Annotated in this window: 49 protein-coding genes and 2 tRNA genes (2 of these 51 only partly in view); 28 read left to right on the forward strand and 23 right to left on the reverse strand. The window is 58.1% G+C overall.

Annotated elements, in window-relative coordinates; translation table 11 throughout:
* Both lysS and ACZ5DH_RS09600 read left to right on the forward strand, forming a co-directional pair.
* A protein-coding gene (lysS, locus tag ACZ5DH_RS09595; protein WP_464254078.1) for a lysine--tRNA ligase crosses the window boundary here: on the forward strand, positions 1-949 show its 3' portion. 638 nt of this gene lie to the left of the window's left edge; the window shows 949 of its 1587 coding nt (coding positions 639-1587); the start codon falls outside the window, past its left edge; the stop codon is at positions 947-949.
* 327 nt (positions 950-1276) lie between these two features.
* Positions 1277-2034 (forward strand): IS5 family transposase gene (locus ACZ5DH_RS09600; protein WP_464254079.1). Its coding sequence is split into 2 segments (ribosomal slippage): positions 1277-1601 and positions 1601-2034, totalling 759 coding nucleotides; the frame shifts between segments, so codons are not numbered across the junction.
* Positions 2035-2207: 173 nt separating this feature from the next.
* On the opposite strand, the gene ACZ5DH_RS09605 is transcribed toward ACZ5DH_RS09600, so the two are convergent.
* The 6 genes from ACZ5DH_RS09605 to ACZ5DH_RS09630 form a co-directional block, all read right to left on the reverse strand.
* The gene (locus tag ACZ5DH_RS09605; protein WP_464254080.1) at positions 2208-3077 is read right to left on the reverse strand and encodes a 4Fe-4S binding protein; all 870 of its coding nucleotides are present in this window, start codon (positions 3075-3077) and stop codon (positions 2208-2210) included.
* A complete protein-coding gene (locus ACZ5DH_RS09610; RefSeq protein WP_464254081.1) occupies positions 3074-3598 on the reverse strand; it encodes a 4Fe-4S dicluster domain-containing protein in 525 nt (174 codons plus the stop codon). Before ACZ5DH_RS09610 ends, ACZ5DH_RS09605 begins: the two co-directional genes overlap by 4 nt.
* Positions 3595-3924 carry a chaperone NapD gene (locus ACZ5DH_RS09615; protein ID WP_464254082.1) on the reverse strand — a complete coding sequence of 110 codons (330 nt, stop codon included), beginning with the start codon at positions 3922-3924 and terminating at the stop codon, positions 3595-3597. Before ACZ5DH_RS09615 ends, ACZ5DH_RS09610 begins: the two co-directional genes overlap by 4 nt.
* Positions 3925-4140: 216 nt before the next feature.
* Positions 4141-6408 carry a nitrate reductase gene (locus tag ACZ5DH_RS09620; protein WP_464254083.1) on the reverse strand — a complete coding sequence of 756 codons (2268 nt, stop codon included), beginning with the start codon at positions 6406-6408 and terminating at the stop codon, positions 4141-4143.
* Between the two features lie 155 nt (positions 6409-6563).
* Entirely contained in the window at positions 6564-7010 is a 447-nt protein-coding gene (locus tag ACZ5DH_RS09625; RefSeq protein ID WP_320352067.1) for a hypothetical protein, read from the reverse strand.
* On the reverse strand, positions 7007-7579 hold the full coding sequence (locus ACZ5DH_RS09630) for a cytochrome c3 family protein (RefSeq protein WP_291301965.1): 573 nt from the start codon (positions 7577-7579) through the stop codon (positions 7007-7009). Before ACZ5DH_RS09630 ends, ACZ5DH_RS09625 begins: the two co-directional genes overlap by 4 nt.
* A 654-nt stretch (positions 7580-8233) precedes the next feature.
* Here ACZ5DH_RS09630 and ACZ5DH_RS09635 point away from each other — a divergent pair.
* From ACZ5DH_RS09635 to ACZ5DH_RS09655, 5 genes are all read left to right on the forward strand, one after another.
* Positions 8234-9460, forward strand: a complete 1227-nt coding sequence (locus tag ACZ5DH_RS09635) for a lipoprotein-releasing ABC transporter permease subunit (RefSeq protein ID WP_464256537.1) — start codon at positions 8234-8236, stop codon at positions 9458-9460.
* 2 nt (positions 9461-9462) lie between these two features.
* Positions 9463-10149: an ABC transporter ATP-binding protein gene (locus ACZ5DH_RS09640; RefSeq protein WP_464254084.1), complete on the forward strand. Its 687-nt coding sequence runs from the start codon at positions 9463-9465 to the stop codon at positions 10147-10149.
* Positions 10130-12889 (forward strand): outer membrane protein assembly factor BamA, encoded by a 2760-nt coding sequence (bamA, locus tag ACZ5DH_RS09645; protein WP_464254085.1) that lies wholly within the window; start codon positions 10130-10132, stop codon positions 12887-12889. The genes ACZ5DH_RS09640 and bamA overlap by 20 nt, the downstream gene beginning before the upstream one ends.
* A 583-nt stretch (positions 12890-13472) precedes the next feature.
* On the forward strand, positions 13473-15854 hold the full coding sequence (locus ACZ5DH_RS09650; RefSeq protein WP_464254086.1) for an N-acetylmuramoyl-L-alanine amidase: 2382 nt from the start codon (positions 13473-13475) through the stop codon (positions 15852-15854).
* 206 nt (positions 15855-16060) lie between these two features.
* Positions 16061-16606 carry an OmpH/Skp family outer membrane protein gene (locus ACZ5DH_RS09655; RefSeq protein WP_464254087.1) on the forward strand — a complete coding sequence of 182 codons (546 nt, stop codon included), beginning with the start codon at positions 16061-16063 and terminating at the stop codon, positions 16604-16606.
* Positions 16607-16719: 113 nt separating this feature from the next.
* Here the strand turns inward: ACZ5DH_RS09655 and ACZ5DH_RS09660 are convergent, their stop codons facing one another.
* Positions 16720-16842 carry a hypothetical protein gene (locus tag ACZ5DH_RS09660; protein ID WP_464254088.1) on the reverse strand — a complete coding sequence of 41 codons (123 nt, stop codon included), beginning with the start codon at positions 16840-16842 and terminating at the stop codon, positions 16720-16722.
* A gap of 41 nt (positions 16843-16883) precedes the next feature.
* On the opposite strand from ACZ5DH_RS09660, the gene fabZ reads away from it, so the two are divergent.
* A complete protein-coding gene (gene fabZ / locus ACZ5DH_RS09665) occupies positions 16884-17351 on the forward strand; it encodes a 3-hydroxyacyl-ACP dehydratase FabZ (protein ID WP_464254089.1) in 468 nt (155 codons plus the stop codon).
* Positions 17352-17635: 284 nt separating this feature from the next.
* On the opposite strand, the gene ACZ5DH_RS09670 is transcribed toward fabZ, so the two are convergent.
* The 6 genes from ACZ5DH_RS09670 to ACZ5DH_RS09695 all read right to left on the reverse strand — a co-directional run bounded on the left by ACZ5DH_RS09670 (position 17636) and on the right by ACZ5DH_RS09695 (position 27797).
* Entirely contained in the window at positions 17636-18418 is a 783-nt protein-coding gene (locus tag ACZ5DH_RS09670; RefSeq protein WP_464254090.1) for a hypothetical protein, read from the reverse strand.
* Between the two features lie 116 nt (positions 18419-18534).
* Entirely contained in the window at positions 18535-19641 is a 1107-nt protein-coding gene (gene cfa / locus ACZ5DH_RS09675) for a cyclopropane fatty acyl phospholipid synthase (protein ID WP_464254091.1), read from the reverse strand.
* A gap of 592 nt (positions 19642-20233) precedes the next feature.
* Positions 20234-20740, reverse strand: coding sequence for a metal-dependent hydrolase (locus ACZ5DH_RS09680; RefSeq protein WP_464254092.1), 507 nt, complete (start codon positions 20738-20740; stop codon positions 20234-20236).
* A gap of 203 nt (positions 20741-20943) precedes the next feature.
* Positions 20944-23256, reverse strand: coding sequence for a vitamin B12-dependent ribonucleotide reductase (locus tag ACZ5DH_RS09685; RefSeq protein WP_464256538.1), 2313 nt, complete (start codon positions 23254-23256; stop codon positions 20944-20946).
* Positions 23257-23648: 392 nt separating this feature from the next.
* Positions 23649-26000, reverse strand: a complete 2352-nt coding sequence (locus ACZ5DH_RS09690; protein WP_464254093.1) for a small ribosomal subunit Rsm22 family protein — start codon at positions 25998-26000, stop codon at positions 23649-23651.
* On the reverse strand, positions 26001-27797 hold the full coding sequence (locus ACZ5DH_RS09695) for an ASKHA domain-containing protein (protein ID WP_464254094.1): 1797 nt from the start codon (positions 27795-27797) through the stop codon (positions 26001-26003).
* Between the two features lie 182 nt (positions 27798-27979).
* Between ACZ5DH_RS09695 and fliM the strand changes: the two genes are divergently transcribed.
* Positions 27980-28960: a flagellar motor switch protein FliM gene (gene fliM / locus ACZ5DH_RS09700; protein WP_291301979.1), complete on the forward strand. Its 981-nt coding sequence runs from the start codon at positions 27980-27982 to the stop codon at positions 28958-28960.
* A gap of 296 nt (positions 28961-29256) precedes the next feature.
* On the opposite strand, the gene gmhB is transcribed toward fliM, so the two are convergent.
* From gmhB to ACZ5DH_RS09720, 4 genes are all read right to left on the reverse strand, one after another.
* Positions 29257-29862 carry a D-glycero-beta-D-manno-heptose 1,7-bisphosphate 7-phosphatase gene (gmhB, locus tag ACZ5DH_RS09705; protein ID WP_464254095.1) on the reverse strand — a complete coding sequence of 202 codons (606 nt, stop codon included), beginning with the start codon at positions 29860-29862 and terminating at the stop codon, positions 29257-29259.
* Positions 29863-30072: 210 nt separating this feature from the next.
* The gene (locus tag ACZ5DH_RS09710) at positions 30073-30537 is read right to left on the reverse strand and encodes a YccF domain-containing protein (RefSeq protein ID WP_464254096.1); all 465 of its coding nucleotides are present in this window, start codon (positions 30535-30537) and stop codon (positions 30073-30075) included.
* A 258-nt stretch (positions 30538-30795) separates the two neighbouring features.
* A complete protein-coding gene (gene purM / locus ACZ5DH_RS09715; RefSeq protein WP_464254097.1) occupies positions 30796-31860 on the reverse strand; it encodes a phosphoribosylformylglycinamidine cyclo-ligase in 1065 nt (354 codons plus the stop codon).
* 68 nt (positions 31861-31928) lie between these two features.
* A complete protein-coding gene (locus ACZ5DH_RS09720) occupies positions 31929-32081 on the reverse strand; it encodes a hypothetical protein (RefSeq protein ID WP_464254098.1) in 153 nt (50 codons plus the stop codon).
* Between the two features lie 21 nt (positions 32082-32102).
* On the opposite strand from ACZ5DH_RS09720, the gene ACZ5DH_RS09725 reads away from it, so the two are divergent.
* The 4 genes from ACZ5DH_RS09725 (at position 32103) to ACZ5DH_RS09740 (ending at position 35458) form a co-directional block, all read left to right on the forward strand.
* Entirely contained in the window at positions 32103-33290 is a 1188-nt protein-coding gene (locus tag ACZ5DH_RS09725; RefSeq protein ID WP_464254099.1) for a hypothetical protein, read from the forward strand.
* A gap of 1 nt (position 33291) precedes the next feature.
* The gene (gene amrS, locus ACZ5DH_RS09730) at positions 33292-34314 is read left to right on the forward strand and encodes an AmmeMemoRadiSam system radical SAM enzyme (RefSeq protein WP_464254100.1); all 1023 of its coding nucleotides are present in this window, start codon (positions 33292-33294) and stop codon (positions 34312-34314) included.
* Positions 34314-34817 carry a cob(I)yrinic acid a,c-diamide adenosyltransferase gene (locus tag ACZ5DH_RS09735; RefSeq protein WP_464254101.1) on the forward strand — a complete coding sequence of 168 codons (504 nt, stop codon included), beginning with the start codon at positions 34314-34316 and terminating at the stop codon, positions 34815-34817. Before amrS ends, ACZ5DH_RS09735 begins: the two co-directional genes overlap by 1 nt.
* 137 nt (positions 34818-34954) lie before the next feature.
* A complete protein-coding gene (locus tag ACZ5DH_RS09740; protein WP_464254102.1) occupies positions 34955-35458 on the forward strand; it encodes a translation initiation factor 2 in 504 nt (167 codons plus the stop codon).
* A gap of 46 nt (positions 35459-35504) precedes the next feature.
* Here ACZ5DH_RS09740 and ACZ5DH_RS09745 read toward each other — a convergent pair whose 3' ends face one another.
* The 3 genes from ACZ5DH_RS09745 to murA form a co-directional block, all read right to left on the reverse strand.
* Positions 35505-35963: a GNAT family N-acetyltransferase gene (locus ACZ5DH_RS09745; protein WP_464254103.1), complete on the reverse strand. Its 459-nt coding sequence runs from the start codon at positions 35961-35963 to the stop codon at positions 35505-35507.
* Positions 35964-36090: 127 nt separating this feature from the next.
* Positions 36091-36810, reverse strand: coding sequence for a BON domain-containing protein (locus ACZ5DH_RS09750; protein WP_464254104.1), 720 nt, complete (start codon positions 36808-36810; stop codon positions 36091-36093).
* Between the two features lie 19 nt (positions 36811-36829).
* Positions 36830-38083 carry a UDP-N-acetylglucosamine 1-carboxyvinyltransferase gene (gene murA / locus ACZ5DH_RS09755; RefSeq protein ID WP_464254105.1) on the reverse strand — a complete coding sequence of 418 codons (1254 nt, stop codon included), beginning with the start codon at positions 38081-38083 and terminating at the stop codon, positions 36830-36832.
* A 260-nt stretch (positions 38084-38343) separates the two neighbouring features.
* On the opposite strand from murA, the gene ACZ5DH_RS09760 reads away from it, so the two are divergent.
* The 3 genes from ACZ5DH_RS09760 to ACZ5DH_RS09770 all read left to right on the forward strand — a co-directional run bounded on the left by ACZ5DH_RS09760 (position 38344) and on the right by ACZ5DH_RS09770 (position 39587).
* Positions 38344-38419, forward strand: a tRNA-His gene (locus tag ACZ5DH_RS09760).
* A 43-nt stretch (positions 38420-38462) separates the two neighbouring features.
* A tRNA-Pro gene (locus ACZ5DH_RS09765) sits at positions 38463-38539 on the forward strand.
* A 595-nt stretch (positions 38540-39134) separates the two neighbouring features.
* Positions 39135-39587 (forward strand): hypothetical protein, encoded by a 453-nt coding sequence (locus tag ACZ5DH_RS09770; protein WP_464254106.1) that lies wholly within the window; start codon positions 39135-39137, stop codon positions 39585-39587.
* 477 nt (positions 39588-40064) lie between these two features.
* Here ACZ5DH_RS09770 and ACZ5DH_RS09775 read toward each other — a convergent pair whose 3' ends face one another.
* From ACZ5DH_RS09775 to ACZ5DH_RS09785, 3 genes are all read right to left on the reverse strand, one after another.
* Positions 40065-40613 (reverse strand): hypothetical protein, encoded by a 549-nt coding sequence (locus ACZ5DH_RS09775; protein WP_464254107.1) that lies wholly within the window; start codon positions 40611-40613, stop codon positions 40065-40067.
* A 372-nt stretch (positions 40614-40985) separates the two neighbouring features.
* Positions 40986-41426 (reverse strand): hypothetical protein, encoded by a 441-nt coding sequence (locus tag ACZ5DH_RS09780; RefSeq protein ID WP_464254108.1) that lies wholly within the window; start codon positions 41424-41426, stop codon positions 40986-40988.
* Between the two features lie 57 nt (positions 41427-41483).
* A complete protein-coding gene (locus ACZ5DH_RS09785) occupies positions 41484-42056 on the reverse strand; it encodes a hypothetical protein (protein WP_464254109.1) in 573 nt (190 codons plus the stop codon).
* 458 nt (positions 42057-42514) lie between these two features.
* On the opposite strand from ACZ5DH_RS09785, the gene ACZ5DH_RS09790 reads away from it, so the two are divergent.
* The 12 genes from ACZ5DH_RS09790 to ACZ5DH_RS09845 all read left to right on the forward strand — a co-directional run.
* The gene (locus ACZ5DH_RS09790) at positions 42515-43789 is read left to right on the forward strand and encodes a TonB-dependent receptor plug domain-containing protein (protein WP_464254110.1); all 1275 of its coding nucleotides are present in this window, start codon (positions 42515-42517) and stop codon (positions 43787-43789) included.
* Positions 43762-44568 (forward strand): TonB-dependent receptor domain-containing protein, encoded by an 807-nt coding sequence (locus tag ACZ5DH_RS09795; protein ID WP_464254111.1) that lies wholly within the window; start codon positions 43762-43764, stop codon positions 44566-44568. Before ACZ5DH_RS09790 ends, ACZ5DH_RS09795 begins: the two co-directional genes overlap by 28 nt.
* Positions 44569-44627: 59 nt before the next feature.
* On the forward strand, positions 44628-45236 hold the full coding sequence (locus ACZ5DH_RS09800; RefSeq protein ID WP_464254112.1) for a class I SAM-dependent methyltransferase: 609 nt from the start codon (positions 44628-44630) through the stop codon (positions 45234-45236).
* An 8-nt stretch (positions 45237-45244) separates the two neighbouring features.
* The gene (locus ACZ5DH_RS09805; protein ID WP_464254113.1) at positions 45245-46063 is read left to right on the forward strand and encodes a metal ABC transporter substrate-binding protein; all 819 of its coding nucleotides are present in this window, start codon (positions 45245-45247) and stop codon (positions 46061-46063) included.
* Between the two features lie 10 nt (positions 46064-46073).
* Positions 46074-46850 (forward strand): metal ABC transporter ATP-binding protein, encoded by a 777-nt coding sequence (locus tag ACZ5DH_RS09810; RefSeq protein WP_464254114.1) that lies wholly within the window; start codon positions 46074-46076, stop codon positions 46848-46850.
* Between the two features lie 40 nt (positions 46851-46890).
* Positions 46891-47712, forward strand: coding sequence for a metal ABC transporter permease (locus ACZ5DH_RS09815; protein WP_464254115.1), 822 nt, complete (start codon positions 46891-46893; stop codon positions 47710-47712).
* Between the two features lie 1060 nt (positions 47713-48772).
* Positions 48773-50476: a sensor domain-containing diguanylate cyclase gene (locus ACZ5DH_RS09820; RefSeq protein ID WP_464254116.1), complete on the forward strand. Its 1704-nt coding sequence runs from the start codon at positions 48773-48775 to the stop codon at positions 50474-50476.
* A gap of 507 nt (positions 50477-50983) precedes the next feature.
* Entirely contained in the window at positions 50984-52225 is a 1242-nt protein-coding gene (sqr, locus tag ACZ5DH_RS09825) for a type III sulfide quinone reductase, selenoprotein subtype (protein ID WP_464254117.1), read from the forward strand.
* 12 nt (positions 52226-52237) lie between these two features.
* A complete protein-coding gene (locus ACZ5DH_RS09830; RefSeq protein ID WP_464254118.1) occupies positions 52238-52906 on the forward strand; it encodes a DUF1641 domain-containing protein in 669 nt (222 codons plus the stop codon).
* 536 nt (positions 52907-53442) lie between these two features.
* Complete coding sequence (buk, locus tag ACZ5DH_RS09835) at positions 53443-54525, forward strand: butyrate kinase (protein WP_464254119.1); 1083 nt, start codon at positions 53443-53445, stop codon at positions 54523-54525.
* Positions 54526-54736: 211 nt separating this feature from the next.
* Positions 54737-55666, forward strand: a complete 930-nt coding sequence (locus ACZ5DH_RS09840) for a bifunctional enoyl-CoA hydratase/phosphate acetyltransferase (protein ID WP_464254120.1) — start codon at positions 54737-54739, stop codon at positions 55664-55666.
* Positions 55667-56202: 536 nt separating this feature from the next.
* Positions 56203-57671 carry the 5' portion of an SLC13 family permease gene (locus ACZ5DH_RS09845; protein ID WP_464254121.1) on the forward strand. The gene runs 361 nt beyond the window's last position, so the window shows 1469 of its 1830 coding nt (coding positions 1-1469); its start codon is at positions 56203-56205; the stop codon falls past the right edge of the window.

The raw sequence follows: 57671 nt of genomic DNA on the forward strand, positions 1-57671 counted from the left end.
CGTGCGTGAGTTCCGCCGCTTTATGGAAGACCGGGGCTTTATGGAAGTGGAAACGCCCATGATGCAACCCCTGGCAGGCGGCGCGACCGCACGCCCCTTCAAGACGCATCACAACGCGCTGGATATCGGCCTCTACATGCGCATCGCGCCGGAGCTGTATCTCAAGCGTCTGCTGGTAGGCGGCTTTGAAAAAGTTTTTGAGCTCAACCGCAACTTCCGCAATGAGGGCATCGACACGCGGCACAATCCCGAATTCACCATGTGTGAATTTTACTGGGCCTACGCCACGTTTGAAAACCTCATGGACCTGACCGAAGAGCTTTTTGCCCATCTTGCCCAATGCGCGTGCGGTTCAACCGTAGTGCCCTATCAGGGCGAGATGATCGACCTTACGCCCGGCAAGTGGACGCGCATGAGCTTCTACGATTCGCTCACCGTCATTGGCGGGCACCAACCTGAGTTCTACAACGATTACAGCCGAGTGCAAAATTACATCCGGCAGAAGGGCGAAAAGGCCGCCGACAGCGAAAGCCTGCAGAAACTGCACGCCAAGCTTTTTGACCTTGACGTTGAAGGCAAGCTTATCCAGCCGCACTTCATCTACCATTATCCCACGGAAATCTCGCCGCTGTCGCGCCGCAACGACAAGGACCCCGGCCTCACCGACCGCTTTGAGCTTTTCATCACCGGCCGCGAGCTTTCCAACGCCTTTTCCGAACTCAACGATCCCGTGGACCAGCGCCTGCGCTTCGAAGAGCAGGTGCGTGAAAAGGAAGCCGGAGACGATGAAGCCCACAGCATGGACGAAGATTACCTGCGCGCCCTTGAATACGGCATGCCCCCGGCTGCCGGCCAGGGTGTGGGCATTGACCGGCTGGTCATGCTGCTGACGGATTCGGCCTCCATCCGCGAGGTTATCCTCTTCCCTCTGCTGCGGCCCGAAATCTGATTCCGGAACCCACAGCCCGTTTTCGCCTTAATTCAAGAGGGCCGTTCCTGTCGGGAACGGCCCTCTTCACGTGGTGGGCACGCATTGGGGGCACGTGTACTAGAGCATTTTCACTTTGAAATTGCTCTGGCGACTGCGTGAGCAGGCGCCCGCAGCGAAGGCGTAAGCAGGCGCCCGCAGCGAAGGCGTAAGCGCAATTTATTTGCGCTGTTAAGCGCCGAAGTATGCGTGTCTTAAACTTTGAGAATGTCCATTCTCAAAGTTAATCTGGTCTAGGGCTTGTTGACACTAATTGCAAAATATATTGAATTTCTGTAAAGTCCTTTTATGAAACTGACAGAAGAGCAATACATCTTGGTTAAGGATGTTCTTCCGCGCCAGCGCGGGAATGTAAGCATGTCAAACCTTCAAGTGCTCAATGCCATTTTGTATGTCGCGGAAAATGGCTGCAAATGGCGAGCGTTGCCGGAACATTTTGGTAACTGGAATACGATCTATGTACGCATGAATCGCTGGGCTAAAAGCGGTGCTTTAGCAAGGGTATTCGAGGTGTTACAGCGTCAACAGATCATTTCCATAAAAATTGAAGCCGTATCGCTCGATAGTACTATTGTTAAAGTGCACCCCGATGGCACCGGGGCCTTAAAAAAACAGGCCCACAATCCATCGGTAAATCCAAGGGCGGCTGGACAACAAAAATTCATATGGTTGCCGCAAATGCCCAGTGTGCAATAACCTTTGCGTTATCTCCGGGCAACGCCGGGGATGCTCCGGCAGGGAGAAAACTACTCTCGTCCTGGAGAAAAACGCAAAACTTTTGCCATGTCATCATGGACCGAGCCTATGAGGGCAATGAAACTCAGGCTCTTGTTAAAAGTTTCGGATATAATCCTGTGGTTCCGCCAAGCCCACGTAGAGTGGCACCTTGGGCTTATGACCGTGAATTATACAAAAAACGCAATGAGATAGAGCGACTATTCCGCAGGCTTAAGGGTTTCCGACGCGTGGCGACCAGATACGATAAGCTTGATGTCGTGTTCGCTGCTTTTATCTACTTTGCACTCATCGTTGAGGCTATTAAATAGTGTCAACAGGGCCTAGAGCAGATTAACTTTGAAATGCTTCACATTTCAAAGTTTTCATTCAGCCGAAAAATGTGATTTTCGGCTGACTCCACGCCACGTTGTGGCGCGCTGCACTTTCGTGCAGCGTCAGGGCATTTACACTTTTTCAAAGTTAAAATGCTCTAAAAACACGCTCACTCTTCGGGCCGTTCAGGCTGCCGGTGAAAAGCCTTCCATGCCAGCGCACCGCCCCGGCTTTCACAGACCCGCAGGCATCCGCCGCAAAAGGTGCAGTCCCGGCGTTCCGGCCCGTCCAGCCGCCTGGGGTTGAGTTGCAGCGGGCATGCGGCCCTGCACGGCACTTCCCCTCGGCAGCTGCACCTCGAGGCAGTCCAGCCAATACGCAGACCCGGCGCTTTTGCGGGCAGGCAGAGGGCCGCCGCTCCAAGCAGCACGGACTGCGGGCAGACATACCGGCACCACAGCCTTTTGCCGCTTATGGCTTCCAGCACCAGCGCCACGACAGGCAAACCAAGGGCCGACAGCAGAAAAATCGCTCCCGCGCCCTGCCATACCAGCACGGGAACCAGGGAAAGTTCGCCGGGCATGCCCAGCATGTTGAGAACCGGGTATTCCACCAAAATGACCAGAGACAGGCCCGCCATGAGCATAAAGCCCTTGGCGGCAAAGGCCATGGCATGCTGGGCGGAAGACGTTTCACGCCTTTGCCCGGCGTCACGCCGGGTCCACCGCGCAGCCATCCCGTACAGCAGTTCGGACAAAAAACCATAGGGACACACCCAGGAGCAGAATACCCGCCCCAAAAGCAGGGCCAGCACCAGGGAACAGACCGCCCCCCACAGCAGGGCTCCGGCGGTCAGCATTCCCTCTGCCGCCACCTGCAGGGCGGCCACGGGGTCGGCAAAGGGAAGCCCGAAAAAATGCAGGGAAAAAAGGCTGCCCCTGATCTGCCCAAGGCCCGCCGCATTGATCAAGGGCAACATGCAGAACAGCGCAAGAACAGACAACTGGGCGCACCGACGCGCCAGAGTGTACCATTTCATACGCCGCCCCCCGGAGCGTCCAGCGTTGGCACGGCGGAAAGAGGCCTGCGGTGGGAAGATGCGGGCCATATTTCCACCGCCTGCACGGGACACACGTATTCGCAGATGCCGCAGCCGACGCAGGCCCTGGTTATGGCCGGCACCACCCCGCCTGAAAGAACCACCGCCGAACCGCGCAAGGGGCAGCGGTCATAGCAGGTCATGCACATGACGCCATTGGTATAGTTGTGACATCGGTCTTTCAGTATGTAGGCCCGCCCCATTCCGGCGTGCGCCATGTCCGTGACGGTGGCGTTCAGCGCGCCGGACGGACAGACAGGCGGGCACTTCATGCAGAGGTAACAGGGCGTTTCGCGCGGCACGACACGCGGCGTCCGGCGGGATGGCCCAAAACCGCCCATAAGTTTCAGGCTCTTGTGCGGGCATACGGTCACACATTGCCCACAGCGTACGCACTGGCGTAAAAAATCTTCTTCCGCCGCCGCGCCGGGCGGTCGTAGCGGCGGAAGAAGCAGGCTCACTGGAGCCCTCCCTCATCCACGCCTTCCACCACCGGCGACGGCCCACGCCCTTTGGGCCGATGCGGCGGGCAAGGCATGTGCCCGGTGCTGTCCATATCATCCTCATAGTTGATAAAAGCCACGTCGAGGGCCAGCACATGAGGAAGGCCGCTCACGTATTCCAGGTACCCCTGCAGGGTTCGGGACGGGCTTTCCAGCACAACGGCCAGCTTGTCCGCTTCCGGCACTTCCCGCACTTCCAGCACGCCCCTGGTAGCCCGCAGCTCGCTGCACAGCGGCAGCAGGTGTTCACGCAGAGAACTGACCACGATTCCCGCTATAGCCATATGTCCCCCCAGGGCAGATTGCCGTTGAGAATGTACATTCTCAACGTTTGAGATACGCCTGCTTCGGCGCTTGACCGCGCAAGCAAATAGCTGAAGCCGCGCTTGCACCTTTGCGGCGGGCGTCTGCTCGCGCAGCCGCCAGAGCGATTTCAAGCGGCAGCCGTCAGGCGACGAAGAAGCCTTACGGCTGGCGACAGCATCGCTGGTGAAATCGCTCTATACCTTGCGAATGCGCGCGGCGCATATCTTGTATTCGGGCTCACGTGATGCCGGGTCGGTGGCATCCAGAAAAAGCTTGTTCACCAGTTTTTTGGGATCAAAAAACGGTACCGCCACAAGACCGGGCCGGCAGACGTCGCTGACCCGAGCGGGCAGCTCCATGGCGTCACGCCGCGTCTCCACAATGACGTTGTCGCCATGCTTGATGCCCGACTTGCCGGCGTCTTCTTCATTTATTTCCACAAAAGCGGCCGGATTGGCCTTTTGCAGTTCCGGCACCTTTCCCGTCATGGTGGCCGTATGCCAGTGGTCGATGACGCGCATGGACGTAAGGTACAGGGGATACTGGTCATCCGGCTCCTCGGCCGCGCCCTTGGCCGGGCGCATCCAGATCACGGCCTTGCCGTCGGGCCTGCCGTAAAAGAAAAACCGGTCCGGGTGGTCTGCCGGGACGCAGGGGTCCTGCCCGCGCACGTAACGCAGGGACGTTCCGGGATGGTCCTCGCTGGGGCAGGGCCAGATCAGGCCGGACTCCTTGCGCAGGCGATCCCGTGTCATGCCGGAGAAATCATAGGTGGTTCCCTTGGAGACCATGCGCCACTCGTTCCAGACGTCCTCGGCGTTGTTGAAGTTGACAAGCTTGGGGTCCACGCCCGCGCGTTTGGCGAACTCCACCAGGGTATTGACCGTGGGGCGGCACTGGGCCGGAGGCTCCACGGCCTTTTCAATGAGCGAATAGCGGCGCTCGCCGCAGCCGTACACGCCGTCGCGCTCGCACCAGAAAGCCGGGGCAAGCACGAGGTCGGCATATTCCAGCGTGACCGCGTCGGGAAAGGCCTCAATGCAGACAATGAAGGATTCGGGGTTGGACATGGCCTTGTGCACCTTGTTCAGGTTGGGCAAGGTGTGGGCCGGGTTTGTCTCGCAGATGATCATGCACTTGACGTCGCCCCTGCCGAGGGCCTCGAACAGGGCCACCGTGTGATATCCCGGTTCGGGCGCGATGCGCCCCTCGGGCAGGCCCCACAGTTTTTCCATTTCAGCCCGGTGCTTGGGATTGGGGATGGCCCGCCCGGCGGGCAGCAAATGCGAAAGCGCGCCGCCGTCGCGGACGCCGCCGCAGGCGTTGGGCTGCCCTGTGAGCGAAAACGACGTGGCCCCGGGGCGGCATATCTGCCCGGTAAGCAGGTGCAGGTTATGGATGAGATTGTTGGCAAAAACGCCCTGTACACGCTGGTTGATGCCCATGCACCAAAGGCTCATGGTGGCGGAGGATTCGGCAAAGGCGCGGGCGGCCCCGTAAATCTGCTCAACCGGCACGCGGCATATTTCCGCCACTTTCTCCGGCCGGTAGTTTTCAAGAAATGCCTTGTAGCCTTCAAAATCCGAAGGTTTGCCTTCGGCGTCCATAAAGGTGACGTAGCGCTGCCAGAAGCGTGGGCTGTCCAGTTCCTCATTGATGATGACCCAGGCCATGCTGTGCATGAAGGCCAGATCCGTGCCCGGACGAAAAGCGACGTGCATGTCCGCTATGCGCGAGGTATTGGTGCGTCGCGGATCAGCCACAATGATCTTCACGCCCGGCTCCACCTGCTTGCGGCGGGCGATACGGCGAAACAGCACCGGGTGCGCCTCGGACGTGTTGGAGCCGATGATGAAAAAACAGGTGGCCTGGTCCATGTCGGCGTAGGTGCCCATGGGCTCATCCTTGCCAAAGGTGGTCACATAGCCGCCAACGGCCGATGCCATGCACAGGCGGGGGTTGCCGTCCACATTGTTGGTGCCGAACCCGCCCTTGAAAATCTTGTTGGCCACATAGCTTTCTTCCGTGAGGCACTGCCCGGAGCCGTACCAGGCCACGGAGTTGGGACCGTAGGTATCTATGCTGTGACGGAACTTTGCGGCCATAAGGTTGAGGGCCTCGTCCCAGCTCACGGGTTCGAGCTTGCCGCCCTTCTGGCGGCGCAGCATGGGCTGCGTCACCCTTTCCCTGGAATTGAGCACGGGGATGAGCAGCGACCCCTTGAGGCACAAAAGGCCCGCGTTATGGTTGTTGGGGTCGCCCTGAATGGCGACGGCCTTGCCGTCCCTGACGCCCACAAGAACTCCGCAGCCCGTGCCGCAATACCGGCACACGCCCTTTACCCATTTTTCTGGCTTGTTGTCGGCCGCATGGGCCAATGAGGTCAGTCCCGCGCCCGAAGCCGCGGCCATGGCGGCTGACATGGCAAAATATTTCAAAAAATCACGACGTGAAGTACTCATGTGTTCAACCTCGCTATTAAGCTGGCGTAAGGGTCCGTTGCGTCCCAAAGCGCCCTGCCCTCTTCACGAAGACCGGGCCATGGCTGCCGTAAAGGCTGTGCGCTGAAACCTGGCAATCGCCTTGCATCCGTCGCAGTCAGCCTTGCCGTTTTGCATCACAGGTCCGTCTTGTTGGAAGGCATGCGATATTCATAAGCCCGGCCATGCAGGGGGCTCTGATGATAGGGGTGGCAGCTCACGCAGTCGTCACGCTTGCCGAACTTGGCTTCCATGCGCTGGATGGAAAGCGAGTGGCAGCGCGCGCACACCTCGACGCCGGGTTTGCGCGCGAAGGGCATGGCCCCCTTGCCGTCGGGCATGCCGTGGCAGGTCTGGCAACGCACCAGGGTGACGCCGTGCTTGCTCTCATACCACTCCTGGGCCAGGCGCGGCGTGCTCTTGGCATGGCAACTGTAGCAATCGCCCTCCATCTTGGGCGCAGCAAGGTGTTTGGCCGCCTCACAGCGCTCGGCCGGAAAGGCCCAGGCCATATAGCCGAAATAGCCGCCCGCGAGCACCAGCAGGGCCAGCAGGGAACCGATCAGGATCTTACAGGACTTCATGGCCGGATCTCCTTGATTTTCTGAGCGAACGTGTGGTTGGCGGGTATGCGTTCGTCAAACACGGGCAGGTGGGCAAGGTTGCGGTGACACCCCACGCAACCGCTGCGGGACTGACCGTTCTTGCCCTCATAGTTTTCGTGCGCCAGTCTGCCCTCTTCAGAGACAGGCCCGTCGTTCTTGGCGTTCTTGGTCAGATTTTGATGACAGGCCCTGCAATTGGCGTCATCGGTGAAGCGGCGGGCCACAGGCTGCATGGCCGCCCTGTTCAGGTCAGTGCCGCCATCAACGGAGTGCACCCACACATCCTTGATGCCCAGCCACGCCTTGGCGCCGAGCATGCGGGCGATATTGCCCGAAGGAATGTGGCACTGCCTGCAGCCAATGGCCTGGCCCTGCGCGTCCTTGGCATGTGATGAAAAACGCATCTCTTCCTGATAAACGCGCATTTCATGACAGGAAAGGCAAAAGTCCGTACTGGAGGTGTACGCCACTCCGCCGCCAGCCAGAGCCACACATGCCACAAAAATTACGCAGCCTATGATCCAGACGCGCTTTCGTGGATAGGGCATGGGTTTGAACCTCCATCAAAAGAAAAGAAGAAGAGTTGTAATAAACACCTTGCAAATCATGAAGCGCGGCACTGCAATAACGCAAGATCCCAGCAGAATCTTTGTATTACAGCCGCAAAAGCAATTCCCGTGCCAGATCACTGTTTTCATTTTAACTGTGATTACAGGCACATTTTGAGAAAAACATCACATGCCAAAGACAGACATTCATAGTAAAATGACAATCGTCATAAAAAAATGACAACCCCTCCTGACCCGGCATGGTGCACGCAAGACCAGGCCCCATGCCCAAACCGTGCGCCAATCCGCCCCCTCCCCCAAAAAACAGGGCCGCCAGTGCCGCTGCGGACATTGACAAGCCACGGTTTTACGGGCAAAGCCCCATGAGAAAAAAACCCTTTATCCGTAAGCGGCAAAGACCCGCTAACGGCTACCGCAAATCGCATTTTTCGGCTGAATGAAAACTTTGAAATGTGAAGCTTTTCGACGTTACTCTGCTCTGGTCTGACAGCGCCCTGGCCATGGCAGAGCCGCCGCCGGAACGAACGAGGCCCGGCAGGATGCTGCCGGCTGACTCCGCTGCAAACCGGCGGCCGCCCCTTTCCTCTAAAAAATTTCTTGAATATCCTGCCAAGCTGGGCCACTATGCCGCAAATGTCATTTGAACTCTTCGTAGCCTTGCGCTACCTCTTTTCAAGGCGTAAACAGACCTTCATTTACATAATCTCACTCATGTCCATTTTGGGCGTTGCGCTCGGCGTGGGCGCGCTGGTGGTCGTGCTGGGCGTTTACAACGGCCTGACCACCGACATGCGCGACAAGATCCTTGGCGCCAACGCGCACGCCATTGTCATGTCCTACCTGCCCTCGGCCTTTGAAAATGACGACGGCCTGCTGGACCGCATCCGCTCGGTCAAGGGCGTCACCGGGGCAACCCCCTTTATTTACACAGAAGTGATGCTCTCCGCCGGAAACGGCGTAAAAGGCGTGGTGCTGCGCGGCATTGACCCGGAATCGGGCCCGCACGTGCTTTCCATGCTGCGCCAGATGCGCACAGGCTCGGCAGCCGCCCTGCAAAAGGAAGGCACGCCAGGCCTCATCATTGGTGAAGAACTGGCCAAAAGGCTGGGCCTTGTGGAAGGCAGCCGCGTGAACCTGCTCTCGCCGTCAGGCCAAAAAACGGCTTCAGGCTACGCGCCGCGCATCCGCCCCTTTGAAGTGGTGGGCATATTCAAGACAGGCATGTTTGAATACGACTCGTCGCTGGCCTTTGTGAGCCTCGCTGCCGCGCGCGACGTGCTTGGCCTGCCGGATAAATACCTTTCCGGCGTGGAGCTCACCGTTGACGACCTTTTCAAGGCGGACCAGACCTCGGCGCGCGTGGCCACCGAGCTTGGCTCGCCCTTCTACGTGCGCTCCTGGATGGAAATGAACGCCAACCTCTTTGCGGCCCTCAAGCTGGAAAAGATCGGCATGTTCATTCTGCTGACCATGGTCGTGCTTATCGGCTCCTTCTCCATCGTGACGACCCTTGTCATGCTGGTGATGGAAAAAACGCGCGACATTGCCATCATGATGTCCATGGGCGCGACGCGCGGCATGATTCGGCGCGTATTCATGCTTCAGGGCAGCATCATCGGCGTCATCGGCACGCTGCTGGGCTACGCTCTGGGCCTCTCGCTGGGGTGGCTGCTCAAGCGCTACCAGTTCATCAAACTGCCTGAAAACGTGTACACGCTGGACCATCTGCCCATCAGCATCACCGCCTCCGACGTGATCATCGTCGGGGTCAGCGCCATGCTGCTGTGCTTTCTGGCCACCCTTTACCCGGCACGCCAGGCCGCCCGCCTTGAACCGGCGGAAGCGCTGCGCTACGAATAACCATGTCCGTACTCTATAAATTTTCTAACGTGGGCAAAACCTTTTCCGCGCCGGGTGAAAACCTTGAAATTCTCAAGGATATCAATCTGGTCGTGAAAGAAGGCGAAGCCCTTGCCATCGTGGGAACTTCCGGCTCCGGCAAGAGCACCCTCTTGCATCTTATGGGTGCTCTTGATACTCCAAGTACGGGCGCTGTCTTTTTTGATGGTCAGGACATGGCGCGCATGACGCCTGACCAGAAGGCGGCCTTCCGCAACAGAACGCTGGGCTTCGTTTTTCAGTTTCATCATCTCTTGCCGGAATTTTCGGCAGTGGAGAACGTGGCCATGCCGGCCATCATCGGCGGCGAACGCCAGACCGCCATCATGCCCAAGGCCCGCGAAATGCTCGAACGCGTGGGTCTTTCGGCTCGTATGGAAAGCAAGATTTCCACGCTTTCAGGCGGCGAAAGGCAGAGGGTGGCCATTGCCCGCGCGGTGCTGATGCGCCCGCGAGTTCTGCTGGCCGACGAGCCCACCGGCAATCTGGACGAAGGTACCGGAGCGCAGGTGGGCACACTCATGAACGAACTTAACCGCGAACTGGGCATGACACTCGTGGTCGTGACGCACAATCGGGAGCTGGCCGCAGGCATGGGCCGCACTCTGGAACTGAAAGCGGGGACACTGTATGAAAAAAATGTTGCGTAATCTTCTCTCTAACATCCTCTGCATTACAGCTCTGGTCTGCGCTGTACAACTTGCACCCGGCGAAGCGAAAGCCGCCCAGGGGCCTCTGGTTCTTGTGCTGCCCTTTCAGGTCAATGCCGGACCGGAAATGCCCAATGCCGCCCGCGATGTGCCCCAGATCATTGCCGACCAGCTAAAACAAAACGGCATGAGCGTCGTGCCGATGAATACGGCGCGTCAGTTGCAGCAACGCCACGGCGAGAACATTGACCTCGCCACAGCGCGCGTTCTGGGCCGCCAGGCTGGCGCACAGCTTGTCATATACGGCAGCTTCAACCAGCTCGGCGACGGTTTCAGCATGGATACACGCCTTGTTCCCGTGCAGCAGGGCGAAGCCGTGCCCGCGGGTTTCGAGCGCAATTCTCTGGTCGCCCTCAGCGACTGTGCCAGCACCCTGGCGGGCCGCGCGGCCGAAATGACGAAGGCCAACGCCGCCCCCGCGCCGCAACAGGCCGACAACGGCCCAGGGTTCGTGCCTATGAACGCGCCCGCTGCCGCCAAGGGCGGCCTCGCCGACGTACAGGTGCGCGGCATGAATGTTATGGACCCGGACACCGTGCTCATGCGTCTGACCATCCGCAAGGGTGACACCCCCGATGCCCACGCCATCAACGAAGAAGTGAAACGCATTTGGGAAATGGGCTATTTCAGCGACGTGCAGGCCACCCTTGAGGGCAATGTGCTCGTCTTTACCGTGGTGGAAAAGCCCCGCATCGACAGCATCGTGGTGGAAGGCTCCAAGGGCATCAGCAAGGATGACGTCCTTGCGGCCATGGGCACCAGAACCGGCAACGTGCTCAACGAGCAGGTGCTTTCAGACGACCTGCAGAAAATCACCGAGCTGTACCGCAAGGAAGGCTATTATCTCGCCAAGGCCAACTACCGGCTTGAAGACCGCCATAGCGGTCGCGGGGCGGTACTCGTCATCAATGTGGACGAAGGCAACAAGCTCTACGTCAAAGAAGTCAATATCGAAGGGCTCAAGAGCCTGGACAAGGGCGACATCGAAAAATACATGGCCCTCAAGCCGCGCGGCATCTTCTCGTGGCTCACAGGCACCGGCGTGCTCAAGGAAGAATATCTTGAGCGCGACACCAACGCCATCGCCGCCTTTGGCCTCAACGAGGGCTATATTGACATTCAGGTCAGCGCCCCCCAGGTTGACTACAAGGATGACGGCATCTACGTCTCCTTTATTGTCAACGAAGGCCCCCGCTATACTGTCCGCAATGTGGTATTCGCGGGCGACGTCATCGACAGCGAAGAAAAGATGCTTGAAGTCGTGCAGATGGACGACTGGCAGAAGTCCAACAAGTACTTCTCCCTCTCGGTCATGCAGGAAGACTCCAAGCGTTTGACCGACTACTACTCGGATTACGGCTACGCCTTTGCCGAGGTGGACACCAAACTGATGAAGGCCGATGACGGCAGCGATCAGGTGGATGTGGGTTACCTTGTCAACAAAAAGCAGAAAGTTTTCATCCGCCGTCTGGTGGTCGAAGGCAACACCAAGACTCGCGACAACGTCATCCTGCGTGAAATGCGCCTCGGCGACGGCGATATGTATGAAGGCGCCAAGCTGCGCCGCTCCAACGAGCGCCTGAACCGCCTGCGCTACTTCGGCGCTGTGGATATGGAGCTTATCCCCACCGGACAGGAAGACGAGGTCGACCTCAAGGTCAAGGTCAAGGAATCCAACACCGGCGCCATCATGGGCGGTATCGGCTACTCCAGTTACTATGACGTGGGCGTGAGCGCCTCCATTATGGAGCGCAACCTCTTCGGCCGCGGCTACTGGCTGCAGTTGCAGGGCTTCTTCTCCTGGCGGCGCACGTCGGGCACCCTGTCCTTCACCAACCCGCGCGTGTATGACACCGACCTCTCCTTCGGCAACGACATTTACTACACCCACGACTACTGGGACAACTTCACCAAGGACACCATAGGCGACACCGTGCGCTTCGGGTATCCCATTGGCGAATACACCACCGTGGGCGTCGGTTACCGTCTGGAACGCTACTACCTCTATGACGTGTCCGAAAACAGCTCTCCCTACATCCGTGACTACAAGGGCATTAACTGGACCAGCGCCGTTTCTGGCCGCATCCTGCGCGACACCACAGACAGCAAGGAACGTCCCACCAAGGGCACCATCTCCCGCCTGTGGGCTGAATACGGCGGCGGCGGCATCGGCGGCACGGACAACTTCATCAAATCCGTTGCCGACTGGCAGGGCTTCTGGTCCTTTAACCCGCAAAACACTGTCCACCTGCGTGGGCGCGTCGGCGGCGTGTTCCAGAACACCGACGACAAGGTGCCCGTATTCGAACGCTTCTGGGTCGGCGGCATGGATACCATCCGTGGCTACTCCTATTCCGACCTTTCACCGCGCGACTACAAGCACGGCGGCGAACAGATCGGCGGCGACCGCATGGGCGTGGCCAACCTTGAATATATCTGGACCTTCCAGAAGGAACTGGGCCTGGCTATCGTGCCCTTCGTGGACTCCGGCTTCAACATCGACGCCAAGACAATGGGCCAGGACTGGGACAAGTACATTGTCGCCTCCTCTGGTCTGGAACTTCGCTGGCGTTCGCCCATGGGCGACCTTCGTATAGCCTACGGCATCCCCCTTGTGCAGGATTATGACAAAGAAATGCCCTCCGGCAGAATCGAATTCAGCATGGGTCAGTTCTTTTAGAAAAAAATTGCCTTTGAGCGCATCAGCCCTCAAAGGCTGAAGGCCCCCTCAGACGCGCAACAGCGCGAGCAACGCGTCCGGGCATTCGTGACAAGGCCAGCACACGCAGCCGCCGGGGCACTTTCAGCAAGAACGTGTTCAGGACGCCACAAGGCGCAAAGGCTTTTCAAAACAGTCACAACGCTGGCCATACGTAACTACAGGCGTGGCGCGGGGTTATCCCCGCGCCACGTTTTTTTGCATGTCAATCTTTTTTGGCATATATTGTGCAAAATATGTCTGCAATGGGCGTGCGCGGCGGAAAAAAACGCCGGCTGTAAGCCCGCATATCACCAGGCGACCCGGCACAAACACAAGGAACACAGCAGCCTGTCACTAAAATGACAGCCGCGCACCAGCAGAGCAAGGAACACCCGTGGCCCGCAAAGAAAACCCATCCCCGACCCAGGGCCCTCCAAAGGCCCAGACGCAATCCCGGAGTCCGTCGCCACGGTCTCCCCAGGATACGCCTGCGGGCAGGTCGCAAAAACAGGCCGCAGGCTCCGTCCAGACGAGACACGGTTTCAGGCGTCTTGCGCCGCCCGTGTTTTTTCTGCTGGCCCTCTGCCTTCTGGTGGTTTTCTTTTATGACACCGGGTACACGTCCTTGCCGCCCACGGCCAAACGCTACGATACCGCCAAGACCGGCATTGAAACGCTGCGCCTGGACGCCAAGAGAGCCAACCTGCGTGAACCCTGGGAAAAACTGGCTGCGGAATTTCGCGCCATCTATGATGCTGATCCCGGCTGGCCCAACCGCCCCGCCGCCCTTTTTCGCGCCGCGGAAAGCCTTGAGGAACTCGCCCGCCGCTCCTTCGCCAAGGCCGATGCCCGCAAGGCCATAGAATGTTACGAGGCGGTGGCCCTGCGCCACGCCGACAGCCGCCTGGCTGACGACGCGCTTTTTCACGCCGCAAGACTTCGCGCAGCCTGGCTCAAGGATGACAAGGGCGCGCTGGAACTTCTCAACCGCATCAAGACCCAGTATCCCAAGGGTGATATGCTGCCCGAAGCCCTGGCCCTTGAAAAAACCCTTCTGGCTGCGGCACAGGGGCGCACTGCCCCCGAAGCCCGGCAGGTCGCCGCTTCTGAAGCCAAGCCTTCCATTGAAGACCAGGCGTCAAGCCCTTCAGCCCAGGACAGGGATAAAAAGCGTGCCGATGCAGGCGCTCCTGCCGCGTCGGCCCTGTCTGCGTCGGCCCAGTCCGCGGCGGCGGCCCCCGGTCTGGCGGCTTCCCCCGCCGCCCTCTTGCCCCAGGATCAGATTCTGCCGCGCTACCGCAAGGCCAAGGCCGACATGGAAGGTCTGAGCGCCGACAAGGTACGCTCGTGCTGGAGGCAACCCTGGGAAGAACTGGCGGCGGAATTTCTGCTCATTTACCAGAGCCGTAAAAATTGGGCCATATCCCCCGGTGCGCTTTTTCGTGCGGCATCAAGCCAGGAATCCCTGGCCGACTGCTCCCACCTCGCGGCGGAGTACCGTCAGGCACGCGATCTTTACCTGAACCTCGCGCAGGAATTTCCCAAGAGCGCGCTGGCGGACGACGCCCTCCTTCGGGCCGCGGCCATTGAGGCAGACCGGCTGAACCAGCCGCAGGAAGCCCTGGAGCTGCTTGACGCCATCGCCACCCTGTATCCGCAGGGCGACATGTTGCCGCAGGCCAAAATCCTGCGGCAGCGCCTTTCCGGCGGGGCCGACGTTGCCGCCGCTCCCGGTGCCAAAGCTGGCGGGGCTCCCGCCCAGGCAGCGACTCCTGAAGTCCACACGCTTTCCTGGAATTCACTGAGCAAAAACTCCGTTGAAATCGTGCTGGATCTCTCCGCGCCGGCCCGCTACCGCGCACGGCTTGAAGAAGGCAAAAAAGGCGCGGCCTCCAGTCTGTATCTGGAGTTTGACGACGCCTCCGTTGTCAAGGATGTGCGCCGGGGCGTCACGGTCAACGGCAGTTTGTTGCAATCCATCCGCGTGCGCGACCGCAAGGGCGGCGGCTCGGTGATGCAGTTCAGCTTCAGGGATGTGCGGCGCTTTGACACGCAGGCAGAAAGCAACCCCTGCCGCATCGTGTTGCGCGTGGCGGCGGGCAATACCCCCCTGCCTCCCCGTCCGGGCAAGGGCGCGGGCTTTGCCGGACAGGACACGCCGGGGGACCAGGCCAACGCCCCCGCCGAACCACGGCATGTCAATGACATGGCCCGCCAACTGGGCCTCACTGTGCGCACGGTCTTCATTGACGCCGGGCATGGCGGCCGCGACCCCGGCACCCACCACAACGGCATTCTTGAACGGGTCATCACCCTGGACGTGGCGACGACCCTTGGGCGCTTGCTGCAGGCCAACGGGGTCGATGTGGTCTACAGCCGCACCAACGATACCGGCCTTTCCCTGCGCGAACGCACGACCCGGGCCAATGAGGCGGGGGCAGACCTTTTTGTCTCCATCCACATCAACGCCAATGACGACAAATCCGTCAACGGCTTTGAAACCTACTACCTTGATCTTGCCCAAAACGCCGAAGCCGCGCGTGTTGCGGCACTGGAAAACGCCGGCAGTGATCATCGCCTTGGCGATATGCAAAAGATGCTGGCTGATGTGATGCTTTCAGCAAGAGTTGATGAATCAAAAAAGCTTGCTCAAGATATTCAGCGTATTACTCTTTTCAGACTGAAAAAACGCGAGTATACTGTACGCAATAACGGCGTCAAATCCGCGCCCTTCCATGTGCTGCTTGGCGCGCAGATGCCCGCGGTACTGGTTGAGCTTGGCTATTGCACCCATGCCGAAGAAGCCCGTAATCTCGCCAACGCCAAATACCGCCTGACGTTGGCCGAAGGACTGGCCGAGGGCATACTTGCATACAAGGACCGACTGTTAAAAAAGCGGACAGCCCAGAATTCCTTGACGCCCGAAAGCGCTGGTGCTATGTGATGCAGGGATTTCAAATACGCGCCGCGCTGAAGTATTAGCAACACTAAAGCCCAACTGTACCGGCGCGGCAACCATGCCTCCCTGCTTGTGCAACGTGAGTGCAGGCTGTATCAACCTACCATTATACAAGTTTCTTACGGCGCGAGGGTCATCCCAATTCCGCAAGGACGACATAAAAAACAGCAATCGGGGAAGGAGTACTTTACATGCGCAAGGTTTTGATGATGACCTTAGTGGTCTGCATGCTCATGGCTGGAACGGCGCTTGCGGCTGACAGCAATGCCGTGCCGGCTGCCAAAATTGGCGTTGTGGACATGCAAACGGTGGCCACTCAGAGCGAACCCGCCGAAGCTGCTAAAAAGCAGATGGAAGACAAGTTCGGCAAAGAACGTACTGCCCTTGAAAAGCAGGGCGAAGCTCTCAAAAATAAGGCCGAAGCTCTCAAAAATCCCAAGGTCAGTGAAGAAAAGAAGCTTGAGTTCATTCGCGCCAAGCAGGATCTGGACCAGAAGACCCGTAACTTCCTGCGCAAGGTTGAGCAGGAAGAAGTCAAACTGCGCCAGGACATGGTTACCCTGGTTTTCAGCGCCACCTATGAAGTGGCCCGCGCCAAAGGCTTCAACTTCGTGGTGGACGTGACCGCCGGCGGCGTTCTGTATGCCGACCAGTCTATGGACCTGACCCAGGACGTGCTCACTGAAGTGAACAAGCTTTTTAAAGAAAAGAAGAACGACAAGGGCGGCAAAAAATAGTTCCGTCTCTTTACGACTGCAATACAGCCTCTCGACCCTGACGGGGCGGGAGGCTTTTTTATTGGCAACTGCCGTTGGGTCAGGCAAGACCGTTGCGCTTCGGCGTGTCAGCGTTAGAGCATTTTGCTAATGAAAATATCCATTCTTAATGCTTCCAAGACACCCGCAGCAGAGGCGTGAGCGAGCATTTCAAGTGTTACACGCTCAAGAGTTTCAACATACCAGCGGGCAATCATGGGCCGCCCCCGTGTCCTGCCCGAAATACCCAGGAGGCCACATGCAGGAATCAGCCCCTCAGCCCCAAAGCATGGACATACAGCGTATTTTGCGCCTGCTCCCCCACCGCTACCCTTTCCTGCTGGTGGACAGAGTGGTGGAGTGCGTGCCTGGTTCGCACATAAAGGCCTACAAAAACGTGACGTTTAACGAACCGTTTTTTCAGGGGCACTTTCCCGATGCGCCCATTATGCCAGGCGTGCTCATTCTTGAAGCTCTGGCCCAGACGGGCGGGCTGCTGGCCGCTGCCGGCATGGGCGACCTGGACGACAAGCTCTTTCTATTCACCGGCCTCGACGGCGTGAAATTCCGCCGCCAGGTGGTTCCGGGCGACCGTCTGGACCTCGAATGCTCCAACCTGCGCCTCAAGCTCAGACTCTGCAAAATGGAAGCCCGCGCCTTTGTGGACGGCAAACTGGCGGCGGAAGCGCAAATCACCGCAGCTATCGGCGACAGACCCAAAAGCTAAGGAAACGCGCAGTTATTCCGTTTGGCGGCGTTGCTTCACTTTTTTTGAAACAGTCGAGGACGGAAGAGTCCACTCCTGCTTCAAAAAAAGATCGCGCCTTGCCAAACGAAATAACTGCGCGTTTCCAAAAGGCCCTTTAATCAGCGTTTCCCTAACACGCTGCCACATTGGAATTGAAATGCTTTGTGGAGGAGGGACCCTTTTTGCAAAAGGGTTTCCTCGCCCACGCCCCCCAGACCATGTCGTCACGCGCCATAAATCACGCCAAAGGCCGCCAGCACCGCTCAGGCGGCCTTTACGCGTTTTTGCACGAGGGTGACGGCAGCGCTGGCGCCAAGAGCCGCCGCTGTGGCCAGCACATAGCACAGCCAAAGCGGCGTATGCTCCACAAGGGCCATAACAATGGCCGCAAAGGCTATGCAGCCGAACCATCCGGCCATAAGCCCACGATAGATGCGCACCACTGCCCCTGCCCCCTGCGTTACGTGTATAAAGGGCACCATGGCGCAAATCATGACAGGAAAGAACATCAGCACGCCGCTCCAGCCCGTCCCGAGCCAGTGGGCGACCTCGGTGACAACATAGACCAGCAACGAGCCAAAGCCCATCTGGACGGCAATAAGCCACCGGTGCGAGTGCTGCGGCGGTGTGACCTTCGGGGCGTCTTGCCGGGGCAGGCAGACCAGCACCAGCAGGGGCGACAGCAGGGAGAGCGCAAAGGCGGCCAGGGGCCAGTAGGGAAAGGACTGCACAAGCCAGCCGCCCAGAAAATATATGCCCAGTGAAAGCGCAATGGCCAGATACCAGGGGACGCCCAGCACGGCCAGCCAGGGATAGGCCACAGCGGCCACCCCGTTGGCGTCGATGCCGAGCAGGGTATTGTACGAGGCCTGCGCCGAAAAGGCCGCCCCTTGCTCAAGAGTAAGAAAAAAGGACAAAGGGCCGGAAACCACGGGCAAACCGGCCGCCACGCCCCCGACAAAAGCTCCCCACCGCCGGGTGATGAGCATGCAGATCAGCACCAGCAGGGGCGTTACGATCAGCTTGAATGCAAGAATTCCGTTCACAACATGCTCCGTCGCAGGAATACCCCGTCCAATAAAGACGGCGTCATGGCACAAGCAGAAGCCATAACGCCGCCCCCAATGCAAGGCAAGAAGAATGACGGAGCCGAACCATAAACTCAGGGACGGGCATAGCCGCCCGCGACGCCTCCCGGACTCAATACAATCTGCCACAGTTGCAGGTCGCGCGCGCGAAAAGCTCCTGCGCAACTCAACAGATAGTACAAAAACATGCGGCTTTGACGTTCACTGCACTGAAATCTGCCCTCTTTCCTTCCCCTGATGAAGTTGTCGGCCCAGCTTACGAGCGTTCTGTCGTAATCAGCGCCAAAGTTGTGCCAATCCTCCATCACAAAACGCCCTTCCGCGCTTCTTCCAAGAAGAGAAATGCAGGGCAGTATGCCATTTTTGAAGATGTATTTTTCAATCCAGGGATCCACGCTGTGGTGGGGTTCGTTGGTCCCGATGGTGTGCAGCAAAAAAAGACCGTCCTCAGCCAGCAGGCTGCGCGCCTTTTCCATAAAGACGTCATAATTCTTGTGCCCCACATGCTCGAACATCCCCACTGAAACAATACGGTCATAGGTGCCTGTCAGGGATCGGTAATCCTGCAGCAGCCAGCGCACGTCCAGGCCCCTGCTGTGGTCGCGCGCGTATTGCGCCTGCGCCCTGGAAACCGTCACCCCGGTAACGCTTACGCCATACTCGCGGGCCATATACCTTCCAAGCCCGCCCCAGCCGCAACCTATGTCAAGAACGCGCATGCCCGGCCGTAACAACAGCTTGCGGCAAATCATCTCCATCTTCTGCTTCTGCGCCGCTTCAAGGGTGTCCACACCCTGCCAGAAGGCGCAACTGTACTGCATTGACGCGTCGAGCATGGCTTCAAACACGTCATTGCCGAAATCATAGTGGTGCACCGCCACCATGTGCGCGCGTTCGGGGCTTTGAAGATTGCGGAACAGGTAGGAGACAAGCTCAAGCAGGACAGGCAGGGTAAAGCGGAAGCGCCTCTCGAGCCCCCCGCGTAAAACTTTGCAGAAGAACTGGTCCAGGGCCTTGCAGTCCCACCACCCCTCCATATAGGCCTCACCCAGCCCAAGGTTGGCAAAGCGCAGAACGCGGCCATACAATTTGTCGTTATGAACCTGAATATCCCAGGGACGGGGCCCGTCAATGGCGACATCAACCGAAGCAAGCATTTTTTTAATGTCTGATTCACACATAACTGACACTCCATATTGACTCTGATGGCAACAGGCGTGCAAAACCTGCGCATAAAGAAAATATTTTTGCTAGTTACGTAACTTGAATTCAGCGCACGATGTGAACTTGAATAAAGACTACTGCTATTTTTTTTTAAAGACAATAGTACGTATATTTCATTTATGTTAAATATATCGGCAGCATCCCATGCACGACATTCCTTCAAGAGTTAACAATAACCTCCCGTAACATATAGCAATCGCAGGCATGGGCACAAAAACTTTGCGATGCCATGTCCGGCAAACGGGGCCTCCAGACAGAATCCACGCCATGTTGCGGCGCGCTGCACTCTCGTGCAGGGATGGAGCAGTTAACTCATTCCATTCGTAAGCTGTTCTACACCACGTCAAAAGTTTTAGGGGGTGGGGGCGTGGGGGAGGAGACCCTTTTGCAAAAGGGTCCCTCCCCCACAAAGCACTCCAGGGTTAAAATACTCTACACCCCCTGCTGCCCGGCAAGAACGGCAAAAAAACACCGGCGCGGGGACGTTGCGGCAAGGCCGCTTGCGTCCGCCGCGCCGGAAACCGACAGGCAGAAAAAGGCTGTGGCAGTCTACAGTATTTTCGTGTGCGCCAGATGGCGCGTCAGCTTCAAGAGGTCAGCGCCGTAGAACCACCACACAAAGCCCACAACGCAAAGCAGGAAGCAGTATTCCCCCAGGCTGCCAGTGGAGCACAGCTTGAGCGAAAACTTGTTGCTGCGTGAAAAGGGCGTGAGGGGCACGCCCGATGGCGTCAGCATGTCCAGAACCACGTGGCTGAGGCCGCCGAAGCCCAGCCCCAGCAACACGTCACGCCCCATGGGGCCGATCTGCGGGCCGGGCACGACAAAAGCCGCCACGCACAAGAGCAGCCACCAGCCGAACCAGTGGGTAGTCCCCCTGTGAACGGCATTGAATATTTTTTGCCGTCCTCGCCTGGTGGGGGCAAGGCCCGCCATGCGCTGATCCAGCACGTCGGGCATGACAGCCCCGACGCAGGCCGCCGCCACTCCGGCAACGGGCAGGTGCAGAGCCAGGGCCGCAGCCACGGCCGTGGCCTGATGGGTTATCCACTTCATGAATAATCCTGAGAGAGAATGTTAACCTTGGGAATATATCTTCAAAGAGAACCCGTCCCAGACAGTGCCGTCACGAGATGAATTTCCTGGTATATCAAGGAGAACAAGCCTTTTATGCAGGGAGTGTACTCTGATGGTACCCGGCCGGAAAAAAGGCGAAGTTCGACGCTGAAATACCAGGAAAGGCGCTCGTGATACGCTGTCTACCCGCAGCGGGAAAAGCCGCAGGCCGGGCAGATCAGACAACCTTCCTGAAAAACCAGCTTTTCGCCGCAGTCGGGGCAGCAATTGGCGGCCAGGTCACTGACGGTGTCCACAACCTCATCCTTGAGGTAGCGCTGCTCCAGCACCCAGGCAATGGCGTCCGGGATGGAAAGCAGCAGGCCCTTGCCGCGAAAGACAGGGTGTTCGCCGCCGATGCCCTTGATCTGCGCCACAACGTCGCGCACATGCACGCCGGAGCGCAGCGCCAGAGAAACAAGGCGGCCTATGGCCTCGGCCTTGGCGGTAATGGAGCGGCCGGACTTGCCAATGGTGGCAAAGACCTCAAAGGGCCTGCCGTCCACTTCATTGACCGTAAGATACATGGCCCCAAGGCCCGTCTGCACCTTGCGGGTAAAGCCCTGCACCTCGTCGGGACGCTTGCGCACCAGAGACGTGGACGCCGCGATGGGTGAAGCGGCGGTGGGCGCACCGCCCGGCTGCCCGGCCGTGCCCGAATCGGGCGCGGATTCGCCGTCCATTTTCTTCTGTCCCTCGCCCGTGGCGAGCACCTGAACGCTCTTGCAGCCGTCGCGGTATACGGTGACGCCCTTGCAGCCTTCCTGATACGCCAGCCAGTATATTTCGCGGATGTCCTGCTCCGTGGCGCTGTTGGACAGATTGACGGTTTTGGACACGGCATTGTCCGTGTGCCGCTGAAAGGCCGCCTGCATCCGCAGATGCCACACCGGCGCGATATCCATGGCGGTCACAAAGACCTTGCGCAGAGGGGCGGGCAGATAGTCCATCCCCTGAATGGAACCTCTGGCCACCACGGCGTCCATCAGTTCATGGCTGAACAGTCCCCCGTTCTCAAGCGCTTCCGCAAAATGCGGATTCACTTCCACGAGGCGTTCGCCATCCAGAATATTGCGCGTGAAGCACAAGGCAAAAAGCGGTTCCACGCCGGACGAGCAGCCCGCGATGATGGAGAGCGTACCCGTAGGCGCGATGGTGGTTACCGTGGCGTTACGGTACGGCCCAAGCTTGCGGCGGCCGTACACCGAGGTTTCGTAGGCCGGGAACGGTCCGCGCTCCTGGGCCAGCTGGGCCGATGCCTTGTGCCCTTCTTCCTGCACAAAGGCCATGAGCCTTTCGCCAAGGTCAATGCCCTGTTGCGAATCATAGGCCACGCCAAGCTGAAAGAGCAGGTCGGCAAAGCCCATAACGCCCAGGCCGATCTTGCGGTTTTTGCGCACGGTTTCGCTGATGCGGTCAAGGGGAAAGCGCGAGGCGTCAATAACATTGTCGAGAAAGCGCACAGCCAGATGCACGGCATGGCGCAGTCCGTCCCAGTCTATGCCCTTCGCAGCCGGGTCCGCATCGTTTTCATGCCCGGGAACATAAAAACAGGAAAGATTGATGGAACCCAGGTTGCAGGCCTCAAAGGGCAGCAGGGGCTGCTCGCCGCAAGGGTTGGTTGATTCTATGTCGCCCTGGTCAGGCGTTGGGTTGTCGCGATTGATGCGGTCCAGAAAGACAATGCCGGGATCGCCCGACTGCCATGCCTTGCGCACCAGCAGATCAAAAACCTCACGCGCGGGCAGGCGCTTCATGACCTCGCCGTTGTTGGGGGCCACGAGGTCATACTGCTCATCCCGCTCCACAGCCTGCATGAAGGCTTCAGTCAGTCCCACGGAAAGATTGAAGTTGTTGAATTCGCCTTCTTTTTCCTTGGCGCCTATAAACTCAAGAATGTCCGGATGGTCCACCCGCAGGATGCCCATGTTGGCGCCGCGCCGTGTGCCGCCCTGCTTTATCTGCTCCGTGGCCGTGTTGAAGATGCGCAAAAAGGACACAGGGCCGGAGGCCACGCCGCCGGTAGAGCCCACCCGGCTGTCCTTGGGGCGCAGCCGCGAAAAGGAAAAGCCGGTGCCGCCGCCGGACTTGTGGATCATGGCCGCGTACTTGACGGCGTCAAAAATTTCTTCGATGGAATCGCCCACCGGCAGCACGAAGCAGGCGGAAAGCTGCCCCAGGTCCGTGCCCGCGTTCATGAGCGTCGGCGAGTTGGGCAGAAACTTCCAGCTGGTCATGAGGTCATAAAAATCGCGGGCCAACTGCCCGCTCTCCTGGCTGGAGCCCTCGTATTTTTCTTCTTCGACGGCAATGGCGGCTGCCACGCGCCAAAAAAGATCACGCGGGGTTTCGGTAATCTTTCCGTCCGGATTTTTGCGCAGATAACGCTTTTGCAAAACGACTTCGGTATTGGGCTTCAACTGTGGCTCAGGGAGATCTTTGGGCTGTGCGAGCATGGGAATGATAACCTTGTCTTGAAGTTGTGCGGGGCAAAAACGGTCCTGCGGGACCATGGCCGAGTATACACGCTTGAAGGGCAAATAAAAGCCCCGCTCTAAAACGTCCGAAAATAACAGCTTGAATTCAATGACGTTACATACTGATAGATATTTTTATTAGAGCAATTTCACTTTGAAATTGCTCTGGCTTCTGCGTGAGCAGACGCCCGCCGCGGAGGCGCAAGCGCAATTTATTTGCGCGGTTACGCGCCGAAGCGAGCGTCTTGGAAGCATTGAGAATATCCATTCTCAATGCGAAAATGCTCTAAGAGCCGTTCTCCATACAAAACCCCCCACAAAGCGCGCGGGGTGCACGTCTTGTGGGGGGTACTCCTACGTAAAAAATAGTTTTACGCTTTTTTTCCGCCCTTTCCGTCACGCCTCTGCGGCCTGCCGGAGTTGCCCGCTGAAAATGGCCTACGGGAGGCCGGACGGTCCGGAGCATCCCGGCGGCCCGGGCGGCCCGGGCGGTCCGCGTGATCCGTGTGTGCCGTGTGGCCCGTGCGGCCAGCCCCAGGCCCGGCGGGCGATGCGCCCCCAAAACCCGGCCGCCGCACAATGCGCGCGCCGCTCTTGGCGTCGCGTCGTGCGTCCGGGGGCACCTGGACCTCAAGCAGACTGCCGGACGGCAGGCCTTCGGCGTCTTCCAGCAACAACAGCCCGCAGGCGGCGCAGGCATAGCGGCCACGGCCCGCAAGGCCGGGGACGGCGAAAGGCGCTGTGAGCACACGGGCCTTCATGCTGCCTGAAGTTTTGCGTCCCTGCTCCTGGCCAGCCGCAACTTCTGGAGCCGCCACGGGCGAAAGCAGAAGCGGCGCGAGGCTCAGGCCGCTTTTGCCTAGTCCGGCATCGGCGGAAAGATCTTCAAGCCATCCGGGCGCGCCTTCGCTGCCAAAGGTAAAGTGACACCAGGTGCGCCCCCCCTGACCGCCCAGCAGCGGACAGGCCGCCTGATGCGGGCACGGAGCCAGAGCCGTAAGCCCGCCCTCCACAGCCAGACGGCGCAGGTCCATAATGGTGGAGCCGCCAAGGCGCGTGCCGGGCTCCACAAAAAGCAGGGCCGGGCCTGAAGGCTGGCCTTCCGCGCCGCCCGGCGCGGGACGGCCATGGCCGCGAAACAACGGCGCAAGCGCGTCCAGAAAACGCGCAAGCCGCTCCTGACGGCAATCGTCGGGCCGTTCGTCCGGGCCCGACTGGCCGAAATCGGCGCGCCCTTCCACATCGGGATCGTCCATCCTCCCCATCAGGGGGGCGTCGTCCTCGTCGTAGGAATCAAGAGCGCTGGCACGGCCGCTTTTTTTGCCGAAACGCAATTCGTTGAGCACGTTGGCGGCGCTGATCAGCCAGGGCCGGGCCTGCCCTCCTGCCAGCAGCGGCGCGGCCTGTCGCGCGGCCTGTTCCAGCGGCGCCCGCACGGTCTGCACCTGCCAGGGCTGATGGAAGGTCAGGGCTGCCACTTCGTGCAACAGGCTGCGCCCCAGTTCCAGCGGCTGCGAGGAGCTGTCCAGAGCCAGCACCTGAATGGGGGCCTGCCGCCACTCGGGGCGGGCCAGCCACAGGGCCAGGGGCAGGGTCAACGGGCCGGAGCCGGTATCGATCAACAGAGCCTTGCCGCCCTGAGACGCGGCGGCCCGCGGGTCCGGCAGGGGCATCGCCGCCAGCAGACGGGTAAGCCGCACCAGATTCCAGGGCAGGAAATAGTACAGATACGCGCTGACAAAGGCCGGGGAACTCCAGTAGGGACGGTCAAGGGCCGCCCGCTCGGTGGTGAGCAGGCGCGACAGCCGGGCTATGTCGTCAGGCAGCGAGCGGCGATGGGCCGCGCTGAGGGGCCATACGCGGGCCAGCACGTTTGGCAGCTGGTCAAGAATGACGCGCGCTTCTTCCGTCAAAGGCGGAAACAGCGGCATTGCCCCCTTCCAGGAATTGCCGTGGGCGATTGCCGGACGCGGGGCGCGGGCCATTGCGGATTCCCGCCCGTCCCTTTTGGAGGCATCCCTGTTAAACCCAGCCCTGCTTCTGTTCTGACCATCTGCGCGGTCAAAAGCATTCCTTGCGCCGGGCCTTCCTTCGGCAGGCGCTCCGCCCTTGCCGGAGCGCGGCGCGTCAGAGCGTGGCCTGCCAGAGTGAGGCTGACGAGGCGGACGCGGCCCGTTGTCCTTGCCTCTGACTGCATCCTGGCCCCAACTCCGGCCTCTGTCCTGACCCCGGTTCTGGTCTCTGTCCTGACCCCGGTTCTGGTCTCTGTCCTGGTCTTTGTTCCGTCCCCTGTTCTGCTCATTGTTCTGGTCTCTATCCTGCCCCCTGTGCTGGCCCCGGTTCGAGTCACGCCCCTCGTTGGGCCAGTTTTTGTCAGACCCGGCTTTGCCGGATCTGCCCTTGTCCCCATGGGATTTGTCCGGGCGGGTTCTGTCGGAACCGGGTTTGCCCGCTCCCGCCCTGTCGGGCCGGGAATGGCCTTCGCCGCCCTTGTCCTGACCGGGCCTGCCGCCGCGCGAATCACCTGGTTTGCCGCCGGGGCGGGGGTTTCCTGAACGCCCAGGCCTGTCCGTTGGCCTGTCTTTTGGCCTGTCCGCGGATCTGTCCGTCGGCCTGTCCCTGTCGGCGGGCCTTTTCGCAGGTCTGTCTGCGGGCTTGTCACGGGAGTCTTCGCCGTTGTGGGAATGGTCGGGGCGCGGTTTTTTTCTCTGCTGATCTGACATTTATGCTCCAAAGCGCATGTGGCGCAAATAGTTCTGATGAAAATTCTTTTCTTCCACAAGGGGCAGCAGCCGGGCTGTGGCGCACAGTGCGGCCAGGTTTTCGCGCATATGCCCGTTGCGGGCCAGCAGGGCCGCGCCTTCCAGAGAGGCATTGCCAACGGCCCGCAGGCGCGGGGCCAGAGCCGACGGCAAAAAGCCCAGCGTTTCAAGGTCCTGCGCCCGCACGTGTTCGCCCAGAGCGCCCGCCAGACACAGGGCGGCCACGTCGCCGGGGGCAAGTCCCGCCGCCGCCAGCAGGCTTTCCAGCGCCAGGGCAAAGGCCGCCTTGACCTTGAGCAGTTCCTCCACATCAGCGGCGCACAGCCACATGCCGTGGGGCAGACGCAGGCGCATGCCCCCGCTGTCCTTGCCCGGCTCAAGGCACGCGGCCAGCCTGCGGGCCAGGGGCATGGCCGGAGCGGATTCAAAGCCGCCGTCCTCACGCACAAGTTTCGTCCGCAGCAGCACGGCCAGCAGGGACACATAGCCGGTAGCGCTGATGCCCCGCGCCTTGCCGTCTTCCGCCGTCGGGCCCAGAAGCCCGCTGGCGGAGGGTTTACGGCTGACAGCCTGACAGGAAGGACAGGGGCAGTGCCCGCCGTGTTCCCGCAGGTCATCCTCAGGCCGCCGGGCGAAAAAATGCGCTTCAAGGCCCGTGGGCGCAAGACCGAAATCCGTAATCACCCCCGGCCCGGCCAGTTGCCCGCACTGCGGGCCAATGCCCTCAAGGGCCGGGCCCAGCGGCACGCTGGCCAGCAAAAGCCTGCCCGCCGCGTCCACAAGCGCCAGTTCGCCATTGGTTCCAAGGTCCGCCAGCACAAAGGGGCGCGGCATATCCCCGGCCAGCAGCGCGGCCAGCCCCGCGCTCACGTCGCCGCCCACAAAGGGAGCGGGCAAGGGGGGAATATACACTGGCGGCAGGCCGGGCACCTGTACAGTTTCATGCCCGTCATGCGCAAGCCTGTAAGGAGCCGCGCACAGGCCGTCCACAGGCAGGTCCAGAAATATGTCCGTCATGGCCGTATTGGCGGCCACGCACAGACCCTCTACCCGCGCCGCGCCCTTTCGATCAAGGGAATCCACCACATTTCGCAGGCTGCGCCGCACCAGATGGGACAGCACGCTGCGGCCCTGCGGCTGCCGTGCCACGGCCAGACGCGACATGACATCCGCCCCGGCCCCGGCCTGCGGATTCAGAAAACAGCCCTGCCCCCCAACATCCGCCACGTTTTCGTTTTCTCCGTCGCCGGACAGAACAACGGAGCGCCAGTACACAGACGTTGTGCCCAGATCCACGGCCAGGGCCAGCGGAACGGGCTTTTCCGCAGAAATGTCGGCCGCGCTGCCCGCCAGGCTGCTGCTCGTCGTGTGCCGCACGTCGTGCCCGACTTCCGTGGCGGCAACATCTTCCGGGCCAGACGGCGAGGCCATGCTTTCCTGGGGAAGCTCCAGCGCGATCCTTTCTCCGTCAGGCACTTGACGGCGGCACGCCAGACGCCAGCCCTCAGCCAGTTCACTGGCGGAAAAAACATCCGCTTCGGCGGGCAGGGACGCCGGGGCGTCCGCCACAAAGCGCACCCGGCAGCGGCCGCAGCGGCCAAGTCCGCCGCACAGGGGCTGGGGGGGCGTCTGACCGGAAAGCCAGATGGCCTGCGAAAGGCTTTGGCCCGGCGCAGCCTCTATTTCAAGGGGCCTTGCGTCCGCGCTTTCCCCAGGGGATGCGGCGGTTCCGGCAGTGGAAAAAATTTGTAACAGCATGGGTATCGCTCCGGATGTAGCCTGCCTCAAGGGGCCATGGTTGGCAAGGAAAAGGCGTGCGCCGCGCCGCCACGCTTCACTCCCCTGCCGCCCTTGTCAAAATGGCCTTTTTCTTGCAATATTTTCACGCAACAGTTGACGCAGGAAAAAGCAAACCCTCACCAGGCATTTTTGGGGCTGGCATGAACAAAGTTTTGGCGCAAGATGAAGTGGATGCCCTGCTTCGCGGGCTTTCCGGCGGCGAAATTGAGAGCGAAGTTGAGGTCCCGGAAGACGATTCCGGCATTGTGGCCTTTGACCTTGCCAATCAGGACCGCATCATACGCGGGCGCATGCCCGTGCTTGAAATCGTCAATGACCGCTTCGCCCGGCTCTGCACCAACGCCCTTTCCAACTCCGTGCGCAAGCGCGTTGAACTGAATCCCATATCCATTGATATGACCAAGTTCGGCGAGTTCATGCGCTCCCTGCCCGTGCCCACGTCCATCAACATCTTCAAGATGGACCCCCTGCGCGGCAACGCCATCATGGTTGTGGACTCCCGCCTGGTCTTTGCCCTGGTGGAAAGCGTCTTTGGCGGCGCTGGCTCCCAGCCCAAGGTGGAGGGCCGCGAATTCACCCGTATCGAGCAGGCCGTGGTGGACAAGATCGTCAAGATCGCCCTGGAAAATATGGAAGAATCCTGGCGGCCCGTACACGACGTGAAGCTGGAACTGGTACGCAGCGAAATCAATCCGCAGTTTGCCGCCATTGTTCCGCCCAGCGACGTTGTCGTTGTCATCACCTTTGAGGTTGAACTTGATACGGCCCTGGGCTCCATGATCATCTGCCTGCCCTACGCCACCATCGAGCCTATCCGCTCCAAGCTGCACGCCAGCTTCCAGACGGAACGCCTTGAAGTGGACCACGCATGGGTGGCGCGCCTCAAGGAGCGCCTGCTGGAAACGCCCATTGAACTCAAGGTGCACTTCGGCAGCACCACCATCACCGGCAACCAGCTGCTGCGCATGCAGGTTGGCGATGTTCTTGTGCTGGACAAGGATCAGGAAGACCTGCTGAACTGCACCGTGGCCGGGGTATGCAAGTACCAGGGAATAGCCGGCACGGTGAAGGCCATGAAGTCCTTTCAGATTATCAAGGAAAACGAACCGCAATATACCTGATCGCTGTTGCCGGGCCTGCCCCCGCAGCCCTGCGCCGCCCAGATCCCGCTTGTCGGAGCCTGGCGCCAACCTGGCGCTGCTTGGCGCGATCTGACGCCGCCGCCAACAACAGACAGAACTTCAGGCGACGCCAAAAGCATACGCCCGCATTGTTGCCACAAACAAAAGCCCGGTTGCACAGCCGGGCCTTTCAGTTTTATTCGCAGGCCCGCTGTGGCGCGCGCCCCAAGGGTGTGTGCATGGGGGGGCGGGGACGTTTCCGCCGCCATGGACCAAGGGCCATGGCCCTTTCCCGCTCATTCCTTCATTGCTTCCAGCATGCGCGCCGCGCGCAACTGCCGCATGCGCGGAGCCAGGATGCGCACTGTCGCCGCTGGCAGGTGCGGCACCACGGCCACGCCGTCCGGAACGTCATCGTCGTCGCTGTTGTCGCTGCCTTCAGGGTGCAGCAATATGCTCTGGCAGCCCGCCGCAAGGCCAGCCTTCACGTCACGCACACGGTCGCCGATCATCCAGGAATTGGCCAGATCAAGCTCCAGTTCACGGGCGGCTTGCAGCAGGAGCCCCGGCTCGGGCTTGCGGCACTCACAGGGGCCGGTGATTTCAGGCAGATGCGGACAGTAGTACCACGCATCTATGGCCGCGTTCTTGGCGGCCAGTTCCGCATTCACCCATTCTTCCAGCAGGCGCAGCGCTTCGCGGTCATACATGCCACGCGCGATGCCGGACTGGTTGCTCACTACCACAAGCACATAGCCCACGGCCCGCAGGCGCTTGAGCGCTTCGGCCACGCCGGGCAGCCATTGCCAGTCTTCCTTGCGGTGTACGTAGCCGACATCCTTGTTCAGCGTGCCGTCACGGTCAAGAAATACTGCCCGCCGCAAAACCTTACCTTCCACCATATGCTTTCTCCTGACCGTTCTTGAGCGGGTTGCCGCCTGCGCCGAACCCGCTTCTTTGTGCCCTGAAGCCGCTGGAAACCACAGATATGCGTCGCCCATCATGCCGCAAAGCCTGGCCAATTGCAAAAAACCAATACTGGGCCGGGGTACAAAACGGCCCCATATTCAAAGGAACATGGGGCCGGAACGGAATTTTTCAGGCGCGGGCGCTCAGCGTCTGCCGTGATAGTCGCGCAGTGTTGCGGCTTCTTCGGCAGCCTGCGCCACAGGCGCGGGCACAATGGTCTTGCCAATGGGGCACAGGGCCAGGGCGGCCAGCTTCACATGCTGCCATGCGAAAGGAATGCCGATAATGGTCACCGCGCATGCGGCGGCGGACACAAGATGCCCCATGGCAATCCAGATGCCCGCGAACAGCAGCCAGATGATGTTGCCCACTGTGCCGAACACGCTCGTGCCCATATCGGGGGAGCCTGTCAGCACATCGCGCGAAACGGGCATCTTGCCAAAGGGGAAAAAGGCGAAGTTGCCCATGACAAAGCACGCGCGCCCCCAGGGGATGCCCACAATGGAGATGAAGCAGAGCACGCCGAACAGCCACCACATGAGGCCCATAAAAACGCCGCCAAGCAAAAACCACAGCGCGTTGCCAAGGCAGCCCAGAGTACTGTTCATACATGTTCTCCCAAGTCAGGGTAAACGACGGTAAAGAACCGTTCCACTTGTTATCGCTACGGCGGTTGCTCATGCAGCCGCTCGCCGTGAACGTTTTTCTGCTCTGGGGAAGCACTGATTAAAGAGCCTCCTGGAAACGCGCAGTTATTTCGCTTGGCAAGACGCGCTCTTTTTTTGAAGCAGGAGCTGACTCTTCCGTCCTCGACTGTTTCAAAAAAAGTGAAGCAACGCCGTCAAACGGAATAAATCAGCGTTTCCCTAGAAGTTCACCACAACCTGTTCGGTTTCGCCGCCATCGCCCTTGCTGCGGCGGGCCACATCACCGATGTGCCAGGCGCGCAGGTTGAATGCCTGGATGCGGCTGATGGCTTCTTCACTCTGATCAGGAGGCAGCACCATCACATAGCCTATGCCGCCGTTGAAAATCTGCAGGATTTCCGGCCAGGAAAGGTCGCCCGTCTCCTTGAGCCAGCGAAAGACCGGAGGCATCTGCCAACTGCCGAAATTGATGCGGGCTTCGACCTGGGCGGGCAGCACGCGGGGGATATTGTCGTAAAAGCCGCCGCCGGTAATATGGGCCATGCCCTTGACCTTGAGGTCGCGCAGAAGGGAACGCACGGCTTCAACGTAAATGATGGTGGGCGCCAGCATGACTTCGCGCACGGTGGCCCCATCGGCTCCGGGAAAAGCGTCGTCAGGTTTGAGACCGCTCTTTTCCAGAACCTTGCGGGCCAGGGAATAGCCGTTGGAGTGCAGACCAGAGGAGGCGATGCCCACGATGTGGTCGCCAACCTGGATGGCCGAACCGTCGATAAGCTTGGCATTATCCACAATGCCCACGCAAAAGCCCGCGAGATCGTATTCTCCGGGGGCGTACATGTCGGGCATTTCGGCGGTTTCACCGCCAAGCAGGGCACAGTCGGCCTGACGGCAGCCTTCGGCCACGCCGCCGATGACGGTCTGCGCCGTATCCACGTCAAGCTTGCCCGTGGCAAAGTAATCCAGGAAGAACAGCGGATTGGCACCCTGCACCAAAATATCGTTGACGCTCATGGCCACCAGGTCGATGCCTACGGTATCGTGCTTGTCAAAAGCAAAGGCCAGCTTGAGCTTGGTGCCCACGCCGTCCGTGGAGGAAACCAGCAAAGGCTCGCTCATGCCGCTGAGGTCAGGCCGGAACAGGCCGCCAAAGCCGCCTATATCTGAAATGACCCCCCTGGTCTGGGTGCTCTGCACCATAGATTTGATGCGCGAAACAAGGGTGTTTCCCGCTTCAATGTCAACGCCTGCCTGCGTATAGGCTTTTGCGCGATCGCTGGACATCCGTAGCCTCCTTTGGATTGGCGTTCTTTAGCAGATTTTGCCGCAAAGCCCAAGCGACTTTTTTGCCATTACGCCGCTCCGGCTTTTTCGGCCATCCTTTTTTCCTCCACCGCGCCGTGGGGAGGCTGCCGCATCTTTTCACCAGCGCGCCGCTCCTGCCATTTTTCGTAGACCAGTTTCGCCGCCACTGCTAGAGTAAGACCGGGATAGAACATGCGCATACTACCATCAGGAAGGTAGCCATGAAAAAACTTACGTCCATATGTCTGCTGTGCGCGCTCTGCGCCCTGTCGGGCATCCGCCCTGCCCCGGCTGCCGCGCGAGACGGAGAGGGGGAGTACGTACCCCCGCCCGGGCAACAGGGCGGCGCACAGGTATGGGGCACGCAAGACCTTGAAGGCGGCCCCGACCGCCGGGCACATACAAGCACATGGCGCGACGGCAATGGAGACATTGTCACTTCAGTTGTGCCTCCCCCGCCGCCTGCGCAGCCGCAGCAATGGAACGGGCCCATCTATGTCACCCCCTGGGTGTCGCCCGACGGCAGCTATACCGTAGGCGGACAGGGCGGCGTCTACCCTGGCGGGGCTTATCCTGGCGGACCATACCCGGGCGGGCCGCTCCCCGGAGTGCCCTACCCCGGCGGCCAGTATCCCGGAAAACCCCATCCGGGGAGCCAGTATCCCGGCGGAGGGCAGTATCCCGGCGGGCAGCGTCCCGATGGCTATCCCGGCGGTGGCCAGTATCAAGGCGGCCCGCGCCCCGGCCAGCAGCACTCCGGCGGCGGGCACAATGCCCAGTACCCAGGCCAGCGTCCCGGCCGAGTTCAATCTGGCGGCCCGCAATCCGGAGGACCACAATCTGGTGGAGCCGACAACTGGCAGCAAGACCCCTATTTCAACAGCAATCCGCATCCAGGCGGCCCCTCCTGGCCCACGGACGGGCCGTCCCCCGGCCCCAACCCTTCACAGGGTCAGGGCAATGCCCAGCGGCAACCCGCGCCGGGCGGCAACCACAATACTTACGGCAATCAGGGCTATGGCGGGCAAGGCAACGGCCCCGGATATAACCAAGGGTACGGCCAGCCATACGGCCCAACCTATGGCCAACCATATGGCCAGACCTATGCCCCGCCCACCCTCAACCAGAGAGCCAATGAAGAGGCCGATATTCTTGCGGATGAACAACAATGGCGGCAGCAGGGCGATCCACAGAGCATGCAGGAAGACATGCCGCAGCCCTGGGGGCCGCCCATGGGCATGCCGCCGCAGGGCTATGACCGGCGCGACTATAGCCAGCCGGGTTACGGCGGCCAGGGCGCACCACAGGGCCAGCCCGGTCAATGGCGGCAGCCCCCACCTCAGGGCGGAACCTCCCCCTCTGTGCCGTACAGCACCATAAACCCCAACACTTCCGCAGGGGGGCGCTGATATGCAGGCACTGCTCTGGCACGCGCTTGACGGTGCGCACAAGGGTTCCGTTCAGTGCGATCTGTGCGCTCACGGCTGCCGCCTGAAAAAGGGGGATAAGGGCTTGTGCGGCGTACGCGCCAATAGTAACGGCGAACTGGTCACGCTTGTGGGCAACGTTGTTACGGCCGTCAATATGGACCCGGTGGAAAAAAAGCCGCTCTACCATTTTTTGCCTGGCTCAAGAACATTCTCCATTGGCAGCGCGGGTTGCAATTTTTCCTGCAAATACTGCCAGAACAGCGGTATTGCCCACATTCCCCCCAGCGGCATCGTGCCCGGCAAACGGGCAACGCCCGAAGATCTGGTCGTGCTCGCGCAGGAAAATCATGCGCGCAGCATGGCCTTTACCTATAATGAGCCCACGGTGTTTTTCGAACTGGTGTATGAAACGGCCGGGCTGGCCACCGCCCGCGACATCCGCTGCCTGCTTGTGACCAACGGCTACATGTCGGAAGAATGCCTGCTGGCGCTCAGCCGCCGCATCTGTGCCGTCAACGTGGACCTCAAGTCATTTCGGGACAGTTTTTACCGGCAGTATTGCGGCGCACGGCTGCAACCTGTGCTTGATAATCTGAAAGCCATGCGTAAACTTGGCTGGTGGCTGGAAGTTACTACCCTGGTCATTCCCGGCGTCAATGACAGCGCCGCCGAACTCAAGGAGGCGGCAGCCTTCATCCATCAGGAACTGGGAGCCCACACGCCCTGGCATCTTTCGGCCTTTCACGGGGCGCATCAGATGGCCGACCACCCCTCCACCCCCCTTTCCAAACTGGAAGAGGCCTGGAGCATCGGCCGTCAGGAAGGCCTGAATTTCGTATACATCGGCAATGCGCTGAGCGCCATGGCCAGCAATACCTTCTGCCCCCAGTGCGGCATACTGGTCATTGAGCGCCAGGGTTACAGCGTAACCATGCATATGCAGACGGGCGCACCGGGCGCTTGTCCTTCCTGCCATACAACGCTGCCCGGAGTCTGGACCTGATGATTCTTGTATATACTGGCGACGGCAAGGGAAAAACCAGCGCCTGCACAGGGCAGGCCGTACGCGCCCTGGGTCAGGGCATGAAGGTGGCTTTTGGCCAGTTCATGAAACGCGACGGCCAGGCCGGAGAGCAGACCATGCTGTCGCAGTGGCTTGGGCCGCGCTTTGTGGCCGGGGGACTCGGCTTTTTGCGCAAGGATGAAGACCGCCCCGCGCACAGGCAGGCCGCCCTGCGCATGCTCGACTGGGCGCGTGAGCAACTGGCCCATGTGGACATGCTGGTGCTGGACGAAACCCTGTACGCCCTGAGCGCGGGCATTCTGACGCAGGAAGAAGTGGAAGACCTGCTCGCCCTTGCCCGGCAGCGGGAAAAACACCTGGTGCTCTCGGGCCGCAATGCCCCGGACTGGCTGGTAGAAGCCGCCGACCTTGTCACGTCCATGACGGAAATCAAGCACCCGTGGCGCAACGGCATCAAGGCCAGCCCCGGAATTGAATATTAGGGAAAGAGGGAAATGCTTTGTGGGGGAGGGACCCTTTTGTAAAAGGGTCTCCTCCCCCACGCCCCCACCCCCAAAAACTTTTATATTTTTGCAGAGAACAACGAGTTTTCAGATCTGAAACGGAAAAAGGATTGTTCATGGCGGCATTGACCATTTATGTGGCTGGCTCATTCAAACACAAACACGGTGTTCGGCTTCTGGGACGTGAACTGCGCGGCATGGGCTGCCGTCTTCTTGACTGGACGGAAAAGGCCGTGCCGCCGCCCGGACTCACCCCCGCCGAACGCCGCATCTGGATGGATACGGACAGGGACGGCGGACAAGTCTACAGCTTTTGCCGGGACGCTTGCATCAAGGCGGATATAGTCATCTACTACGGCGCGTCCGGGCAGGACGCCGGGGTGGAGGTGGGCCTGGCCGCCGGGGCCGGGGTTCCGGTGCTGGGCATACGCGGCCCCCTTGAAGGGCCCGGCCTTATGCTGCACGGGGCCGTCAGCCTCTGGACGGACAGCATTGAGGAGGCCCTTGAAGCCACGGCCGCTCTGTTGCGCCACAAGGAAGAGGATTGGAAAAATCTGGCCGCCGAACCCTGCGATGGGTTGCGCCGCATGGGCCAGGCCTTGCGCCAGGGCAGAGCCTGAACAGGCAGGCCCCCGGATACTGGTTATTCGCCTGACCTCGTAAAGGCTACTCGCTTGGCCGGGGGCGCTTTTTTTCAAAGCGCACGTCACCGTTCTCAGAGGTGGCTATGGGCTTCCAGCCTAGATGCGCGTAAAACCCGCTGGCCCTGCTCCTGCCGTCCGTCTCAAGCCAGATGGTCACGTGCCGGCGAAAAAGGCTGGCCTCAGCCTCGGCCATAAGTCTTCGGCCAAGCCCGCGCCCCTCCCATTCCGGCAGAACAAAGGCGGCAAAAACGCAGCCTTCCTCCACGTCAACCATGGCAAAGCCCACGGCTTTGCCACCCGCTTCGGCCAGCCAGGCGCAGGGCTCGGCCGCAATGGCCTCACGTATGGCATCAGGCGTGATGCCCATAGCCGCCATCTGCTCCAGGGAAAGATGATTCTCTTTCACGCTGGTGCGGATGTGAAAAACGGCGTCCACATCAGCCTCAGTGGCGGGTCGTATGTGTATGGCGGCGTCATGCATGATTTTTCCTCTTTTTGCTGCACGGATGCTCCTGGCAGACGAACGCGTAAAAGAGATGGCCCGGTTACAACGCACTTGCGCCAAAACCGGACCACCCAGCTGATTTTGTTGTTCGGCTGCGCCTGCGTCAGGGCAGGTCGTTGCTTTCCAGACCGCCCCCAGAAGAGCCGCCGGAAGACGAACCGCCGGAACGGGCAGGTGAAGACGCGGGGGTCGTGTTCATGCCGCCCGCTCCGCTTCCAGCCTCCATGCCCTCGCCAGCGAGGCCAGCGCCGTCGTGCTGCTCGGGCGTGCTTGTGCCAAGCTGGCCAACCTTTTGCGGCAACATCAGGTAGCTCGTTACGGAGGTTACTCCGGGCACGCCGCGCGCGGCCTGTATGGCCAGCTGTTTTTCGGCGTCATCCTTGACCACGCCCAACAGCACCACACGGCCCGAGTTCACTTCAGTATCGATCCGCGAGGACGAAAGCCCCTTGGTGCCGATGAGATCCTTACGCAGCCGCGCGGCCAGCAGCATGTTGTTGCTGTCGCTGGCGGCAGGGGTAAACCAGTGCGGCGTGATGGAAAGGGGCTTGTAGCGCTGGGCAACGGTTATGGCCTTGCCCTGCATGTCCGCCGGAATCTCGCCCACCAGAAACACATGGCGGTAAAAACTGTACACAGCGACAGACCAACCCCCGGTGAAGCTTTCATTCATGAGGGCCGTCTTGATCTTGGTGGCCATGGCCTTATCGTCCGAAATGGTGTCAACAAGGCGTTGGTCGTCGATGAGACCGTAGCCGCCGTAAGCGCAGCCGCTCAGGCCCGCCAGCAGCAACAGCAGCAGAATAAGCGTCAGGCGTTGCATGACATTCTCCTTTGGGCGTCTATTGCTTTTCGCGCCGGATGCGCGCGCCCACGGCATTGAGCTTGTGCTCGATATGTTCATACCCTCTGTCCAGATGATAAATGCGGCGCACTTCCGTAGTGCCCTGAGCCGCGAGGCCAGCCAGCACCAGCGAAGCGCTGGCCCGAAGGTCCGAGGCCATGACAGGGGCTCCCGTGAGTTTCTGCACGCCGCGCACCATGGCCGTATGGCCTGAAACCTTGATCTGCGCGCCCATACGCATCAGTTCCTGAACATGCATAAAGCGATTTTCAAAAATGCTCTCTTCCACCACGCTGGCCCCCTGGGCCAGACACATGAGCGCCATGAGCTGGGCCTGCATGTCTGTGGGAAAGCCGGGGAAGGGCTGGGTTTTCACGTCCGCGCCGCGCAGGGGCGCTGAGCAGCAGCGGGCCAGCACGCCTTTGTCCTGAGGGGTGATTTCCATCCCCATGCCGCGCAGCTTGAGGATGACGGCCTCAAGCTCCTCATACGGGCAATTGTGCAGCAAAAGCTCGCCACCCGTGATTCCCGCGGCCACCAGAAACGTGCCAGCCTCAATGCGGTCGGACATGACGGGGTAAACGGCGCTGTGCAGCGAACTGACGCCCTTGATGCGGATGGTGGATGTGCCCTGCCCCGTTATATGCGCGCCGCAGGCGCACAGAAAGTTGGCAAGGTCCACCACTTCAGGCTCGCGGGCCACGTTTTCGAGAATGGTTTCGCCTTCTGCCAGGGTTGCGGCCATGAGCAGATTTTCAGTGCCGCCCACAGTGGGCATGTCAAAAGTGATGTGCGCGCCCGTGAGCTTGCGGCAGCGCCCGATGATATACCCTTCTTCCAGCTGGAAGCTCGCGCCCATCTGCTCCAGCCCTTTGAGGTGCTGGTCCACGGGGCGCGCGCCAATGGCGCAGCCGCCCGGCAGGGCCACGCGGGCCTGCCCGATGCGCGCCAGCAACGGCCCGAGGCACAGCACCGAAGCCCGCATGGTGCGCACAAGGTCATACGGCGCTTCGGGCAACAATGACCCGGGAGCGATTTTCACCTGCCCCTTTTCATAGTGGCAGTCGCAGCCAAGCACTCCAAGCAGATTGAGGGTCGTATGAATGTCGCGCAGGTCAGGCACATTGGTGATGGTGACGGGTTCCTCGGCAAGAATGGCCGCAAAAAGAATGGGCAGGGCCGCATTTTTGGAACCGCTGACTTCAATAGTGCCTGTAAGCGGCAGACCGCCTTCAATGACCAGTTTGTCCATAACTATCCCCGAACGGTTATGCCGCTTTGCGGCCGATGTTTGTCGTGTGGTGTTTTACCCCGTCGGGCATACGCGAACGTGCGCGGACGAGTGAAAGCGGGCACTGACGGGCTTGCCGTCCAGGGCCGGTGCGGACCCGCAGGCTGCCTCTTGCCGCGGTTGGCGGAGTGTAGTTTTTTTTCTAGATAAAATCCAGACCACGATCTCACTAAAAAAGTCTTGCCAAAAGAAATTATCCTGCTTATAAGAGCTTTCCCGTGGCGGAAGTAGCTCAGTAGGTAGAGCACCTGGTTGTGGCCCAGGTGGCCGTGGGTTCAAGTCCCATCTTTCGCCCCACAAATTTCCCGCGCCAGCACACGCCACGGCGCGGGTTTTTTTACGGAGCGTGGCGCAGCCTGGTAGCGCACCTGCTTTGGGAGCAGGGGGTCGAAGGTTCGAATCCTTTCGCTCCGACCAGATATTAAAAAGGGTTATGGAAAATTTCCATAACCCTTTTTACGTTAGGATACACACAAGGATACACAAAGCATAAAAACTGGTTGCCGTTTAAAAAAACAATAAAATAAGCATGTTGCAATATCGACATGCTTTGATAGCCCCCAATATAAATGCAAACGATTGCAACTTGCCGCAATCTTTGCAATTACCAACTTCCGCCAGTTCCCCATACGTCGCAACGGTTCCCGGCCCCATTGCGGCACTTTCTTTTTTGCAATTTTTTGACTGAAAAGCCCCGAAGGTTTGGCGCGGATGAGTGCCTTTTCTGCATGGATTTTTTCTTGCTGAACTGGCGGCGCGAAAAGAAAGCGACAAGGGGTGTCGCGTTTTGGCGTAACTTATGATTTCATTACACCAGCAACGCCGTGGTGGTATCCAACTGCTCATCTTCAAGTTTTCGCTAGCGAGGGAATAAATGCGGACTTTAACTATTGCTCTATTAGTCCTGCTGACTCTGGGTGGCTGCACAAAGCGGCTACCTGAGTTCGGGCCGCCCGAATTTGGAACCTTGGAACGAGGGCAAATAGTTTATATCACGATTCCTGGTGGGGAAATGATTACCAAGGATGATAGAAGATCAGAGCCCGGCGCACCACGAGATTACACACGCTATCCAGACATTGAAGCTCAAATGGCAATAATGCTTCAGAAGGCTATCGCGCCTTATACAACACGAGCTATCATCAGCGACCGCTATGAACCTTGGGGCGAAGCCTCTAAAACAGCCAAGGCTAACAATGCGCGCTACATGATCTATTTAACATTGAATATCAAAGAAAGTTCCTTTTTGTTTGAACAAGAAACAGTACGGCAACTTTTCCTTTTTATTAGCATTATGGATTTAGAAAGTAGTGCCCTACCGCGCACAACGACCATATTAATAGCGTTCCGCGACCTGAATTCTCAGGAGATCACCCCTGAGATACTGAACAATATTCAATGGGGATTTGATAGCCGGGCAAAACTTTTATTCGAGGGAAAACTTTCTTCAAACGCGTTGCCATAAGCTGAAGGTTTGGCGCGGATGAGTGCTTTTCCTGCATAGATTTTTTTTGCTGAATTGATGGCGCAAAAGAACCCGCGAAAACATCGCAGGTTTTTCGTCTTTGTTTTTATGAAAATAGTTAAGGTATGGGGGACACTGGTAGCCCTTCGGCTTGAAGGATGCACGCGCCGATGGCATAGGCCTGCTGCGGCGTTTGTGACGTGGTATTAACAGTTAGGGAGTTAAAGTAGGTTTAGTAACTTCTCGCTAAACGATTTTGAATATATTTTGTACTCAATCTTTACTATGTTTTCGTTGAATATAAACATAATAATATTGTCATATTGTTTGAGCACTATTCCCTTGTCCAGAGCAATGATACTCCCATCTAGACCAGATTAACTTTGAGAATGGATATTCTCAAAGTTTAAGACACGCATACTTCGGCGCTTAACAGCGCAAATAAATTGCGCTTACGCCTTCGCTGCGGGCGCCTGCTCACGCAGTCGCCAGAGCAATTTCAAAGTGAAAATGCTCTAAAGTATCTATTGTTGTTTTTTGGTTCTCTTGTTTAACGTAAACATTTCCTTGAGTTCCTGCATATGAAGCTCCTTTCAAGAAAGACATGAAACATACTAATATAATTGAAAACAATAAGTCGCCTGCCTGAATTTTTTTCTTATTTACTGTTGTTTTTAAAAATTTAAGCAAGTCACAAATAAATTTAGATTTTGATGCTATAAATATATAACCTAATGATTTTAGAATTATGTATGACATTAATTTTGATATTTTGAAACTTATAAATGAAAAGACACACAACAAAATAAAGATAGTAAACCACATTCTGAATGCCGTTATAAAATCATATATTGAGAATGGTATTGATGACATTCCAACACCAAGACCAGCAAAAAAAGCTGCATTGCTGCATATAGAAATAAAAAATGATCCAGCAGGGATAACAATTATTGCTTTCGCACAAATATCCAGCGTGCGCTGAATGCTATATGGAAATTGTTCTGTTTTTTGCATTTCATCTTTCAAGGCGGTTCTCGTACTAACATGTGTGATTGGTTGCCAAGAAAATTATATGAACGTTTCTATTATGACAAGACAACGCAGCTTTATTGTGGAGAATCGCCATGCTTGACAGGATGCCTCCTTGCGGAGCATCCTGTTTTTAAGGTGCTCAAAACACCTTGATTCAACAGCGGTTCCACACCCGACAGCTTGTGGTTTTTTTGCGTCTGCTGAAAATGGACGCAATTGCGGAGTTCTCTATCTCCGGGTGTGGGCAATATACAATACCGGGCAACCGGAAAGTAGCCCGCCGTTCTGTTGACGGTTTTGAGCACCCGGAGTTTTGCGTTTTGCAGGCTCCCATCAAAAAATCAACAGAGGTGCTTCATGTCCCAGTCAATCAGCCAAGCGCAGTGCGCGCCCCCGCAAGATCCCCCGGAAAACGTCATCATGCATCTTTACCACACGGCAGCGGCTATGGAGCATCTGGTCGGAACCCTGCCTGAAGATATACGGCCTGGCCCACCTTATCGGCAAATTGGGAAAGGATGTTGAGTTCTGCGCCATCCTGCTTGATGATGCGCCACCGGACTGGACACCAGTGTGAGTGTGCCCGCGCAGTGAAACGGAGCCTGCGGAAACGTCAGCATCGGGCACGGCAGCGCCGCCCTGCCGCACGGTGAAGTTGCCGTACAGGGTAGAACTGCCCGGGCCGCCCTCGTAACCTTCAGTGGTGAGTACGCCCTGAATTTTGATGACAGGCGCGCGCAGCAGGATTTCCTGCCCACTTTCAATCGTGGCTTTGCCCGTGGCCTTGATGGTTTCCGTCCCCTGCACGGTGACGGCATCACTCCTTGCACCGTAAGGCCTCGGTTGCCGCTCACGCGAATCTGCCTATTGCCCTTGACCGTGCTTGTGTGATCGCCCCCACGGTTTCAACAGCGTTTTTGCCCGTGGTGTGGGTTGATTCGCCCCGGCCGTCAGATTCATCGCACCCAGGGTGCCCAGGTCTGCTCTGGATCCTGCCAACATGGTGAGCTGCGTGCCCACTTCCACTGTGCGGGCGCCGTCGACCTCAAGCCGTGAATGCTCGGAAACCTGTTTTGGTTCCGTGGCCAGCTTCGTTGTGTCCACAGCTTCCACATGGCGAGACACGCTTTTATCCGTTATTGCCGCGTCTGTTTCCCTGCTCCAGTTGCCCCCGGCGTCTGCCCGCTGGAAAGTTGTGGGCCCCTGTTGCAAAAGCATTTCTTCCAGCCCCACCTGGGGCAGGGAATCGCCCATGCCATAGATCTGCCTGATTATGGGATGATCCTGCCTGCCATAGGCAAAGCCCACCACAACCAGCGCTTCGGGCCTTGGCGGCGCGAACACGCCAGCCTCCCCGCCAGCGCCCACCGGCACGGGGAGGGGCACGGCCGTGTAGCCCGTCCAGCTCACAAAACGCCGTTGCATGGCTACCAACATACAAAAAACCGCACACCTGAGAGTTCGCGGCGGGTTCGCAAAATGATCGCCCGAGCATGGGGGTTTGGCAGATGCCAAGCCGAACTCCCTGTCTCTCTTTGTGGCTATTTTTTATACATATGTCTTGACGGTGACGCCTGAAATTTATACTGTGTGCTACCTTTTTTAAAAAAATAACACCGTGCAGGCTGGCTTAGGTTTAATCCAAACCGTAGTTTCAGTAACACTGCAAGATTGAACGTGCTTATTGCGCGCGGCCAGCGCATGAAAGCGCTCGTGTGGAGTTGTGCGCCCACGCGGTGTTACCTTTTTTTAAATAGTGCTACCAGGGGTGGGTTTGGGGCCCCACTGCCAAAGAATCCGAAAATACACTGAATAAGCCGTTTATCCATACGAAAGAGAGGTTTCGGATGAGGAAGATGCTCTCCATTGCAGGCCTGCTGTTTGCATGCACATGCATGTGGTGTCCTTCAGCACAGGCGGAAGATACGCAGGACGCCGGGCAAGACGCGCCACAGCAAAATGCTGCGGAACGGAAAACTGGCCTCACACAAGGCAGTCTGACGGCCTACACATTGCCGGCCATAACCGCTTACGGCGTGGCGGACCAGCCCCCTTCGGTTCCCGTGCAGACCCGTTTTGGAACCCAGTTCAACGTTGTGACGGAAGAGCAGATCAAAAGGCAAAACTCACTGGATTTTTATGATGCTCTCCGCAACGTGCCGGGCGTCATGTACCAAAAGAAGAACATCATCGGTGGGCAGACGTCGCACAGCCTGTATATCCGGGGGCGCGGGGCAAGCCATCCCAGCCCTGATCTCAATATTTTCTTTGACGACGTGCCCCGCAGCGGGGTGCTCTATGGTCAGGCCCTGGCTGACGGCATTCCAGTATATGCTCTGGGCGGGATGGAGATATACAAGGCGCCGCAACCTTCACGCTTCGGCAGCGGGTATGGCATGATCAACTTTATACCCAAGTATATGACCGAAGACGGATATGAACTGCGTGTGGGCTCAGAGGCGGGCAGCTATGGGACCGTTGCGGAGAATGTGGGCATGGGGGCCAAGAAGGACAATGTCGACATCTACGCCGCCCAAAGCTGGATCAGCACTCTGGGCCATGTTGATCACAGCGCCGGGCATCAGGCCAGTTACTACGGCAACCTGGGCATAGCATTTGGCGACAACTGGGGCATGCGGCTTATGGCAAACCGCGTGGATGCCAAAACCCAGGTTCCCAATAATCCCATAACCAACACGCGCACCACAGACCGCTATGACACGGAAACCAGCCTTGCCACTCTTTCACTGAACAACACCTACGATAACGCCTCAGGCTATCTTAAAGGCTATTATAACAACACCCTGTTTCATATAAGAGGCGAAAACAGCGGAACAGCCATGTCCCGTCAGACCAACGATCTGTATGGCATTCGCGGACGCGAGACGTTTTCGCTGTGGCAGGGAAGTGAATTTGTCGCTGGCTTTGATCTGGATATGTCGCGTCTGCAAAACTACCAGGAACAATATAAAACGCGCACGTCAACAAGCTGGGATTTCCCGGACCAGACATTGTTTTCGCCGTATTTCGCGGCCAGCCAGCTTTTTGGCGGCACAGAGGGCTTTCATGTGACGCCCTCAGCCGGTGTAGCATATACAGCAGCAATCTTTTTGAAGACCATACTGCGCCGCAGGCTGGTCTGGTGCTGGGATATGCCAATACCGATCTGAGTTTTAACTATTCACGTGGGGTCAACTACCCCAGCCCGGTGGTGCTGCAAAACTTTCTGGCCAATAAATCCCTGCCGGGCAGTTTCGACACCAAGGATATCAAGCCGGAAGTCATTGACCACTATGAAGTGGCGTTAAAGCACACCATGCCGGGAATATTCAGCGCCAGCGCCACCTATTTTCATGATGACGGCAGAGACAGGCTGCGGGCGTACATGTTTGGCCCGTCTCCCACCGCGTCATTTTTCAATTCTTCCACCGCCGAATACAAAACTGACGGCTTTGAACTGGCTGGCTCCGTAACTCCCATAGACGGTGTTGAAATCTTTGCGGCCGGGACGTGGATCAAAGCCTGGGCCAAGGGCGATGACGGGCAAACCACAGACAAGCTGCCCTACACTCCCAGCTTTGCCCTCCAGGCTGGCTTCAAATGGGATTTCCTGGAGCATTTCCGCCTCAGTGGCGACTATCAGCACTTGCAGGACGTATACGCGGGCACGTTGGCCCGAACATCGGCCACAGTCAATCCGGCGAGTAATTTCACAAAACTCAAGGAAATTGATAAATTGCCGGAAATTAATGTGGTCAATCTGCGGCTTGACTACATCTTCAAGTATGATGACTTGCACCTGGAAGAAGGAAAAGTCTATCTTGCTGTGAACAACATCTTTAATACGCCCTACGCCTACGCCATGGAAAAAACGGGCGACGGCAAGGACAGACAGTTGTACTACATGCCTGGAACCACAGTCATGGCAGGTTTTGAGCTCAAGTTTTAACGCAAACACCGCAACCGATGCCCGCGAGGCATCAGTTGCGGCATCCTTGGGAGATCTGTATGGCGGAAAATCATGAACGCGAGATGCAGCGGAACCATTTCTTTGAAGCACATGCCCATCAGTGGGAAGAACGAAATTACACGCCTGAAAAACTCGCTCAAGTGGATCACATGGTTGCCGGGCTGGGTCTTGGCAGCGGCATGAGCATTCTGGATGTCGGCTGCGGCGATGGGGTGCTGCAACCGTTCCTGCGCAAGCACTCGGGCAAGGACGCGCGGCTTTTTGCTCTGGACGCCTCCAGTGCCATGCTTGAAAGCGTTTCGGTACGTTTTCCCGATGTTCAGACATTTCATGCCAGAGCCGAATCCATGCCCTTGCCGGATGCGAGCATTGACGTGCTGATCTGCTTTTCCGCCTTTCCCCATTTCAGCGACAAACCCGCGGCAGTCAGAGAATTTTATCGTGTGCTGAAACAGGGTGGAACAGCCTATGTCCTGCACATTGACGGCAGGGAAAAACTCAACGCGCTGCACGATAAACACCACGAGGTAGAGGGCGACCATCTGCCCTGCCCCACGGGCATGCGGCTCCTCTTTGTTGAGGCGGGCTTTGCGCACACCAGTGCGGATGAAAGTGCTGAGCACTACTACTTTTCCGCCAGAAAATAGGAGGCTGCATGCGGCGCCGCTCTTTTGTCCTGTCCTGCACCCTTCTGCTCTGTTTTTTTGCCTTCCCTGCGGCCTATGCCGCTGAACCGCTGCGAGTCGTCGCGGGCACTTCGCTGATAACTGATATTGTCAATGACCTCACCGCTGGCGACAGTGAGGTGCTTACCATCATCCAGGGCTCAAGCTGCCCCGGCCACGAGAATGCCAAAACCCACGATTTTGTCTTTGCCGCCAAGGCTGACCTTGTGCTGATACATCCCTTCCAGCGCCACATGCTGCAAGTAACCGCCATGCTGGACGCTGTGGACAATGCCTCGCTGAAGCTCGTCGCCATAAGCCCGAGGGGAAGTTGGCTTATCCCGGAAATACAGAAGCAGGCAGTGCTGGAGATAGCGGATGCCTTGTGTACAGTTGCTCCGCGGAAGGCAGAGGCCATTCAGCAAAAAAAGCGGCAACGCGTTGAAAAAATCGCCCGGGCGGAGCGTGAATGCCGGGAACGCCTCAAGGCGGTAGCGGGCAAATCCGTTATTGCGGCCACCATGCAGACGGAATTTGTGCAATGGGCGGGCTTCAACGTGTTGCGCTCGTTTGGACGCGCCGAGGAAATTAACGCCCGCGAGTTGGCCTCCATCATGTCAGACGTGAAAGGCAAGGGTGTCTGCGGCGTCATAGACAATTATCAAAGCGGAATGGACGCCGGGCTTCCGCTGGCGCTGGAGCTGAACGTTCCGCATGTGGTGCTTTCCAACTTCCCCGGCTCCAGTGACGACGTGCCGGACTATTTCAGCCTGCTGCAGGAAAGCGTGGCGCAACTGTCCAGGCTTTAAGGAAATAAACGTGCAGGAAAATCTCGCCGTTTTGCAGAACGTGCACGTCAGCTATGAACGTCGCCCAGTATTGCACGATATCAGCCTGAGCGTGGCCACAGGCGAATTCTGGACGGTGATCGGCCCCAATGGCGCGGGAAAGTCCACCTTGATCGGGTTGTTCAACGGTCTGACGCAGTACGATTCAGGTGCGGTTACCTATGCGGGCAAAGCCGTCACCCCCAAAAGCGCCAGGCAAGCGCGCCTGAAAATAGCGCATGTTTTTCAGGCCACTGACCTTGATCCCAAAATGCCGCTTTCGGTTTTTGCCTCTGTGTTAAGCGGAACCTGTGGCCGCCTGGGGCTTTTTCGCCGCCCAGGACAAAAGGAAAAGCATCTTGCCATGCACGCGCTGGACGTTGTGGGATTGGCGGACCTGGCCTCGCGTCCCATAGGCCAGTTGTCGGGAGGTGAGCGTCAGCGTGTGGCACTTGCCCGTGCCCTCGCACAGGAGCCGGAGATGCTGCTGCTGGACGAACCCACAGCGGCTCTCGACTGGCGCGCCCAGAGGGATATCTGCACGACCGTGGCCGCTCTGCGGCAAGAGTTTGCTCTCACCGTGGTTATGGTCACCCACGACCTCAATGCCGTGTTCAGCCTTGCGCAAAAAGTAGCCATGCTGCGCGAAGGCCGCCTGCTTTGGCAGGGAAAAGTGCAAGATGCCATGCGGCCAGAGCTTTTAAGCACACTGTATGATGTGCCCATTCAGATCGCGGACTGTGACGGCAGAAAAGCCGCACTGTTTTAGCGTTTTTTGTTTCTGAAACAGTCTGCTCAGGGAAGTCGCTATGGAAGATTTTTTTCACTACGCCTTTCTGCAAAGGGCGCTTCTCATGGCCCTTATCGGCGGTTGCGTCTGTGGCTCCATGGGAGTCTTTGTGGTGCTCTGGCGCATGAGCCTTGTGGGCATGTGCGTTTCACACGCCGCATTTGCCGGAGCGCTTCTGGGGCTATGGATGGGGGTGCCCCCACTGGCAGGAGGTCTTGTGGCCAGCCTGGGGGCGGCTTCGGCTGTGGGGCCGCTGGCAGAAAGGCCGGGATTCAGCCTGGATACCGCAATGGGGGTTGTCTTTGCTGTGGTGATGAGTCTGGCCATGCTGGCGCTGGGGCTCATGCCGGGGGCCAAGACAGAAGGGCTCAGCCTCATATGGGGCAGCCTGCTTTCCGTCACTGTTTTTGACCTGCAGCTCATGGCAGGAACAGGATTGCTGATTTTTCTGTTTATCTTTCTGTTTTTCAAAGAAATTGAAGCCATCATGGGGCAAAGGCACGCTGCCGCGGCGTCGGGCATTCCTGTACGCGGAATATACTACGCCTGTCTTGTTCTGCTGGGCCTGGGCGTGGCCTTCGCCCTCAAGGCCATTGGCGGACTGCTGATTTACGCGCTTATTGTCACGCCAGCGGCCACGGCCCTGCAACTGACCTACAGTTTAAGCTGCATGTTCTGGCTTTCAGCCTTGTTTGGCGCCATTGCATCTGTGCTGGGGCTCTGCCTCTCATTTTACATGGCCGTACCACCGGGCGCAGCCATTGTACTGCTTTCCGCCGCCATGCTTGTTATTGCCATGTGTCTTTCGCCCAAAAAACAGGGAGCCCGTCTTTTTCGTTAGAGCAGATCAACCTTGAACTGCTTCACATTTCAAAGTTTTCATTCAGCCGAAAAATGCGATTTTCTGCTGAATCCACGCCACGTTGTGGCGCGCTGCACTTTCGTGCACCGTCAGAGCATTTACACTTTTTCAAAGTTAATCTGCTCTAGAAAATCTTTGCATCGGCTTTCGCTATATCCCGCGGGTAAGTTCGCCAATCCTTTCGCTCCGACCAGACAAGTCAGAGAGGGATCGTTACGCGAAAACGCAACTATCCCTCTCTGGCATGTGAAGTGCCCCTCGCTCCTCAAGAAATCCTGCTCCGGCTTCGCACTGGACCAGATTAACTTTGAGAATGGACATTCTCAAAGTTTAAGACACGCATGCTTCGGCGCTTAACAGCGCAAATAAGTTGCGCTTACACTTTCGCTGCGGGCGCCTGCTCACGCAGTCGCCAGAGCAGTTTCAAAGTGAAAATGCTCTAAAAAGGGCGTTTACACTCTCCCCGAGCAGTGAAACGGAGCCTGCGGAAACGTCGCCATCGGGCATGCCGCGCCGCCCAAACGTGCCGTGAAATCGCCGCACAGAGCGGAACTGCCGGGGTCGCCCCCGCAATCTTCAGTGGCGAGCACTCCCTGAATTTTGGCAAAAGACGCTCGCAGCAGGATTTCGCAGGATTTCCTGGGTGCTTTCTATGATAACGTTGCCAACTCCCCTGACAGCTTCCATTTGCCCCAATCCCAACCTGTCAAAGCCCTTTGTGAGGTCAGGCTGCTCTTGCGCGATACAAGTCTGGTTCTTTTTTTACGTATACTTACTCTTGTACTTTTTGTTCAGCATTCTTTCCTTGTGATACGCATGGCCTTTCTGCACCGCCGCCACTGTCAATTTGCTTCCGCAACCTGGCGGGCAATTTCGTGTTAGCCGTTAAGCCCCGACAGACGGCAGCGTATTTTTTCCGGCAGTGTTCTATAGAGCCAGACGCTTACGCTGCTGGACATAATACAAACAGTTTTAGTATTATTGTCGCAAGATCATTGTTTCCGCCAAATATAACACCGCTTTGCACTGGAGTATTTTCATGTTCCACTGTGTGTTACGCATCAGCCTCTGCTCTTCGGAGCCATCGCTTGAAGCCGCATTCAAGGCTTTGCAGGCTGATGCTGACTTCAGGCACAAGGTAACCTTCAGTGCTGAAGCTCAATCTCTTTCCGCAACGAACCTGCCTGACGAAGATATTTTTTTCCTTGATTCCGCGCAGCTTGCCCTGCTGCCAGACCTCAGAAAAACAGTCAGGCCCGCCGCGCGGATTGTCCTGATAGACACAGCAGGGCACGAAGCCGCCCTGCAACAATGTCTGGTTTCCCTGCTGGACGATATCTGGCCTTTGTCGGAAAACCCGGCGGTTGTCGCACTGCGGGTTAACAGCCTGATACGCGACGCATTGCTGCGCAAAGAGCACGCGCTGTTGCGGCACTGCCTGGAAACCACCATTGATACTACCCCCGACCTGATCTGGTTCAAGGACATCCGGGGCGAACACCTCAAGGTCAATGCGGCCTTTTGCCGTTTTGTGGGAAAAAGCAAAGAGGATGTCACAGGGCGGGGCCACTACTATATATGGGATATTGAGCCGGAAGAATATGCGCAGAGCGAATACGTCTGCCTTGAGACTGAAGAGGAAGTCATTGCGCGTGGCGTGACCTGTATATTTGATGAAACTGTGAAAACCAAGCTGGGCATGCGGCAATTCAAAACGCGAAAGTCTCCCATCTTTGATGAGTACGGGGCCATCATCGGCACGGTGGGCATTGCCTATGACATGACAGATATTACAAAATCGAGCGCAGAAATTGAAATAATCCTGCAAAATCTCCCCTTTGCAGCTATGATTTTGGATGAAGAGAACAGAATTGCCAACGTAAACCAAAAATTTCTGGATTTTTTCAGCATTGAAAGCGCGAAAGAAATTTTGGGCTGTTTCCGCTCACGCGTGCGCGCCATTGCCATCAAAGACCATCAGTTTAAGCAGGTCGGCGACCATCTTGAAATACGCTCATGGAAAAAAGGCGAAGAATTAATCTTTGAGTCTTACGAAAGAGAAATCGTGGACATGTTCCAAAACCGCATTGGCATGCTGGTCATTTACAGAGATGTGACGTCGGAGCGCAACTCAAAGCAGCAGTTGGAACGCAGCGCCAATACCGACGAGCTTACCGGACTGTACAACAGAAGATATTTTTACAGCCAACTGCCTGAAACCGTTGCCACTGGGTCGGCGCTGCTTTTTGTAGACCTGGATGACTTCAAAAAAGTCAATGATACGTACGGGCATCGCGCCGGAGACGACGCCTTGAGACTGACGGCCCAACTTTTGAAAAAACACTTTAGCGACGCCATCACCTCCCGCATCGGCGGCGACGAATTTGTTCTGTATCTGCCCAAAGCCCAAAGCGTGGAACAGGTGGCTACCCGGGCATGTCGCTTGCAAAAGGCCATGAGGTCAGTTTTTACAAAGGATACGCCCTGGCACGGGCTGTCCGCCAGCATTGGCGTCGTTGTGGCTGATACGGCCGACATCGGCCGGGACGAACTGGTGCGGCGCGGCGACATTGCCATGTACGAGGCAAAACGCCAGGGGAAAAACAGAGTGTGTCAGTACCAGCATACCAGGGACGCGCCGCATGGCGGGGCCCTCTCCCCCTTGTGTGTCGCACCGTGCCCCCCCTGCCACCAGCGTGAAGTTTGCCGGGCAAAAAAACAGGCTGCCCTCATGCGCAAGTGACCCCGTACCGCACAGGAACGCGCTCCGCGTGCGGTATGCCCAAACGCAGAGTACAGCGCCATTTTCACGGCTGTCATTGCTGTCATTGCTGCCATTGCCGATGGTTATGGAAATTTCCATAACCTTTTTCTTTTTTGATCATCCAAATCCGGCTTATGGGCACGACACAGACCGACAAAACACGTGCGGCATCTCCCCCTCAAATTCCGTAACGACCCAACGCCGCCCGAACTCAGGCAGACGGAACCATCGGAAACGTCTGGCTTTTACTGACGCCATACCGCATACGTGATTCCCGCCATCGAGCCTTAAAGCATACTAATTAAGTATTAATTAAACAATACATAAGCAGTTTTATTGACGAATATGATGCAGACTCAAAATATTTATGCTAGGAATTAAAAAATACTTTCTTACTATGATTTGAGCTGCAACATTATCGGTTGCACGTAGTAAGCGAACCGTTTCAAGGCAAAAATACTCTACTTTCAATTCGGGGCTAATTGTATGAAAAAATTGCTTATTCTTGGTGCTGGCGCTGGTGGAACCATGATTGCCACAAAGATGAGGAAGTTATTGAGCGAAAGAGAATGGGAAATAACCCTCATCGACCGCGATCCTGTCCACCACTATCAGCCCGGCTGGCTGCTGGTTCCTTTTGGAGTCGACACGCCGCAGGGTTGTGTGCGCCCCAAGAAAGACTTTATCAGCCGTGGCGTTAATTTTGTCCTTGACACTATTAACGCGGTTGATCCTATATCCCGCAAGGTAGAATGTCAGAACGGCACCTACACCTATGACTGGATAATCATTGGCACGGGCGCAAGAATCGCTCCCGATGAAGTGCCCGGCCTGCTGGACGACTGGGGCGGCAAAATCCACAACTTCTACACCCCCGACGGCGCGGTTGCCCTGTACGAAAAGATGAAGCATTTCAAAAAGGGCAGACTCGTTCTGCACATTTGCGAAACGCCCATCAAGTGCCCTGTGGCGCCTCTGGAATTTGTGTACATGGCAGACTGGTACCTGCAAAAAATGGGCGTGCGCCAGAACGTCGAGATCGAGCTTGTCACCCCGCTGACCGGCGCGTTCACCAAGCCCGTGGCCAACAACATTCTTGGCGCGCTTTGCGAACAGAAGGGCATCAAGGTCACGACCAACTGGACCGTGGACAGCGTCGAGGCCGACCGCTCCGTAATCGCGTCCGTCACTGGCGATGAAATTCCCTACGACCTGCTGGTGAGCATTCCCCCGAACCTGGGCCAGGAATTCCTCATCGACTCCGAAGTGTCCGACGTGACCGGCTATGTCGATACCGACAAGGAACTGCTGCGCGCCAAGAAGTTCGACAACATGTATGTGGTTGGCGACGCCACCAACGTGCCCGCCTCCAAGGCCGGTTCGGTCGCCCACTTTGAAGTGGACGTCATCGCCCAGAACCTGATGTCCGACATTGAGGGCACCGACAACTACTACAAGTTCGACGGGCACACCAACTGCTTCATCGTCACGGGTTTTGAAAAAGCCTCGCTCATCGACTTCAGCTACGCCGTCGAACCCCTGCCCGGCATGTTCCCCCTGCCCGGCGTCGGCCCCTTCGAACTGCTGGGCGAAAGCCACATCAACTACTGGGGCAAGCTCATGTTCAAATGGGTGTACTACAACCTCATGCTGAAAGGCCATGAGCTTCCGTTTGAGCCCAATATGTATCTTGCAGGGAAAGATACCTCCTTGCTGCGCAACAAGTAGGTTGGAGGATATATGACACCTGAAGATAAAATCCTCGAACGGCTGAACGCCATTGAAGATCGGCTTGCCGACCTTCAGGCGGGCAAGGAAAACAGCAGCATGCTGATGGAGCAGTTGACGCCCATCGGCAACCACGCCTTCCGTCTTATGGTTGAAGAGCTGGAAATCCTTAATGGCCGGGTTACGCTTGACGACATCCTGGATCTGGCCAGAAAGGGCTTGCTGACCGTTCCCAGGCTCACCTGGCTGCTCGATCAGATTGAAAACGCCACTGACCTGTGGCATGTGCTGCACCCCGCTGTTGGTCAGACCTTTCCGCATATCGTCGAAAAGATGGGCGAGTGGGAACAGAAGGGCGTGTTCAAAAAGGCCGCCGCCCTCAAGGATGCCGGCGGAAACCTGCTGGACGGCATGACCCCCGAGGACATCGCCAAAACGGGCGAAGGTCTCGCTTTTATGACCAGCCTGTTGCAGCGGCTTGCCGAGCCTGAACTGCAAGGCAAGATCACGGCCATGCTTGATCTGATGAGCGCCATCGACACGTCAAACGTGAAGCCCGCCGGCATGCTGTCCCTGCTGGGCGCGCTGCGCAGCCCCGAAGGCAGGCAGACCCTGGGCCTGGTGGTGGAAGTGCTGAAAGCCACCGGCAAATTCTCTGCGGAAGGGAATTCGTCCAAATAGCGCTGTATATATGACAGAAGCGGGCCGCAAGACTGAGCCGCATGCCGGGAATGTATCGATTCCGTCACGGCACGGGGACATTCGCGCGGCCCGCTTTTTTTCACACCACCTGCCTTGATCATGCCGCTGCCTTTGGGCATGCTCCTGCCTGTAGTCATGCCCTGCCTGTAGTCTGCCGCTGACCGCCCCTGCCATGGCATTTCATATAATCAAGCCAGTGCGTCTTCCCCTTGCCGGGCGTGCCTGCACAGCCCAGGAAGGTGCTGGCTGTTGACTATAACGCCCGTATCAAGCAACGTGTCTCAGTCAAAGCCTTAAAGCGAACCCGTTGGTCTGCGCCGCGGGTTCGGGCAGACCAATCTGGCGCGGGTCCGGCCTCACGGATATGCGCTAGAGCAGTTGACTCACTTCATTCGTAACTGCTCTGCAAGGATTTTCCTGAAAATCCTTGCCAGGAAATGCGAGCAGGCAGGCTTTTGCCTGCCGTAAGAGAGCATTTCAAGTGTTAGATGCTCTGTAAGACCTCGGGGGATTTTATGCCGCTGATTCTCGCCATCAACCCCGGATCAACAAGCACCAAGATCGCGGTATACGATGACGCGTCTCCTGTGTTTACGGAGAATATCGCGCATGCCCGCGAAGATCAGGCCCTATACCATGCCGTCACCGACCAGTATCTGTTCCGGCTGGAGCCCATACTGGCCGCGCTTGAAAAACACCATACGCCCCTCGCCGGCCTGGATGTTGTGGTCGGCCGGGGTGGGCTTTTGCCGCCTCTTGAATCCGGGGCCTACCTGGTTGACGATAACATGCTGGACTATCTGCGCCGCGCCCCCAGGGGGGAACACGCCTCGAACCTTGGGGCCTTTCTTGCCAGGGGCATAGCGGACAAGGTGGGCATCAAGGCGTACATCTATGACCCTGTGACCGTGGACGAAATGATTCCCGTGGCGCGCGTCACAGGGCTTCCGGCCATACAGCGGCGTTGCATGGCGCACAACCTCAACATGCGCGCCTGCGCCATCAAGTATGCGGAAGAGCGCGGTAAAAACTATGCCGACCTGACCCTGATTGTGGGGCATCTGGGCGGCGGGTTTTCTTTCACCCTGCATGACCACGGCAGGATCGTCGATATAGTCTCCGATGACGAAGGGCCGTTTTCACCGGAGCGCATCGGCGGTGTGCCCGCTTTTGCGCTCATGACCTACGTTCTTGAATCCGGGCGCGACGCCAGGGCTTTCATGCGTCAGTTCCGGGGGCAATCGGGCCTGTTCGCGCATTGCGGCACCACCAACGCCAGAGAAATTGAACAGAGCATAGCGGAGGGCGATGCCCAGGCGGCCCTGGTCTATGAAGCGATGATCCTCAACATCGCCAAGGCGCTGGCTGCTCTTTCCACGGTTGTGTGCGGCGGGGCTGAAGCCATCATTCTGACGGGCGGCCTGGCCCACTCCGAAATGATTATCGAGCAGGTGGCAAAACGCGTCAGACATATTGCCCCCGTGGTCTGCATGCCGGGCGAAAATGAAATGGCTGCCCTGGCCGCAGGCGCGCTGCGCGTTCTGCGCGGAACCGAAGAGGCAAAACTGTTTCCTGAAAAGGCAGACGCCGCACCCTAGAGCTGAATCCACGCCACGTCGTGGCGCGCTGCACTTTCGTGCAGCGTTAGAGCATTTACACTTTTCAAAGTTAAAATGCTCTAGATCAGATTCCCTCTGAAGTGTCGCACATTTCAAAATGCCCTGGTGTACCGCCCGCTGTTGCGGCGCAACGCAAGGACGCTGGCGCTCCCTTTTCATGTCAATACACGACATCGCAGGAGTATATGGTATGGAGTATTATAAAAACTGGGATGAGGTCATAGCAAACGTTTCCGAGTTTCCGCACCCGGAAAGGCTGGTGATTGCCTGCGCGGACGATGCCCGCGCTCTTGAAGCCGCCCAAAAAGCAGCCGCGCACGCGACAGTGGCCCCCATTCTTGTGGGCGACAGGGCAAAAATCGAACCCCTGGCAGAAGCCGCTGGCATGGATCTGGCCCGGGTCCCCGTGCATCATGAACCAGACGACGACAAGGCCGCGGCGCTCGCGGTTTCGCTCATACGTGAAGGCAAGGCCGACTATCTCATGAAGGGGCATATTGAAAGCAGCGCCCTGCTCAAGGCTGTCGTCAACAAGGAGCACGGCCTCACGCGCGGCAGGCTTATCAGCCACATCAGCTACATCGAGGTCCCCAGCTACCACAAAATGATCGCCATCACGGACGGCGGCATGGTCGTCTACCCAACCCTGGAGCAGAAGAAGACCATCATGGACCACGCGGTCAACATGCTGCTGACCATGGGCTACAACAGACCAAGGGTGGCCGTTCTCGCGGGCATTGAAAAGGTCAATCCCAAGATGAAGGAAACCGTGGAAGCGGCGGCCCTCAAAGAAATGAACCGCAACGGGGAGATCGGGGGTTGCGTGGTGGAAGGTCCCATTTCCGTTGATATCGCCCTTTCCAAAGAAAAAGCCAGGCAAAAGGATTTTGTCAGCGAAGTGGCGGGCGAAGCGGATATCCTGCTTGTGCCGGACCTGTGTTGCGGCAACTGTATTGCAAAAATACTGCTTGAAATGGCCGGGGGCAGAATGGCTGGCGTGGTTGTGGGCGCTGCCGTGCCCATCGTGCTGACGTCACGCTCTTCATCAATGGAAGAAAAATATCTTTCCATTGTCATCTCCGCCGCGTTCAGCGCCAGAAAAATCAAAAATCTTGGGTAGATGAGGTTTGTTGCGGAGGATGCTTTGTGGGTGGGGGCTTTGTGGGGAGTGTTTTGTGGGGGAGGGACCCTTTTGCAAAAGGGTCGCCTCCCCCACGCCCCCACCCCCTAAAATTCTTGTTTTGCGTCAGTATAATAGCACAGCGGATTCCCTGATCTGAAGCGAAAATTCCAGAGACAGCGCCCCCGGCATCACGCCGCCGCAGTAGGCATCTGCTACTGCGCCTGAGAATTTGGCCGACCGCGCCCGATGCCAAAACACCGGCAAAACATCCTGGCTATTGCGCCAGTCAGCCCCCGGCTTGTGTTTGACGGCTTTTTGGGGGAAGGTTACAAGACCGGTTCCGGCGTCACGGCATCTGACGACCAGCGTCACGCCATCCGAAGTCCGGCGTCCGACGTCAGGCATTACGGCGTCACGACGGCCGGACAGGCAAACCATCCCCATACGCCACAACGGCATACCGCAACCTCTTCAGGGGCACTGGGCACATCCAGAAAGTCCCCGCATACTTTTATCGGCTCCGGAGATTTTTCATGCTTACCTTTGACATGACCGCCACCCTCGCAATCCTTGCGGGGGCCGTCATTCTGCTGGTCACTGAAATTGTGCGCAACGATGTGCTCGGCATACTTATAGTTCTTGCGCTGACATTCAGCGGCGTACTCACTGTGCAGGAATCGCTTTCGGGATTTTCCAGCCCCACGGTTCTCATCATCAGCTGCATGTTTATTGTTGGCAAAGCCATACTGCATACGGGCGTGGCGCAGCGCGTGGGCGATTTCATCATCCGGCGCGGCGGCAGAAACGAAAAACGCCTGCTGGCCATGATTATGGGCGCGTCGGCCTCTGTGGGCGCATTCATGAGTTCCACGGCCACGGCCGCCATCTTTATTCCCATTACCCTTGCCGTGGCGGAAAAAACCCGCATCAACCCCAAACGTCTGCTCATGCCCCTGGCTTTCGCCTCACTTATCAGCGGCATGATGACCCTGGTGGCCACCACCCCCAACATCATCGTCAACGGCATTCTACGGGAGCGCGGCGCGGAAACTCTGGGATTTTTCAGTTTTACCCCCTTTGGCATACTCATTCTGCTGCTGACAATCGGCTTCATGATGCTGTTCGGCCAGAACATGCTGGCCCCAAAAGGCGCGCCAGCGGAGCAGAAAAAAGGCCTTTCCATTGACGACTTGCTGCGCTACCACGAAATCAACAAAAGTCTGTCTCTCCTGCGCATTCCCGAAGGTTCCGGCCTTGTGGACCGCAGCGTCGCGCGCATGCAGCTCAGCGCGCGCTTCGGTGTGACCCTGCTGGCGGTGGAAAGCGCCGGGCACGGACGCAAAAGGATCATCGCTGCCGCAAAACCCGAAATGGTGTTGCAGGCAGGCGACCTGCTCATGCTCATCGGTACCGACGCGCAATTGCAGGCCTTTATCGAGGAGTTCTCGCTGGAGCGGATATCCGCTTCCGCCTCCAGGCGAAAAAGCTTTTTTCAGGTGGTGGGCCTTGCGGAAGTGATGCTCAACCCCGAATCCTCACTTATCGGCAAGTCGCTCAAGGAAACCCTTTTTCAGACGACGTTTCAAAGCATGGTGCTGGGCATCCGCCGCAAGGGGAAAACCCAGACTGAAGAACTGGCGGACATCCCGCTGAAATTTGGCGACGTTCTGCTGGTATGCGGCGCATGGGCGGACATCCTGCATATGGAGCGCAACAAGAGTCAGTACCTGCTGCTCACCTTGCCACAGGACTACAAAGAGGTTGTTCCCGCGCCGCAAAAGGAAAAAGTCACCCTTGCCATCCTGGGCGTCATGGTCGCGGTCATGGCCTCCGGCCTGCTGCCGCCGGTAACAGCCATCCTTGCCGCCACGGCCGCCCTGGTGCTCGCGCACTGCGCGCCCATAAACTCCATCTATGAAGTGGTGGACTGGCAGACCATAGTGATGCTCGCGGGCATTCTGCCCCTTGTTCTGGCATTGCAGAAAACAGGGCTGCTGTCCCT

It is taken from the genome of Desulfovibrio simplex, assembly GCF_055387835.1.

Coding starts and splice junctions, on each gene's coding strand:
- ACZ5DH_RS09635 (WP_464256537.1), top strand. CDS start 8,234: ATGTCATTTGAACTCTTCGTAGCCTTGCGCTACCTCTTTTCAAGGCGT.
- ACZ5DH_RS09625 (WP_320352067.1), bottom strand. CDS start 7,010: ATGAAGTCCTGTAAGATCCTGATCGGTTCCCTGCTGGCCCTGCTGGTG.
- ACZ5DH_RS09640 (WP_464254084.1), top strand. CDS start 9,463: ATGTCCGTACTCTATAAATTTTCTAACGTGGGCAAAACCTTTTCCGCG.
- ACZ5DH_RS09615 (WP_464254082.1), bottom strand. CDS start 3,924: ATGGCTATAGCGGGAATCGTGGTCAGTTCTCTGCGTGAACACCTGCTG.
- ACZ5DH_RS09830 (WP_464254118.1), top strand. CDS start 52,238: ATGACACCTGAAGATAAAATCCTCGAACGGCTGAACGCCATTGAAGAT.
- ACZ5DH_RS09690 (WP_464254093.1), bottom strand. CDS start 26,000: ATGTCAGATCAGCAGAGAAAAAAACCGCGCCCCGACCATTCCCACAAC.
- ACZ5DH_RS09740 (WP_464254102.1), top strand. CDS start 34,955: ATGGCGGCATTGACCATTTATGTGGCTGGCTCATTCAAACACAAACAC.
- ACZ5DH_RS09785 (WP_464254109.1), bottom strand. CDS start 42,056: ATGTTGGTAGCCATGCAACGGCGTTTTGTGAGCTGGACGGGCTACACG.
- ACZ5DH_RS09720 (WP_464254098.1), bottom strand. CDS start 32,081: ATGCGCATGTTCTATCCCGGTCTTACTCTAGCAGTGGCGGCGAAACTG.
- ACZ5DH_RS09790 (WP_464254110.1), top strand. CDS start 42,515: ATGTGGTGTCCTTCAGCACAGGCGGAAGATACGCAGGACGCCGGGCAA.
- ACZ5DH_RS09725 (WP_464254099.1), top strand. CDS start 32,103: ATGAAAAAACTTACGTCCATATGTCTGCTGTGCGCGCTCTGCGCCCTG.
- amrS (WP_464254100.1), top strand. CDS start 33,292: ATGCAGGCACTGCTCTGGCACGCGCTTGACGGTGCGCACAAGGGTTCC.
- ACZ5DH_RS09710 (WP_464254096.1), bottom strand. CDS start 30,537: ATGAACAGTACTCTGGGCTGCCTTGGCAACGCGCTGTGGTTTTTGCTT.
- ACZ5DH_RS09815 (WP_464254115.1), top strand. CDS start 46,891: ATGGAAGATTTTTTTCACTACGCCTTTCTGCAAAGGGCGCTTCTCATG.
- ACZ5DH_RS09800 (WP_464254112.1), top strand. CDS start 44,628: ATGGCGGAAAATCATGAACGCGAGATGCAGCGGAACCATTTCTTTGAA.
- murA (WP_464254105.1), bottom strand. CDS start 38,083: ATGGACAAACTGGTCATTGAAGGCGGTCTGCCGCTTACAGGCACTATT.
- ACZ5DH_RS09660 (WP_464254088.1), bottom strand. CDS start 16,842: ATGATTGCCCGCTGGTATGTTGAAACTCTTGAGCGTGTAACACTTGAA.
- purM (WP_464254097.1), bottom strand. CDS start 31,860: ATGTCCAGCGATCGCGCAAAAGCCTATACGCAGGCAGGCGTTGACATT.
- buk (WP_464254119.1), top strand. CDS start 53,443: ATGCCGCTGATTCTCGCCATCAACCCCGGATCAACAAGCACCAAGATC.
- ACZ5DH_RS09630 (WP_291301965.1), bottom strand. CDS start 7,579: ATGCCCTATCCACGAAAGCGCGTCTGGATCATAGGCTGCGTAATTTTT.
- ACZ5DH_RS09605 (WP_464254080.1), bottom strand. CDS start 3,077: ATGAAATGGTACACTCTGGCGCGTCGGTGCGCCCAGTTGTCTGTTCTT.
- ACZ5DH_RS09655 (WP_464254087.1), top strand. CDS start 16,061: ATGCGCAAGGTTTTGATGATGACCTTAGTGGTCTGCATGCTCATGGCT.
- fabZ (WP_464254089.1), top strand. CDS start 16,884: ATGCAGGAATCAGCCCCTCAGCCCCAAAGCATGGACATACAGCGTATT.
- sqr (WP_464254117.1), top strand. CDS start 50,984: ATGAAAAAATTGCTTATTCTTGGTGCTGGCGCTGGTGGAACCATGATT.
- ACZ5DH_RS09750 (WP_464254104.1), bottom strand. CDS start 36,810: ATGCAACGCCTGACGCTTATTCTGCTGCTGTTGCTGCTGGCGGGCCTG.
- cfa (WP_464254091.1), bottom strand. CDS start 19,641: ATGTGTGAATCAGACATTAAAAAAATGCTTGCTTCGGTTGATGTCGCC.
- ACZ5DH_RS09735 (WP_464254101.1), top strand. CDS start 34,314: ATGATTCTTGTATATACTGGCGACGGCAAGGGAAAAACCAGCGCCTGC.
- ACZ5DH_RS09620 (WP_464254083.1), bottom strand. CDS start 6,408: ATGAGTACTTCACGTCGTGATTTTTTGAAATATTTTGCCATGTCAGCC.
- ACZ5DH_RS09840 (WP_464254120.1), top strand. CDS start 54,737: ATGGAGTATTATAAAAACTGGGATGAGGTCATAGCAAACGTTTCCGAG.
- fliM (WP_291301979.1), top strand. CDS start 27,980: ATGAACAAAGTTTTGGCGCAAGATGAAGTGGATGCCCTGCTTCGCGGG.
- ACZ5DH_RS09805 (WP_464254113.1), top strand. CDS start 45,245: ATGCGGCGCCGCTCTTTTGTCCTGTCCTGCACCCTTCTGCTCTGTTTT.
- ACZ5DH_RS09770 (WP_464254106.1), top strand. CDS start 39,135: ATGATTACCAAGGATGATAGAAGATCAGAGCCCGGCGCACCACGAGAT.
- ACZ5DH_RS09685 (WP_464256538.1), bottom strand. CDS start 23,256: ATGCTCGCACAGCCCAAAGATCTCCCTGAGCCACAGTTGAAGCCCAAT.
- bamA (WP_464254085.1), top strand. CDS start 10,130: ATGAAAAAAATGTTGCGTAATCTTCTCTCTAACATCCTCTGCATTACA.
- ACZ5DH_RS09680 (WP_464254092.1), bottom strand. CDS start 20,740: ATGAAGTGGATAACCCATCAGGCCACGGCCGTGGCTGCGGCCCTGGCT.
- ACZ5DH_RS09695 (WP_464254094.1), bottom strand. CDS start 27,797: ATGCTGTTACAAATTTTTTCCACTGCCGGAACCGCCGCATCCCCTGGG.
- ACZ5DH_RS09820 (WP_464254116.1), top strand. CDS start 48,773: ATGTTCCACTGTGTGTTACGCATCAGCCTCTGCTCTTCGGAGCCATCG.
- gmhB (WP_464254095.1), bottom strand. CDS start 29,862: ATGGTGGAAGGTAAGGTTTTGCGGCGGGCAGTATTTCTTGACCGTGAC.
- ACZ5DH_RS09745 (WP_464254103.1), bottom strand. CDS start 35,963: ATGCATGACGCCGCCATACACATACGACCCGCCACTGAGGCTGATGTG.